Source organism: Halospina denitrificans (genome assembly GCF_004364635.1).
GTDB classification, from domain to species: Bacteria; Pseudomonadota; Gammaproteobacteria; order Pseudomonadales; family Oleiphilaceae; genus Halospina; species Halospina denitrificans.
In genome coordinates this window covers 112,905-170,322 of record NZ_SOAX01000001.1, presented here as the reverse complement: position 1 = coordinate 170,322, position 57,418 = coordinate 112,905, and the positions used below count along the sequence as shown (strand labels likewise).

Annotated in this window: 53 protein-coding genes (2 of these 53 only partly in view); 27 read left to right on the top strand and 26 right to left on the bottom strand. The window is 61.6% G+C overall.

Features of this window, described 5'->3' with window-relative positions:
* The 13 genes from atpB to lpoB all read left to right on the top strand — a co-directional run.
* Positions 1-86: the 3' end of a F0F1 ATP synthase subunit A gene (gene atpB, locus DES49_RS00780; protein ID WP_133734485.1), read on the top strand. Its footprint begins 769 nt before the window's first position; 86 of the gene's 855 nt are visible here — the last part of the coding sequence; the start codon falls outside the window, past its left edge; its stop codon occupies positions 84-86.
* A 55-nt stretch (positions 87-141) separates the two neighbouring features.
* Positions 142-366, top strand: coding sequence for a F0F1 ATP synthase subunit C (atpE, locus tag DES49_RS00775; protein ID WP_077529949.1), 225 nt, complete (start codon positions 142-144; stop codon positions 364-366).
* Positions 367-445: 79 nt separating this feature from the next.
* A complete protein-coding gene (locus tag DES49_RS00770; protein WP_133734484.1) occupies positions 446-916 on the top strand; it encodes a F0F1 ATP synthase subunit B in 471 nt (156 codons plus the stop codon).
* Between the two features lie 12 nt (positions 917-928).
* Positions 929-1,465 carry a F0F1 ATP synthase subunit delta gene (locus DES49_RS00765; RefSeq protein ID WP_133734483.1) on the top strand — a complete coding sequence of 179 codons (537 nt, stop codon included), beginning with the start codon at positions 929-931 and terminating at the stop codon, positions 1,463-1,465.
* A gap of 70 nt (positions 1,466-1,535) precedes the next feature.
* Positions 1,536-3,080 (top strand): F0F1 ATP synthase subunit alpha, encoded by a 1,545-nt coding sequence (gene atpA, locus DES49_RS00760; protein ID WP_133734482.1) that lies wholly within the window; start codon positions 1,536-1,538, stop codon positions 3,078-3,080.
* Positions 3,081-3,140: 60 nt separating this feature from the next.
* Positions 3,141-4,001 (top strand): F0F1 ATP synthase subunit gamma, encoded by an 861-nt coding sequence (atpG, locus tag DES49_RS00755; RefSeq protein WP_133734481.1) that lies wholly within the window; start codon positions 3,141-3,143, stop codon positions 3,999-4,001.
* A 36-nt stretch (positions 4,002-4,037) separates the two neighbouring features.
* Positions 4,038-5,426, top strand: a complete 1,389-nt coding sequence (atpD, locus tag DES49_RS00750) for a F0F1 ATP synthase subunit beta (RefSeq protein WP_133734480.1) — start codon at positions 4,038-4,040, stop codon at positions 5,424-5,426.
* 33 nt (positions 5,427-5,459) lie between these two features.
* Complete coding sequence (locus tag DES49_RS00745) at positions 5,460-5,882, top strand: F0F1 ATP synthase subunit epsilon (RefSeq protein ID WP_133734479.1); 423 nt, start codon at positions 5,460-5,462, stop codon at positions 5,880-5,882.
* 110 nt (positions 5,883-5,992) lie between these two features.
* Positions 5,993-7,381, top strand: a complete 1,389-nt coding sequence (gene glmU / locus DES49_RS00740) for a bifunctional UDP-N-acetylglucosamine diphosphorylase/glucosamine-1-phosphate N-acetyltransferase GlmU (protein ID WP_133734478.1) — start codon at positions 5,993-5,995, stop codon at positions 7,379-7,381.
* Between the two features lie 2 nt (positions 7,382-7,383).
* Complete coding sequence (glmS, locus tag DES49_RS00735) at positions 7,384-9,216, top strand: glutamine--fructose-6-phosphate transaminase (isomerizing) (protein WP_133734477.1); 1,833 nt, start codon at positions 7,384-7,386, stop codon at positions 9,214-9,216.
* Entirely contained in the window at positions 9,173-10,642 is a 1,470-nt protein-coding gene (locus tag DES49_RS00730; protein WP_133734476.1) for a COG3014 family protein, read from the top strand. Before glmS ends, DES49_RS00730 begins: the two co-directional genes overlap by 44 nt.
* 12 nt (positions 10,643-10,654) lie before the next feature.
* Positions 10,655-11,032: a YcfL family putative periplasmic lipoprotein gene (locus DES49_RS00725; RefSeq protein WP_133734475.1), complete on the top strand. Its 378-nt coding sequence runs from the start codon at positions 10,655-10,657 to the stop codon at positions 11,030-11,032.
* Positions 11,032-11,646, top strand: a complete 615-nt coding sequence (lpoB, locus tag DES49_RS00720) for a penicillin-binding protein activator LpoB (RefSeq protein WP_133734474.1) — start codon at positions 11,032-11,034, stop codon at positions 11,644-11,646. The genes DES49_RS00725 and lpoB overlap by 1 nt, the downstream gene beginning before the upstream one ends.
* A gap of 42 nt (positions 11,647-11,688) precedes the next feature.
* On the opposite strand, the gene DES49_RS00715 is transcribed toward lpoB, so the two are convergent.
* Complete coding sequence (locus DES49_RS00715; protein ID WP_133734473.1) at positions 11,689-12,882, bottom strand: lytic murein transglycosylase; 1,194 nt, start codon at positions 12,880-12,882, stop codon at positions 11,689-11,691.
* Between the two features lie 118 nt (positions 12,883-13,000).
* Here DES49_RS00715 and DES49_RS00710 point away from each other — a divergent pair, with 118 nt between their 5' ends.
* Positions 13,001-14,287 (top strand): HD-GYP domain-containing protein, encoded by a 1,287-nt coding sequence (locus DES49_RS00710; RefSeq protein ID WP_133734472.1) that lies wholly within the window; start codon positions 13,001-13,003, stop codon positions 14,285-14,287.
* Here the strand turns inward: DES49_RS00710 and DES49_RS00705 are convergent, their stop codons facing one another.
* On the bottom strand, positions 14,288-15,718 hold the full coding sequence (locus DES49_RS00705; RefSeq protein WP_133734471.1) for a phospholipase D-like domain-containing protein: 1,431 nt from the start codon (positions 15,716-15,718) through the stop codon (positions 14,288-14,290).
* Between the two features lie 253 nt (positions 15,719-15,971).
* On the opposite strand from DES49_RS00705, the gene DES49_RS00700 reads away from it, so the two are divergent.
* On the top strand, positions 15,972-16,844 hold the full coding sequence (locus tag DES49_RS00700) for a pirin family protein (protein WP_133734470.1): 873 nt from the start codon (positions 15,972-15,974) through the stop codon (positions 16,842-16,844).
* A 64-nt stretch (positions 16,845-16,908) separates the two neighbouring features.
* Here DES49_RS00700 and DES49_RS00695 read toward each other — a convergent pair whose 3' ends face one another.
* Both DES49_RS00695 and rapA read right to left on the bottom strand, forming a co-directional pair.
* Complete coding sequence (locus DES49_RS00695; RefSeq protein ID WP_133734469.1) at positions 16,909-19,362, bottom strand: acyl-CoA dehydrogenase; 2,454 nt, start codon at positions 19,360-19,362, stop codon at positions 16,909-16,911.
* 187 nt (positions 19,363-19,549) lie between these two features.
* The gene (gene rapA / locus DES49_RS00690) at positions 19,550-22,207 is read right to left on the bottom strand and encodes an RNA polymerase-associated protein RapA (protein WP_133734468.1); all 2,658 of its coding nucleotides are present in this window, start codon (positions 22,205-22,207) and stop codon (positions 19,550-19,552) included.
* A gap of 175 nt (positions 22,208-22,382) precedes the next feature.
* Here rapA and cls point away from each other — a divergent pair, with 175 nt between their 5' ends.
* Positions 22,383-23,825: a cardiolipin synthase gene (gene cls, locus DES49_RS00685; RefSeq protein WP_133734467.1), complete on the top strand. Its 1,443-nt coding sequence runs from the start codon at positions 22,383-22,385 to the stop codon at positions 23,823-23,825.
* A 95-nt stretch (positions 23,826-23,920) separates the two neighbouring features.
* The gene (locus DES49_RS00680; RefSeq protein ID WP_133734466.1) at positions 23,921-24,397 is read left to right on the top strand and encodes a Spy/CpxP family protein refolding chaperone; all 477 of its coding nucleotides are present in this window, start codon (positions 23,921-23,923) and stop codon (positions 24,395-24,397) included.
* Between the two features lie 41 nt (positions 24,398-24,438).
* Here the strand turns inward: DES49_RS00680 and DES49_RS00675 are convergent, their stop codons facing one another.
* On the bottom strand, positions 24,439-24,909 hold the full coding sequence (locus DES49_RS00675; protein ID WP_133734465.1) for a flavodoxin family protein: 471 nt from the start codon (positions 24,907-24,909) through the stop codon (positions 24,439-24,441).
* Between the two features lie 95 nt (positions 24,910-25,004).
* Between DES49_RS00675 and hemH the strand changes: the two genes are divergently transcribed.
* A complete protein-coding gene (gene hemH / locus DES49_RS00670; protein WP_133734464.1) occupies positions 25,005-26,099 on the top strand; it encodes a ferrochelatase in 1,095 nt (364 codons plus the stop codon).
* Here hemH and DES49_RS00665 read toward each other — a convergent pair.
* From DES49_RS00665 to DES49_RS00635, 7 genes are all read right to left on the bottom strand, one after another.
* Positions 26,096-26,911 (bottom strand): substrate-binding periplasmic protein, encoded by an 816-nt coding sequence (locus tag DES49_RS00665; protein ID WP_133734463.1) that lies wholly within the window; start codon positions 26,909-26,911, stop codon positions 26,096-26,098. The two genes, hemH and DES49_RS00665, sit on opposite strands and share 4 nt — an antisense overlap.
* A 59-nt stretch (positions 26,912-26,970) precedes the next feature.
* The gene (locus DES49_RS00660; RefSeq protein ID WP_133734462.1) at positions 26,971-28,923 is read right to left on the bottom strand and encodes a VacB/RNase II family 3'-5' exoribonuclease; all 1,953 of its coding nucleotides are present in this window, start codon (positions 28,921-28,923) and stop codon (positions 26,971-26,973) included.
* Positions 28,924-28,981: 58 nt separating this feature from the next.
* Positions 28,982-29,497, bottom strand: coding sequence for a DUF411 domain-containing protein (locus DES49_RS00655; protein WP_133734461.1), 516 nt, complete (start codon positions 29,495-29,497; stop codon positions 28,982-28,984).
* A 114-nt stretch (positions 29,498-29,611) separates the two neighbouring features.
* Positions 29,612-30,268: a DUF502 domain-containing protein gene (locus tag DES49_RS00650; protein WP_166645946.1), complete on the bottom strand. Its 657-nt coding sequence runs from the start codon at positions 30,266-30,268 to the stop codon at positions 29,612-29,614.
* Between the two features lie 85 nt (positions 30,269-30,353).
* Positions 30,354-30,728, bottom strand: coding sequence for a dihydroneopterin triphosphate 2'-epimerase (gene folX, locus DES49_RS00645; protein ID WP_133734459.1), 375 nt, complete (start codon positions 30,726-30,728; stop codon positions 30,354-30,356).
* A 14-nt stretch (positions 30,729-30,742) separates the two neighbouring features.
* Complete coding sequence (gene folE, locus DES49_RS00640) at positions 30,743-31,309, bottom strand: GTP cyclohydrolase I FolE (RefSeq protein ID WP_133734458.1); 567 nt, start codon at positions 31,307-31,309, stop codon at positions 30,743-30,745.
* 129 nt (positions 31,310-31,438) lie between these two features.
* A complete protein-coding gene (locus DES49_RS00635) occupies positions 31,439-31,621 on the bottom strand; it encodes a hypothetical protein (protein WP_243864779.1) in 183 nt (60 codons plus the stop codon).
* Positions 31,622-31,886: 265 nt separating this feature from the next.
* Between DES49_RS00635 and DES49_RS00630 the strand changes: the two genes are divergently transcribed.
* Both DES49_RS00630 and DES49_RS00625 read left to right on the top strand, forming a co-directional pair.
* Positions 31,887-32,816, top strand: coding sequence for an alpha/beta fold hydrolase (locus tag DES49_RS00630; protein WP_133734457.1), 930 nt, complete (start codon positions 31,887-31,889; stop codon positions 32,814-32,816).
* A gap of 7 nt (positions 32,817-32,823) precedes the next feature.
* Positions 32,824-33,912: a patatin-like phospholipase domain-containing protein gene (locus DES49_RS00625; RefSeq protein ID WP_133734456.1), complete on the top strand. Its 1,089-nt coding sequence runs from the start codon at positions 32,824-32,826 to the stop codon at positions 33,910-33,912.
* Here the strand turns inward: DES49_RS00625 and DES49_RS00620 are convergent, their stop codons facing one another.
* From DES49_RS00620 to pilG, 14 genes are all read right to left on the bottom strand, one after another.
* Positions 33,913-34,239, bottom strand: coding sequence for a chaperone modulator CbpM (locus DES49_RS00620; protein WP_243864778.1), 327 nt, complete (start codon positions 34,237-34,239; stop codon positions 33,913-33,915).
* A 3-nt stretch (positions 34,240-34,242) separates the two neighbouring features.
* Positions 34,243-35,193, bottom strand: coding sequence for a DnaJ C-terminal domain-containing protein (locus tag DES49_RS00615; protein WP_133734455.1), 951 nt, complete (start codon positions 35,191-35,193; stop codon positions 34,243-34,245).
* A 77-nt stretch (positions 35,194-35,270) separates the two neighbouring features.
* Positions 35,271-36,566: a PAS domain-containing protein gene (locus DES49_RS00610; RefSeq protein ID WP_133734454.1), complete on the bottom strand. Its 1,296-nt coding sequence runs from the start codon at positions 36,564-36,566 to the stop codon at positions 35,271-35,273.
* Positions 36,567-36,642: 76 nt separating this feature from the next.
* On the bottom strand, positions 36,643-37,449 hold the full coding sequence (locus tag DES49_RS00605) for an iron chelate uptake ABC transporter family permease subunit (RefSeq protein WP_133734453.1): 807 nt from the start codon (positions 37,447-37,449) through the stop codon (positions 36,643-36,645).
* Positions 37,446-38,162: a zinc ABC transporter ATP-binding protein ZnuC gene (znuC, locus tag DES49_RS00600; protein ID WP_133734452.1), complete on the bottom strand. Its 717-nt coding sequence runs from the start codon at positions 38,160-38,162 to the stop codon at positions 37,446-37,448. Before znuC ends, DES49_RS00605 begins: the two co-directional genes overlap by 4 nt.
* On the bottom strand, positions 38,159-38,644 hold the full coding sequence (locus DES49_RS00595) for a Fur family transcriptional regulator (protein WP_133734451.1): 486 nt from the start codon (positions 38,642-38,644) through the stop codon (positions 38,159-38,161). Before DES49_RS00595 ends, znuC begins: the two co-directional genes overlap by 4 nt.
* Positions 38,645-38,684: 40 nt before the next feature.
* Positions 38,685-39,146: a chemotaxis protein CheW gene (locus tag DES49_RS00590; RefSeq protein WP_133734450.1), complete on the bottom strand. Its 462-nt coding sequence runs from the start codon at positions 39,144-39,146 to the stop codon at positions 38,685-38,687.
* 21 nt (positions 39,147-39,167) lie between these two features.
* Complete coding sequence (locus DES49_RS00585) at positions 39,168-40,208, bottom strand: chemotaxis protein CheB (protein ID WP_133734449.1); 1,041 nt, start codon at positions 40,206-40,208, stop codon at positions 39,168-39,170.
* Positions 40,205-47,590 carry an Hpt domain-containing protein gene (locus tag DES49_RS00580; RefSeq protein ID WP_133734448.1) on the bottom strand — a complete coding sequence of 2,462 codons (7,386 nt, stop codon included), beginning with the start codon at positions 47,588-47,590 and terminating at the stop codon, positions 40,205-40,207. The genes DES49_RS00585 and DES49_RS00580 overlap by 4 nt, the downstream gene beginning before the upstream one ends.
* Positions 47,574-48,497, bottom strand: coding sequence for a CheR family methyltransferase (locus tag DES49_RS00575; protein ID WP_133734447.1), 924 nt, complete (start codon positions 48,495-48,497; stop codon positions 47,574-47,576). Before DES49_RS00575 ends, DES49_RS00580 begins: the two co-directional genes overlap by 17 nt.
* 30 nt (positions 48,498-48,527) lie before the next feature.
* Entirely contained in the window at positions 48,528-50,663 is a 2,136-nt protein-coding gene (locus DES49_RS00570; protein ID WP_133734446.1) for a methyl-accepting chemotaxis protein, read from the bottom strand.
* A 68-nt stretch (positions 50,664-50,731) separates the two neighbouring features.
* Positions 50,732-51,292: a chemotaxis protein CheW gene (locus tag DES49_RS00565; RefSeq protein ID WP_133734445.1), complete on the bottom strand. Its 561-nt coding sequence runs from the start codon at positions 51,290-51,292 to the stop codon at positions 50,732-50,734.
* Positions 51,293-51,308: 16 nt separating this feature from the next.
* On the bottom strand, positions 51,309-51,671 hold the full coding sequence (pilH, locus tag DES49_RS00560; RefSeq protein ID WP_133734444.1) for a twitching motility response regulator PilH: 363 nt from the start codon (positions 51,669-51,671) through the stop codon (positions 51,309-51,311).
* A 50-nt stretch (positions 51,672-51,721) separates the two neighbouring features.
* Complete coding sequence (gene pilG, locus DES49_RS00555) at positions 51,722-52,114, bottom strand: twitching motility response regulator PilG (RefSeq protein ID WP_133734443.1); 393 nt, start codon at positions 52,112-52,114, stop codon at positions 51,722-51,724.
* 340 nt (positions 52,115-52,454) lie between these two features.
* Here pilG and gshB point away from each other — a divergent pair, with 340 nt between their 5' ends.
* The 7 genes in view from gshB to DES49_RS00520 are tightly spaced (at most 43 nt apart) and all read left to right on the top strand, a layout consistent with a single transcriptional unit that may run on beyond the window.
* On the top strand, positions 52,455-53,417 hold the full coding sequence (gshB, locus tag DES49_RS00550; protein ID WP_133734442.1) for a glutathione synthase: 963 nt from the start codon (positions 52,455-52,457) through the stop codon (positions 53,415-53,417).
* A gap of 10 nt (positions 53,418-53,427) precedes the next feature.
* Entirely contained in the window at positions 53,428-54,300 is an 873-nt protein-coding gene (locus DES49_RS00545) for an energy transducer TonB (RefSeq protein WP_133734441.1), read from the top strand.
* Positions 54,301-54,343: 43 nt separating this feature from the next.
* Positions 54,344-54,901 carry a YqgE/AlgH family protein gene (locus DES49_RS00540; protein ID WP_133734440.1) on the top strand — a complete coding sequence of 186 codons (558 nt, stop codon included), beginning with the start codon at positions 54,344-54,346 and terminating at the stop codon, positions 54,899-54,901.
* On the top strand, positions 54,894-55,316 hold the full coding sequence (gene ruvX, locus DES49_RS00535) for a Holliday junction resolvase RuvX (protein ID WP_133734439.1): 423 nt from the start codon (positions 54,894-54,896) through the stop codon (positions 55,314-55,316). Before DES49_RS00540 ends, ruvX begins: the two co-directional genes overlap by 8 nt.
* Before the next feature lie 8 nt (positions 55,317-55,324).
* Positions 55,325-55,828, top strand: a complete 504-nt coding sequence (gene pyrR / locus DES49_RS00530) for a bifunctional pyr operon transcriptional regulator/uracil phosphoribosyltransferase PyrR (protein WP_279591364.1) — start codon at positions 55,325-55,327, stop codon at positions 55,826-55,828.
* Positions 55,821-56,828 carry an aspartate carbamoyltransferase catalytic subunit gene (locus tag DES49_RS00525; protein WP_133734438.1) on the top strand — a complete coding sequence of 336 codons (1,008 nt, stop codon included), beginning with the start codon at positions 55,821-55,823 and terminating at the stop codon, positions 56,826-56,828. The genes pyrR and DES49_RS00525 overlap by 8 nt, the downstream gene beginning before the upstream one ends.
* Positions 56,825-57,418, top strand: the 5' end (the start) of a protein-coding gene (locus DES49_RS00520) for a dihydroorotase (protein ID WP_166645945.1). The gene runs 681 nt beyond the window's last position; the window shows 594 of its 1,275 coding nt (coding positions 1-594); the start codon lies at positions 56,825-56,827; the stop codon falls past the right edge of the window. Before DES49_RS00525 ends, DES49_RS00520 begins: the two co-directional genes overlap by 4 nt.

Genomic DNA, 57,418 nt, shown 5'->3' with positions numbered 1-57,418 from the left:
TCCACATACTGGTAATCACGCTCCAGGCATTCATCTTTATGGTACTCACGATCGTGTATCTGAGTATGGCCCATGAAGAGCATTAACCATCAAATTTTGATGACCCTTAACCCTTAAACCGTCGTTAAATCAGGAGTCGTTATGGAACTCGTAATCATCGCCGCTGCAATCATGATCGCCTCTGGTGCCCTGGGTACAGCCGTCGGCTTTGCCCTGCTGGGTGGTAAGCTGCTGGAAACCACGGCACGCCAGCCGGAAATGGCCGCTGAGCTGCAGACCAAAACCTTCATCATGGCGGGCCTGCTCGACGCAGTATCCATGATCGGTGTGGGTATTGGCTTGTACCTGATCTTTGTTGTTGCGTAACACCGGATGTGGATTGGGGTGGCCTTTGAAGGTTGCCCCGGCGTCCCGAAAGCAACGAATCGAAAAGAGGTAGAACGCCGTGAATATTAACCTCACGATGCTCGGCCAGACCATCGGCTTTTTCATCTTTATCTGGTTCTGCGTTAAATATGTCTGGCCGCCGCTGGTCAACGCCATGCAGGAGCGCCAGAAGAAGATTGCTGACGGCCTTGCAGCGTCGGACCGTGCCAACCAGGACCTGGAGCTGGCTCAGCAGCGGGCCACCCAGGAACTGCGTGAAGCCCGTGACGAGGCCGCCACGATTGTGGATAAGGCCAATAAGCGGGCCAACCAGATGGTGGAAGACGCCAAGCAGGAAGCCCGTGAACAGGGTGACCGCCAGCTGGCCCAGGCCCGGGACGAAATTGAGCAGGAGCGGCAACAGGCCCGCGACGCACTGCGCGCGGAAGTTGCCAGCCTGGCCATTGCCGGCGCCGAGAAGATCCTGGAATCTTCCGTCGATGCCAAGGCACACAGCGAGATGCTCGACAAGCTCTCTGCGGAACTGTAAACGAGGTCTAACATGGCAGAGTCAACGTCACTGGCCCGGCCTTACGCGCGAGCCGCTTTTGAGTCCGCGCGTGACAGCAACCAGCTTGACGCCTGGAGCGAATCACTGAACCTGCTCTCGGTCGTCACCCAGGATGCCGATATGGTCGCCGCCCTTAACCATCCGGGGCTGAGCGCACAACAGAAGATCGACCTGATCACCGAGGTGTGTGAGGGCAAACTCCCCGAGGCGGTTCAGAATTTTGTCCGCATCATGGCCGAGAATCGACGCCTGGCGCTTTTCCCGGCCATCGCCGAGCTGTTTGCCGGGTATCGCCATGACCACGAGCGTGTCGTGGATGTCACGGTGACCACCGCCTACGAGCTGACCGACGACCAGAAAGAGAAGCTGACCCAGGCGTTAACGCGTAAACTGGATCGCAAGGTCCTTCTCGATGTTCAGTCCGATCGTTCCATCATCGGGGGCGTGGTTATTCAAGCCGGGGATACCGTGATAGACGCATCCCTGCGTGGTCGACTCGGCAAGCTGGCAACAGCCATGGGCGCATGAATACAGGCCGGCGGCAGGACAACCGAATTCCGACACGCTGTCATTTGCAGAATTTTTTGAGGAAACAGGCATGCAGCAACTGAATCCATCCGAAATCAGCGAGATTATCAAGGAGCGCATCTCAAAGCTTGATGTCTCCTCCGAAGCTCGCAACGAAGGAACAATCGTCAGCGTATCCGACGGCATTGTTCGCATCCACGGTCTGGCCGACGTCATGTACGGCGAGATGGTTGAATTCCAGAATGGCAATTTTGGCATGGCCCTGAACCTCGAGCGGGATTCGGTCGGTGCCGTTGTTCTTGGTGAGGACGAAGGTCTGGCCGAAGGCCAGAACGTCCGCTGCACCGGGCGCATTCTGGAAGTGCCAGTGGGTCGTGAACTCCAGGGCCGCGTTGTGGATGCACTGGGTAACGCCATCGACGGTAAGGGTGATCCGGGCACGACAGAAACCGCGCCCGTCGAAAAGGTGGCTCCCGGGGTTATTTCCCGCCAGGAAGTTGACGAGCCGGTACAGACCGGTCTCAAGGCGATCGATACCATGGTTCCTGTTGGCTGCGGCCAGCGTGAGCTGATCATCGGTGACCGCCAGATCGGTAAGACAGCGGTTGCGGTTGATACCATTATCAACCAGAAAAACAGCGGCATTAAGTGTATCTACGTCGCGATTGGTCAGAAGCAGTCCACCATCGCCAACGTGGTCCGCAAGCTGGAAGAGCACGGCGCCATGGAGCACACCATCGTGGTTGCTGCCGGCGCGGCGGATCCAGCCTCCATGCAGTTCCTGGCGCCCTACGCCGGTACTTCCATGGGTGAGTACTATCGCGATCGTGGCGAAGACGCGCTCATCATCTATGACGACCTGACCAAGCAGGCCTGGGCCTATCGCCAGATTTCGCTGCTGCTGCGTCGTCCTCCGGGCCGTGAAGCCTATCCCGGTGACGTATTCTATCTCCATTCCCGCCTCCTGGAGCGTGCGTCCAAGGTCAATCCGACCTATGTGGAGCGCGCCACCAACGGTGAGGTCACCGGCAAGACAGGGTCGCTGACGGCACTGCCGATCATCGAGACCCAGGCGGGTGACGTTTCGGCTTTCGTACCGACCAACGTCATCTCCATTACTGACGGTCAGATCTTCCTGGAAACGGACCTGTTCAACTCGGGTGTCCGGCCGGCCATGAACGCGGGTATCTCGGTATCGCGTGTGGGCGGTTCGGCCCAGACCAAGATCATGAAGAAGCTTGGTGGTGGTATCCGTCTGGCACTCGCCCAGTATCGTGAACTCCAGGCCTTTGCCCAGTTCGCCTCGGATCTCGACGCCGAGACCCGTAAGCAGCTTGAGCACGGCGCCCGGGTTACCGAGCTGATGAAGCAGGATCAGTACAGTCCCATGTCCGTCGCCGAGATGGCAACGGTTCTGTACGCGGCCAACGAGGGTTTCCTCGAGGACGTTGATGCCAAGAAGATCGTTCCGTTCGAAAAGGCGCTGGTGGACTATATGCGCACTGAGCAGTCGGAGCTTCTGGCCAAGATCAACGAAACCGGCGCACTCAGCGATGACGTCGAGTCCGGCCTCAAGTCCGCGCTGAGCCAGTTCAAGTCAACGCAGAGCTGGTGATATCCGGGCCTTAGGGCCCGGCACCGTGACTGAGCGATTAACCGGAAAAGGCACTGAATCATGGCCAGCGGAAAAGAAATACGTACTCAGATCTCCAGCATCCAGAATACGCAGAAGATCACCAGCGCCATGGAAATGGTCGCGGCGAGCAAGATGCGTAAGGCTCACGATCGCATGGAGCTCACCCGCCCCTATGCCCGGAAGATCCGGGACGTGATCGGTTATCTGGCCGAGGCGGACTCGGACTACCGCCATCCTTTCATGGAAGCGCGTCCCGCCAACCGGGTGGGCTACATCGTCGTTTCCACGGATCGGGGTCTCTGTGGTGGTCTGAACAACAACCTGTTCAAGCAGATGCTCAAGGACAGTCGTGCCTGGCACGAAAAGGGCGTTCCATCGGATTTCTGTACCATTGGTCAGAAAGGCAGTGTCTTCCTGAACAGTGTTGGCGGCAACAAGGTGGCATCCCAGAGCCAGATCGGCGACAGGCCTTCCGCCGAAGAGCTGATCGGGACCGTGAAGGTGATGCTTGATGCCTATCGTGACGGCACAATCGACCGTCTCTACCTGGTGTTCAACCGCTTTGTGAACACCATGACCCAGGAGCCACAGATCGAGCAGCTCCTGCCGCTGCAGGCGGAAGCGGAGCCTGAGGGCAAGTACCGCTGGGACTACATCTACGAACCGGATCCGAGGACGTTGTTGGACGGACTGCTGATTCGTTACGTGGAATCACAGGTGTACCAGGGTGTGGTCGAGAACATCGCCTGCGAGCAGGCCGCGCGCATGATCGCCATGAAGAGTGCGACGGACAATGCGGGCGATATCATCGACGATCTCAAGACCGAGTACAACAAGGCCCGTCAGGCCAACATTACCCAGGAAATTTCCGAAATCGTCAGTGGTGCAGCCGCCGTTTAAGGCGATACCGAATACTGAGTTAGTGAGGACGCAAACATGAGTAGTGGACGTATCGTTCAGATCATCGGGGCGGTTATCGACGTGGAGTTCCCGCGCGACTCCGTTCCCAACATTTATGACGCCCTGCTGCTGAATGAGGTGGGCACCACTTTGGAAGTGCAGCAGCAGCTTGGTGACGGTGTGGTACGAACCATCGCCATGGGCACGACTGAGGGCCTCAAGCGAGGCCTTGAAGTCAGCAACACCGGTCAGGCGATTTCGGTTCCGGTCGGCGAAGAGACCCTCGGCCGGATCATGAACGTGCTGGGTGAGCCTACGGACGAGGTGGGTGACATCGGCGAGCAAGAGCGCTGGACCATTCACCGCAAGGCCCCTGGCTATGCTGACCAGGCAGCTTCCGAAGAGCTGCTGGAAACCGGCATCAAGGTCATCGACCTGATCTGCCCCTTCGCAAAAGGTGGTAAGGTCGGCCTCTTCGGCGGTGCCGGTGTGGGCAAGACCGTTAACATGATGGAGCTGATCAACAACATCGCCAAGGAACACTCCGGTCTGTCCGTGTTCGCCGGTGTTGGTGAACGTACCCGTGAGGGTAACGACTTCTATTACGAGATGAAGGGCTCCAACGTCCTGGACAAGGTTTCCATGGTGTACGGCCAGATGAACGAGCCGCCGGGGAACCGTCTGCGTGTGGCGCTGACCGGCATGACCATCGCGGAGAAGTTCCGTGACGAAGGCCGTGACGTGCTGCTGTTCATCGACAACATCTACCGTTACACCCTGGCGGGTCAGGAAGTGTCCGCACTGCTCGGCCGGATGCCCTCCGCGGTGGGTTACCAGCCGACACTGGCCGAGGAGATGGGCAAGCTCCAGGAGCGCATCACCTCCACCAAGACGGGCTCCATCACTTCCGTACAGGCGGTCTATGTACCGGCCGACGACCTGACGGACCCGTCACCGGCGACCACCTTCGCGCACCTTGACGCGACCGTGGTGCTGGCCCGTGACATCGCTGCCAAGGGCATCTACCCGGCGATCGATCCGCTGGATTCCACCAGTCGTCAGCTCGACCCGCTGGTTCTGGGCCAGGAGCATTATGATGTGGCACGTGGTGTCCAGGGTGTTCTGCAGCGCTACAAGGAGCTGAAGGACATCATCGCGATCCTGGGCATGGACGAGCTCTCCGAGGAAGACAAGCTGACGGTTGACCGGGCGCGTAAGATCGAGCGCTTCCTGTCACAGCCCTTCTTCGTGGCGGAGGTATTCACCGGGTCACCGGGTAAATACGTGTCCCTGAAGGAAACCATTCGCAGCTTCAAGGGTATCCTTGATGGCGAATACGATTCCCTGCCGGAGCAGGCCTTCTACATGGTTGGCACCATCGAGGAAGCGGTCGAAAAGGCGAAGGGAATGGAGAAAGCAGCGTAATCATTCCATTCCCGACAGAGAGAGGCGTAACCAATGGCGAACACAGTACAGTGTGACATTGTGAGCGCGCAGGAAAACATCTTCAGCGGCAAGGTGGAGATGCTGACCGCGACAGCTTCCAATGGGGAACTCGGTGTCATGGCGGGCCACGCCCCCATGCTCACCGGGCTTGCGCCGGGGCCGGTGAACATCAAGACGGAAGATGGAGCAGAGGAAGTCTATTTCGTCTCCGGAGGCTACCTGGAAGTGCAGCCCCATCACATTTCGATCCTCGCCGATACCGCGCAGCGCGCCCATGATATGGACGAAGCGGCCGCGAAACAGGCGAGGGACGAAGCCGAACGCGAAATGGCCAATCGCAGCAGCGAAGTGGACTACTCGCGAGCGGCTGCCCGGCTGGCGGAAGCGGCGGCGCAACTGCGCACCCTGGAAAAGCTCCGCAGGAAGAAGCGTTAATCCCGGGCCCGTCCCAATTCCTGCAGGTTGTTTACTGAAACCGCATTGCTGATGATGCCTGTTAGAGGGCATTATCCAATGCGGTTTTCTGCTTTAAGGAGAAAGGCCGCATGACAGCGCCTCTGCATATTGTGATCCTGGCCGCGGGTCAGGGATCCCGGATGAAGTCCGATCTGCCCAAGGTTCTGCACTCTCTCGCCGGTCGTCCCCTGCTTCACCATGTTATTGACGCCGCCAGAGCCCTGACTCCGGACGGACTGCATGTGGTGATCGGCCATGGTGCCGACAGAGTGTGCGACGCGACGCCTGGAACCGACATTGAGTGGGTGGTCCAGCATGAGCAACTGGGAACCGGCCACGCGGTTGCCCAGGCCTTGCCCGGCATCCCCGAACCGGCGCGGGTCCTGGTGCTTTATGGCGATGTCCCCCTGACGGCAACTTCAACCCTCCAGCGTCTGAGCGATGTGATCGACGACAGGACTCTGGGGCTGCTCACCGTAACTCTGGAAAGCCCGACTGGTTACGGGCGCATACTGAGGAATGACAGGGGATCAGTTCGCGCTATTGTTGAGGAGAAGGATGCTTCCGAGGCGCAGAAGGTAATCAACGAGGTCAATACGGGTATTCTCGGCGCGCCAGCCGCGCGCCTGAAGCAGTGGTTACCGGCCCTCTCCGCCAATAACGCGCAGGGTGAATACTACCTTACCGATATCATCGCCCTGGCGGACCAGGAAGGATTGACCGTGGAGGTGGCGCAGCCGGTGAGCCCGGAGGAAGTTCAGGGCGTCAACAATCGCCAGCAGCTTGCAATGCTTGAGCGCTGGTTCCAGCGCTGTATCGCCGATGAACTCATGGCCGGTGGTGTCACCCTGGCCGATCCCGAACGCATCGACGTGCGTGGTGAGCTCGAAACCGGTCAGGACATTCACCTGGACGTGAACGTGGTCATTGAGGGCCACGTCACCCTGGCCAATGGCGTTTCCGTAGGCCCCAATGTGGTTCTTCGGGACTGTCGTATTGCTCGGAATGTGCGGATTGAGGCCAATTCCATTGTGGAGCAGGCCCGTGTCGATGAGGGCGCAACGATCGGGCCCTTCGCCCGACTGCGGCCTGGCACCCTGGTCTCCGAAGGCGCCCGCATCGGCAACTTCGTCGAAACCAAGAAAGCCTCCATTGGTCCCGGTTCCAAAGTGAACCACCTGAGTTATATTGGGGATACCACCCTGGAAGGCGGGGTCAATGTGGGGGCAGGCACCATTACCTGCAATTACGATGGTGTTAACAAGCACCATACCATGGTGCATGAGGGGGCCTTTATCGGTTCCAATACATCACTGGTTGCTCCGGTTACCCTGGGAATCAACAGCATTGTGGGTGCCGGCTCCACCATAACCCGCGATGTGGGTGACGGGGAGCTTGCCGTCGCGCGCGGAAAACAACGCAATATTGCGGATTGGCGATCCGTGCCGGAGAGCAACGGGAATCAGGGAGACGAATAACGATGTGTGGAATTGTCGGAGCGGTTGCCCAACGAAATGTTCAGGGTATCCTGCTGGAGGGACTGAAGCGGCTGGAGTATCGCGGCTATGACTCCGCGGGCCTCGCCGTTCTGGATGATCGGGGCGTCATCCAACGCCAGCGTGAAGTGGGCAAGGTCGCGGCCCTGGAAGAAGCGATCACCAATGACCCGCCAAAAGGCCACATGGGCATTGCCCATACCCGCTGGGCGACCCACGGCAAACCCTCCGCCCAGAACGCCCATCCCCACATGTCCGGTGATCGGCTTGCGGTTGTACATAACGGAATCATCGAGAATTTCGAGACCCTGAGATCCGAGCTCCAGGGTGAAGGGTTCGAGTTTGCATCGGAAACGGATACGGAAGTGGTCGCCCACCTTATTGAGCGGGAATACCGCAAGGCGGCCAACCTTACCGAGGCCTTCCACCGGGCCGTAGCCCTTGTCCACGGTGCCTATGCCCTTGCCGTCATGCACGCGGATGAACCCGAATCCCTGCTGGTTGCCCGCCAGGGCAGCCCCCTGGTCATTGGTGTGGGCATTGGCGAGCATTTCGTGGCCTCGGACCAGCTCGCCCTGCTTCCGGTCACGGATCGCTTCATCTACCTGGCCGAGGGCGATACGGCACTGGTTCGCAGCGATTCGGTGCGGATTACCGACAGGGACGGCAAATCCGTTGAGCGCCCCATCAATCGTTTTGAGCACAGTGCGGATGCGGTTGAGAAAGGTCAGTACCGCCACTTTATGCTCAAGGAGATCCATGAGCAGCCGGATGTGATCAGGGCTACCCTGGAAGGACGGGTTACCGAGTCCAGAGTGCTGGAACGGGCGCTGGGCACCGAGGCGTCCGAACTGCTGGGCGATATCCGCCATGTGCAGATCGTTGCCTGCGGTACCAGCTTCCATGCGGGCATGGTCGCCCGTTACTGGATCGAGGAGCTGGCTGGTATTTCCTGCAGCGTGGAAGTGGCCTCGGAATTCCGTTACCGCAAGCATGTGATCCAGGACGGAACGCTTTTCCTCACCATCTCCCAGTCCGGCGAAACCGCCGATACACTGGCTGCGCTGCGCCAGGCACGGGACGCTGGTTTCCGGGCCGCGCTTGCCATCTGCAACGTGCCGGGAAGTTCACTGGTGCGCGAATCCGACCTGGTGATCATGACGCATGCGGGCCCGGAAATCGGGGTGGCCTCAACCAAGGCCTTCACGACCCAGCTCACGGCGCTGTTCATGTTTACGCTGGCGCTGGCCCGTCATAACGGTCTCCCGGAGACCCGCGAAGCCGAACTGGTGGCCGCCCTGCACCAAATCCCGCACCAGATGGAGCAGATCCTCGGGCTCAATGCCCAGATCGAGGCCCTCTCCGAGGCATTCGTGGACAAGCATCACAGTCTTTTCCTGGGTCGTGGCTCCCTTTATCCCATCGCCATGGAAGGGGCCCTCAAGCTCAAGGAAATCTCCTATATCCATGCAGAGGCCTACCCCGCCGGTGAACTCAAGCATGGGCCCCTGGCCCTGGTCGACAGTGAAATGCCAGTGGTGACCGTGGCACCAAGCAATGACCTGCTGGAGAAACTCAAGTCCAACCTCCAGGAGGTACGTGCCCGCGGTGGTGAGCTTTTCGTCTTCGCCGATGACGAGACGGCGATGACCGATAGCGAGGGAACCCATGTGATGACGATTCCCCACACCGACCCCATCCTTGCGCCCATGCTCTGTACCCTGCCGTTGCAGCTGCTGTCCTATCATGTGGCCGTCCTGAAGGGGACCGACGTTGACCAGCCCCGTAACCTGGCCAAGAGTGTCACGGTGGAATAGCGCCTTCCCGCAAGCGTGGATCACCGGGCTGCTCATCAGCTTCCTGGTGCCCCCGCTACTGTCCGGCTGCGCCTGGCGCCAGGCCGGGAACCAGGCCGATTTCGATGGGCGCTATAGTGCCGGGAATTATCAGGAGGCGGCTGCATTCGCCGCCCGCAGGGGCGGCGGTGGCTACAACGAGGGCACCAGCCTGCTCTGGACGCTCCAGCGTGCCAGCGCTCTCCAGGCCGCCGGAGACCATCAGGAAGCGATCCGGCTTTTCGATACCACGGAGGCGTTCTTCCGGGTCTATGATGAGGAAGGTGCCCTGTCGCGCTGGTTGAGTACCACCGGGGCACTGATCACCAACGACGCCAGCCGTCCCTACCGGGGCACTCTGTACGACGCCATCATGGTGAACAGTTACAAGGCCCTGGGGTTTCTTGCCCTGGGAGAGCCGGCCAATGCCCGGGTGGAATTGAACCGCGCCAGGGATCGCCAGCGACGCGCGGTTGACGCCTTCTCCGAGCAGATCCGCGCAGAACAGCGAGCCCTGGCGGAAAGTGGCTCAGAAACGCCGGAGGCCGACATGGGGGCAACGCTGAGCCGGGCGCATGACGCACTGGATGAGGAGTACGAGCAGCTCTCGCGCTGGTCGGTCTATCCGGACTACGTCAATCCGCTGGCCACCTGGCTGGAGGGCCTCTTCCTGATGACCCGTGCTGAAGCGCCGGGGGATTTTGAGCGCGCCGCCCAGGCGCTGGAGCGGGCCTCGGGTATGGTCCCGGGCAATCCCTGGGTCAGGGCGGATTACCAGTGGGCCGAGGATCTTGCGGCCGGACGCCGCCGCCACGCGGGACTGCCGCGCACTGTCTGGGTGCTCTATGAAAAGGGCCTGGGCCCGGTCAAGGTGGAGCGTCGGATTCAGGTTCCGGTCGCGCTCCGGCACTCCGGAACCACGACTATCTATACCGGTTTTGCCTACCCGGTGTTACGCTATCGACTGGGGGTTTCATCGCCATTGCAGCTTGAGAGCGGCCGTGAAGAAGACGTTAGCACCGAACTGCTGAGCAGCATGGAAGCGGTTGTCAGCACGGAGTTCTCCTACGAACTGCCCCGCATTGTAACCAGGGCCGTGGCGGCCTCGGTCACGCGGACCCTGTTGCAGTACCAGTTGCGGCGACGTTTTGGGGACTTCGCGGGTTTTCTGGGTTTGATCTACCAGCTGGTGGGAACCCAGGCGGATACACGCATCTGGTCGAGCCTGCCCCGTGAATTTGCGATCGCCCGGTCCGGGTGGACACAGGGTGAGCCCGTCCAGCTGAGGTTCAACGGCGAGTCCCATGCGCTGGAGCTCCCGGACAACCGGTTTGTCATGGTCTGGGTCCGCCAACCCAGTGTCGCGGCTGACCCCCTGATCGAGGTTATCCCCCTTTCCGCCGACTGATGAGGATACGGCATGGGTACTCAACACAAATGGCTTGGTGTTCTATTGGCAGCACTGGTGCTCGGCGGTTGTGCCAGCACCGACACGCCGGAACAGGTCTATCTGGATGGCGGCCTGACCGGCTGGATTGAAGTGCAGGATCTGCATGTTCGCCGTGCCGATTCCGGGTTGCTGGAGGTCCAGCTCACCGCGCGTAACCGCCTCGACTCGGTTATCCTGATGAATTACCGGTTCGACTGGCTCGATGGGGAGGGGCGGCAGGTCCAGACGGGCATGTCCCGACAGATGCCTGTCTCCGCCGCCGGGTTGCGACATTTCACCATCAGTGGCGTCGCCCCCAAAGAGGAAGTCACTGATTTTCGTCTTTACATAGAGGAGAGGCCGCGTTGATGGGGATCCACAGACTGCTACTTATTATGTTGTTGCTGGCCGCCCTGGCCCTGGCCGGCTGTGCCCAGCGCACGGTTATTGTTGACCGCCAGACGGACGACGCCGACACCACCCTGGAACTCGATTACCGTGATTTCGAGCACGCCGCCATGAAGGCGGTGGAATCCATGCTCACCTCCGGTCAGCTTGACCACCCCGAGGGGCGGCGGTATGTCATGGCGGTGTCACGGATCACCAATGACACCATGCAGCGTTTCGACACGGACCAGCTGGTGCGCAAGATCCGGGTGGAGCTGCTACAGAGCGGCAAGGTGGTCACAACCTCCGCCGTTTCCTCCGAGGGCGTTCAGGACGAGCTGATCGATGAGGTTCGTCGCCTGCGGGGTTCGGACGAATTCCGGGAGGACACCAAGGTGGATAAGGGCACCCTCATCAGCCCTGACTATGGCCTTTCCGGCAAGATCATGCAGCGCAACATCAAGCGTGATTCCAATACACAGCAGGTGGAATACTACTTCCAGCTGGTGCTTACGGACCTGCGCGACGGCCTGGCCGTATGGGAAAACGAGACACCCATCATCAAACGCGGCAGTAACAGCTCCGTTCCCTGGTAACCGGTCCCGCCTAATGGTGTCCCGGTTGGCCGCATCCACGGTTCAGTCAGTGACCCCGAGTCGCTCCAGTAATTCCGGGTCCGGGTAGCCGTCAGCCCGCAGCCCGGCCTGTTCCTGGAAGGCCCTGAGCGCGTTGCGCGTGCCGGATCCCAGGATGCCATCCACGGGGCCGGCGTCATGGCCACGTTCATTCAGGGCCGCCTGCAGGGCTTCGACCTGATCAAGACTCAGTGGCGGGTGATCGGGCGGCGGTTGCTGGAGCGGGCCGCCACCGGCAATGCGGTTCGCCAACTGACCGACTGCCAGCGCGTAGAATTCCGAGCGGTTCCAGCCCATGATCACCCTGAAGTTGTCATACACCAGGAAAGCCGGCCCCTGATGCCCGGCGGGCAGAAGGAGCGAGGCTTCCATGTCGGCAACCGGGAGCTCACCGCCAAAGGCATTGCGCAACCCCATATCGCGCCATTCGGACAGAGGACGCTCATCGCTGCGTCCCTGGGCCTGACTGTAATCGAAGCCCTCGGGCAACAGCACCTCACGGCCCCAGCGCTCGTTCCGGTTCCATCCCATGGATTCGAGGAAATGGCCTGCGGAGGTCAGCGCATCCGGAATGCTGCGCCAGAGATCAGCCTTACCGGAACCATCCGCATCCACCGCGTGCTTGAGATAAACCGAGGGCATGAACTGCATCTGGCCCATGGCACCGGCCCAGGAGCCTTCCATCTGTTCGGGACTGATATCGCCCCGGTCCAGAATCCGCAGCGCGTTCATCAGCTCTCTGGTGAAGTAATCGCTGCGGCGCTGATCGCAGGCGAGGGTGGTGAGTGACGAGGGCACGGACATATTGCCGGTATAGGAACCAAAGTTGGTTTCCAGTCCCCAGAATGCGATGAGGTAGTGACCCGGAACACCGGTCTCGGCCGTTATGTCCTGCAGCAGTTGCTCATGCTCTTCGAGCAGCTCCCGTCCGCGCTCCACTCGCTGTTCAGTGACGCGCTTGGTGAAATAGTCGTGGAAGGAAGCGGTGAATTCCGGTTGTTTACGGTCAAGCTCCAGGACCCGGTCAATCTGCTCAACCTTACTCAACACCTGCGTGGCGGTCTCCTCGGAGATGCCTTCCTCGGTGGCGCGCTTCTGCAGATTGGCAACGCATTCATCAAAACTGGCATGGGCGATTGAGGAAACGGATAATAGTCCCACGGCCAGAGCCAGCAAAGGGGCCTGTTTAAGGCGCATTAAGACGATCCTTTTTCGATTGGGTACGGCCTTCATTCTCCACGAAACCGCAGGTGTGTCGATAGATCATGCCTGTTAATATCAATCAACGGCCTACAGTAATGTAATGCGCAACACCATGGATCAGACCGAACTTGTTGAAATAAGGATGTCCGTCACCGAGCTCCAGCTTGGCATGTCGGTCACCCGCCTTGACCGGCCATGGCTTGAAACCAGCTTTCCGGTGCAGGGCTTCGTGATCCGGCACGCTGCTGACATTGAGGCGCTGCAGGAACAGTGCCGCTATGTGTATGTGGAAGGCCAGGAGGTTGTCGATCGACGCGCCCGTGGCCTTGCCGGTGTGGCCCGCCGCAAGCGCCAGGTGCCCCGCCTGGCCACGGTCGACATGGAATCGGAACTGCCCAGCGCGCGCGAAGCCTACCAGAACACCCGTGCCATGGCCGAGGAAATCATGCAGAGCGCGCGCATGGACCGCGCCATTGATGTGCGCCGGGCGACCCAGGTGGTCAAGAGTTGTGTCGACAGCGTCATGCGCAACCAGGATGCACTGCAGATCCTTGTACAGATGCGCACCAAGGATGATTATACCGCCCAGCACGGCATGAACGTCTGTATCCTGGCGGCCATATTCGGCCGCCATCTGGGGCTGCTTCCGGGAGAGATCGAAAAGCTCGCCCTCAGCGGCCTGGTCCTTGACGTCGGCAAGATGCGGATTCCCGCCGAAATCCTGAAAAAGTCGGATCCGTTGACCGAGGACGAGAGGCGGGTGATGCGCGAACATCCCACTCATGGAAGTCGCATACTGATGAGTGTCAAAGGCCTCGACCCGGTTGCCGTGGATGTTGCCCACTCCCACCATGAGCACATGAACGGCAGTGGCTATCCGCGCGGGCTGATTGCCCACCAGATCCCCTACTTCGCGAAAATCATCGCCATCCTCGATGCCTATGACGCCATCACCAGTGAGCGTTCCTTTGAACAGGCGCATTCCTCCAAGGAAGCTTTGGACATCATCTACCAGGGCCGGGGCGACCAGTTCGATGAAAACCTGGCGCTTGATTTCATCCAGTGCATTGGCGTCTATCCGGCCGGTTCCCTGGTGGAGCTCAACAGCGGTGAGGCCGGGATCGTGATCACCACCTACGCACTGAACCGGCTTCGTCCCCGGGTGCTGGTGGTGCGTGATCCCGACGGCGAGCCCTGTCGCCAGCGGGTTGTGGATCTCCGCCGCCGGGATGAACTGGCTTCCGGCGAGCCCTACAGGATCAGTCGTGAACTGCCCATTGGCGCCTATGGCATCGACCTGGGGACCTTTCTTGAGGACGGGCTCCAGCTTCATGATGAAGAGCTGGACCCCGATACCAGCACACTCATCAACGCGCTCAAGGACCTTGATGAGGGCTGATCAGAAACTGCACCAACCGGTGAATTCCGCCACCCGGTAAAGCAGGTAGCGCCGGCGCCGTTCGTCGGCCCACACGCCATAGGGGACGCTGCACTGGAATCCCGGCGGGTTGTGCCAGCAGCGCTCGAACCAGTCGCTGGCCGTCCTGAACACGCGGTCATCCTCGTGCCCCTGGATCTGGCAGGCGGTCTCCAGGTTCAGGTCGTCCAGGTTCCTCCGTGTGAAATTGGCGGAGCCGACAATCAGGTTGACTTCTCCGGTGGGGGTCTCGTGGCGCAGGTACTTGCAGTGGAACTGCTCGCCATGGGTCCGGTACCAGCGCACGGGTATACCCCGCTTGTGGAGTTCCAGCGCGACCTGACGATTGGGAACGCCGCCCTTTACCCGGCCAAAGGCGTCCTTGTTCGGGTCCAGCAGCACGCGCAACTGGCACCCGCGCTTATGGGCGCGGCGGATGGCGTGAATAAGCTGTCTGTGGCTGAGATAGAACAGTGCCAGATCCAGGCAGTCGCCCGCTTCCGCCCTACTAATCACTTCAAGGGCCGACTCCCGTATCCGGCTTTCCGTCAATACGCGCAGCCGGGGGCGGTCACTGGGCGGTGTGTCCACGGGTTGGGGAAACGCTTTTAATGGCGGCGGGTGGCCGGTGGCCAGCCCAATCAGTGCGTGTTCCTGATCCATCAGAGTGCGTGCCGCCGGCCCGTCAAAACACAGGGCTACGTTGCTGTGGGCGCTGCTGGCATCGTGGGGATTGCCGGAGGAGACCAGTCCCCGCCAGCTTCCATTGCTGTCCGCGATCATGACCTTGCGGTGATTGGCCCGGAAGTTGAGCAGTGCCATCCAGGAGCGCAGGGTAACCCGACCCGGGCCGATGGGGTTGGGGAAAAGTTTGCGCTCGGGGCTGTTGCCCCAGACCTGCATGAACAGGCGCCAGGGGGCGGACCACAGTGGGTTGGAGTCGCGCAGTTTGGTCAGCGGTGTTTCCAGGACCTGGACGCCAGCGGCTTCCAGTCGTCGGAAGTGCTCAGGCCAGTGGGCGCCGTAATAGCTGTTGATGGGGTCCACCATGATGGTGACGCGCAATCCCGGGCATTGCCGGCGGCGTTCGATAAGCGCACAGGTGATGGTCTCGGCCACGCGCACGTGCTCGGGGCGGTTGGCCATGTCCGGGTTGAACAGGAACATGTCCATGACAATGCGTTCCCGGGCTTGGGTGATCATTTCGAGCATAGTGGGGGCGATGGCGCGGTGCATGCGGGATCGGCCCCGTTCGTCCACATAGCGATGATCGACCAGGAAGCGGGGGTTGTCCGCGGGGAACCAGGCGGAGGCGTTGGAAAGGCCGCCGGGCAGGGGTTTGTAGCGGTGGTAGATCCCGGTTGCGATCAGGGCGATGGCAAGCAGTATGGCGATGATCCAGATGGGTGACATCCTTGGGGTCGGGTCCTCTGGTGGTCTGTTGGTTTCGGACAGAAATAATGAACGGTTTGACCAGAATCCTTCAATTGTTTGTGGGCTGCAACTGCGGAATACTGGGTTTGGCGGAGGTGCCGGGGGAGGAAGGGCTTCACGGGATACGCTGTGAATACGTCCCTGTACGCTGCGCTTCCGCCATCCATGGCTCCAGAGCATCCCGTGAAGCCCTTCCTCCCCCGACACCCAAACATTTTGCGTGGAGTCTGCCATGAAAGAACGAATTGTAGAACGTGTTATCCAGGGTCAGCCGTCGTCCGACGGGGCCGGGGTGAAGCTTTCCCGGAGTCTGGGGCAGAGTCAGTTTGCACGCCTGGATCCCTTCCTGATGCTGGATGAGTTCCGCTCGGATGAGTCGGCGGATTATATGGCCGGGTTTCCGTCGCACCCGCACCGGGGATTCGAGACGGTGACCTATATGCTGGCGGGGGCCATGAAGCATAAGGATTCTCTGGGTAACGCCGGGACCATCCGGGCCGGGGATATCCAGTGGATGACGGCGGCGAGCGGGATCATCCATTCGGAGATGCCCGAGCAGCAGGCGGGGGAGATGCATGGCTTCCAGCTTTGGATCAATCTGCCGGCGAGCGAGAAGATGAAGGCGCCGCGTTATCAGGACATCGCGGCGGAGCGGATTCCGGAGCTGCGCAGTGGCGATGTGACGGTGCGGGTGATTACCGGTGAGGCGGAGCTGGGGGGTGAAACGGCCACCGGGCCGGTTTCCGGGATCAGTACCGAGCCGCTGTACCTGGATGTGGTGCTGGCGCCCGGAGCGACCTTCTCTCAGGCACTGCCGTCCGGGCTTAATGGTCTTGTCTATGTGTACGAGGGTGAGGTGCAAGCGGGGTCGGATGGGTTCTCGCCGGTGGTTTGTGGCAATGCGGGCCTGTTGTCCAGTGGTGATGCTGTGACCCTTGAGGCAGGGTCGGAAGGGGCGTCCCTGTTGCTGTTGGCGGCGAAGTCGGTGCGCGAGCCGGTGGTTCAGCATGGGCCTTTCGTGATGAACACGCGGGATGAGATTGAGCAGGCCATTCGCGATTATCAGCAGGGCCGGTTCGCGGCGGAGCCCGTGGAAACACCCTGAACAACAGGGCATAAAAAACCCCGGCAGGCGCACCTGACCGGGGTTTTTTACGCTTGGAGATGGGTTACAGCACGTTGTGCTTAACCACCTTGCGCTTGTTGTGGGCCAGCCCGTCGAAGGGGAAGTCGTCGACGGTCAGCATTTCCAGGACTTCGCTTTCATACTGGCGCATGAACTTGGCGTCGTCCTCGGAAATCAGGCCGGCCTCCAGTCCTGCTTCGAACTTCTGTTCGGGGTGCAGGGCCTCGGCCGGCAGCTCGCCCTTGGCATGCGCCTTGTCCAGCGTCTTGTAGAGCTTGTCCGCGCGCGGGAAGTCCGCCAGCAGCTGGTTGTAGTGCGCCAGCGCATTGAAGGGCTCGCCCTTCTTCTCAAGCGTGTTCCAGGTGTTGCTGGTGACCTTGGCCCGCAGTGCGGAGTCGGTGCTGATGGCGCGGGCAATGGACTGGGTCAGCTTGTCCGAGGGCGCGTGCCAGCGTTTGCCAAGGGGCATGGTGACGACGCGCAGCATCCCGGCTACCGTCCGGTTCGGGAGGTTGTGCAGCAGCTCGTCCAGTGCCTTTTCCGCGCGGTTGAGCAGGAATTCGCAGCTGTAGGCCATCAGGTCGCGCTCACCTTCCACCGCCTGGCCCTCATGCCAGTTCTTGAGCACCATCGAGGTCAGGTAGAGGTTTGAGAGTACATCACCGAGTCGTGCTGAGAGCAGCTCTCGCAGTTTCAGGTCCGAGCCCAGGGTGCCCATGGCCGCGTCCGAGGCCAGCCCGAAGGCGGCGCTGAAGCGGTTCACGGCACGGGCATAGGGAGCGGCGGCGTTGTCGAAGGGCACATCGCCACGGCCGATGCCCAGGGCCTGGGTAAAGGCGCGTGCGGCGTTGCCGAAGACCAGGCCGGCGTGGTTGAAGAAGGCTTCGTCGAAGGCGTCCTCGTCGTCCGCGTCCTTGGCCGCCAGCTCATCCAGTACATAGGGGTGACATCGGATGGCGCCCTGGCCGAAGATCATCAGGCTGCGGGTCATGATGTTGGCTCCTTCCACCGTGATGGATACGGCGGAACCGGCAAAGGAGAGCCCCAGGTAGTTTCTCGGTCCGAGCGTTACCGTCTTGCCCCCGTGGACGTCCATGGCGTCACTCAGAAGGTCACGCTGATAATCGGTCAGCTGGCTCTTGAGGATGGCCGAGGGGACGGCGGGCTTTTCGCCGTTGTCGATCATATTCGCCGTCTGCATTACGGCGGACTGGGCGATGTAGGACATGCCCGCGATCCGCGCCAGGGGCTCCTGAACGCCCTCCATATCCGCCACCGGCGTGTTGAACTGGCGGCGGATGCGGGTAAAGCCGCCGGACACGCCGGTGACATAGCGGGCGGTGCCGCTGGCGCCGGAGGGCAGCGTAATGCAGCGCCCCACGGACAGGCATTCCACCAGCATGCGCCAGCCCTGGCCGGCCATCTCGGTGCCGCCAATCAGATAATCCAGCGGAATGAACACGTCCTTGCCCTTGATGGGCCCGTTCATAAAGGGACTGCCGATCGGGCAATGACGCCGCCCGATTTCCATGCCCTCGGTGTCGCGCGGGATCAGGGCACAGGTGATGCCCAGGTCCTTCTTGTCGCCAAGAAGGCCGTCCGGGTCGAACATGCGGAAGGCCAGGCCCACGACTGTGGCGATGGGCGCCAGGGTGATCCAGCGTTTTTCAAAGTTGAGCCTGAGCCCCACCACTTCCTTGCCGTCCACCTTCTGCTTGCAGACGATGCCGGTGTCCGGCAGGGAGGTGGCGTCGGAGCCGGCGCGCGGGCCGGTCAGGCCGAAACAGGGAATCTCGCGGCCGTCGGCCAGGCGCGGCAGGTAGTAGTTCTTCTGCTCGTCGGTGCCGTACTTCAGCAGCAGCTCGCCCGGGCCGAGGGAGTTGGGAACGCCCACGGACACCATCAGGGATTCGTTCATCGAAAGCTTCTGCAGCACGGCGGACTGTGCCCGGGCCGAGAGCCCGAGGCCGCCATACTCTTTCGGGATGATCATGCCGAAGAAGCGTTCCTTCTTCAGGTAGTCCCAGAGTTCCTTGGGCAGGTCGGCCCGTTCAAAGCCGATATCCCAGGCGTTGCACATGCTTGCGGCAACGGAGCACTGGTTGTCCAGGAACGCCTGTTCGTCTTCTGAAAGGCCGGTGTCGCGGTTGCTGAGCAGCTTCTGCCAGTCCGGACGGCCGGTGAAGAGTTCGCCGTCCCAGCCCACGGTGCCCGCGTCCAGGGCTTCCTGTTCCGTGGCCGAGACCTTGGGGGCCACCTTCTTGAAGAGGGCGAAGGCGCGCGGGGTCAGCCACTGGGAGCGGATACCCGGAAGCCCGGCCAGGGCGGTGATGCCGGCGCCGATGAACAGCAGCAGGCTGAACCAGCCGGTGCCCATGAAAAGGCCGATGATCCCCACAACCACCAGTACACTGACGGCAGCCGCGGCGCCTGATTCACGCCGGAGCACGAAAAGCAGCCCGGCCAGCGCGAGAATAAAGACAATGAACAGATCCATAATGTATCCCTGTTGTCGGTCCTGGAAATGTGCGTGTATACGATACCAGCAAACGTGCGGATTGTATCGGGTGTGGCAGGCGCATCAAGTCGCAAATGTCAACAACAGGGCCTGGGAAACGAGGCTGGATTCCTCGGTACCGCCATCGACGTGGAGGGCCTGATTGCCTCCACGCCTGTCGCTACGATCAGGTCGTCAGAACCACCCGCAACCCTTCCAGCTCAACCCCGGCCCGCTCAATCGCTTTCAGGCCTTCGTCACGCTGCTGCTCCAGCTCCTTGATTTCCCGGTCCCGGAGCTCGGCGCTGGTCGCCTTGAGGTTGGCGAGGGCGTCGATTTCGGCATTGTAGTGGGCTTCCATAGCCTTGCGGGCCTCGGCCGTGGTCGCCGGGAGGTCGGCTTCGGCCTTTTCCTGGAGAGTGGGCAGCAGGGCTTCGATGTCATCGCGCAGTCTCGGCAGTATCTGCTGGGCATTCTGGCGCTTGATGCGGCCGCCGAGCTCGTTGAGCTTGGCGTGGCTGAGCATGGTGCTCAGGTCGCGGCCGTCGCCGGTCAGCAACAGGCGGGTGGGGGCCAGCGGCAGGAAACGGCCCACGGGCACGGAACGCGGAGCGGCGGTGGCCACGCGGTAGATGGCTTCCAGCATCAGGGTACCGGGCTGTACGCCCTTGAGTTCCAGGGTGATGAGTGCGGCATTGCCGAGTTCGGAGTCCATGACCAGGCCCATGCCATCGCGCACCAGTGGGTGTTCCCAGCTCACGAAGGCCAGGTCTTCCCGGGCCAGGGCCACATCCCGTTCCAGGGTAAGGCTCAGGCCGTCATCGGGGAGATGGGGAAAGTGCTCGGTCTTCATGTGGTCCGTGGGCCGGATGGTCCACTGTTCCTTGCCGGTTTCCTCGTGGTCGACGCCGTACTGGTCCAGGAGCTGGGTCAGATACGCGGCCAGGTTGTCCGGAGCTTCGGTTCTCTGAATATCGGCGATGCTCGCTTCCGCCGCTTCTTTTTCATCCCGGCTGAGCGTGGCCATGAGGCTGCGCTCTTCCTGCAATTCCTGCTCCAGGCGCTCCCGGTGTTCGCGGGTGCTCTCAAGCAGCTTTTTCGGCGAATCTTCGGGGGTGTTCAGTGCCGCCTCCAGTTCGTCGGCAACCGCGTGCTGAACCGCGACGCCGGTGGGGCAGTAGGCCTGAAGGGCGTTAAGGCCCTCCTGGTACCATTGGAACAGCACGGCCTGGGCGGAGCCGGTGATGTAGGGCACATGGATGTGGATCTCGTCGCCCTGGCCGATGCGGTCCAGACGGCCGATGCGCTGTTCCAGCAGGTCGGGGTTGTCGGGCAGGTCGAACAACACCAGGTGCTTCGCAAACTGGAAGTTGCGGCCTTCACTGCCGATCTCGGAGCAGATCAGCGCCTGGGCGCCCTGCTCGTCATCGGCGAACCAGGCGGCAGCACGGTCGCGTTCGATAATGCTCAGCCCCTCGTGGAAAGCGGCGCTGCGAATGCCGGCGCGCAGCTGCAGGTAATGCTCCAGGGTTTCGGCGGTGGCGGCATGGGCGCAGAGGACCAGCACCTTTTCCGAGCGGTTCTGCTTGAGCATCTGTTGCAGCCAGGCGACGCGCGGGTCATGAACCAGCCAGGTCTCGGGGTCCAGCGTGGTTTCCGGGAAGAGACCGGGGCGGCCGGTGAGCTGGGCCTGGGCCTGGTATTCATCGTCCGCCTCAAGCGGCGCGGGCTCGAGGATCCGTTCCGGGAAGCCGCCCACGTCATCACGGGTGTGGCGGAACAGGACGCGGTGCTGTTCCGGCAGGCCGCCCTGGTCGCGTATTTCCTGCTGGAAGGCGGCGTAATCGGTGAAACGCGCCGGGTCGACCAGGCGCAACCGGGCGAAATGGCTGTCCAGGCCGACCTGCTCCGGTGTCGCGGTGAGCAGCAGCACGCCCGGGATGGTGCCGGAGAGGCGTTCCACCGCCTGGTAGCCGGGGCTGGCTTCCTCGGGGCTCCAGTGAAGGTGATGGGCTTCGTCCACCACCAGCAGGTCCCAGTCCGCGGCGGCGGCCGAGTCCAGGGTCTCGTCGTTGTCCGTCAGCAGTGACAGGGGGCAGAGCACGAACTGTTCGGTCTCGAAGGGGTTGTCCTGTTCTTCCGCCTCAAGGCGTTCCTGGTCGAAGAGTGCGAAGTACAGGTTGAAGCGCCGGCGCATCTCGACGAACCACTGGGTCAGCAGCGCGTCCGGCACCACGATCAGGATGCGTTCGGCCTGGCCCGTGAGCACCTGGCGGTGAAGGATCAACCCCGCCTCGATGGTCTTGCCCAGCCCAGCCTCGTCGGCGAGCAACACCCGGGGGTGGGGGCGCCTGGCGGTCTGGTCGGCAATGGCGACCTGATGGGGCAGCAGTTGGGTGCGGGTGCCGATGAGGCCGCGCACTGGCGAGGCCTGGAGTTCGGCTTCGCGCTCCAGGGTGGCGTAACGCAGGCTGAAGTCGCCGTTGCGGTCGAACTGGCCGCAGAACAGGCGCTGCTCCGGGTGTACGAAGCGCGCATGGGGGCTGAGCATGACCTCGGAAATGCTTTGCTCAGTGCCTTCTTCATCCTCGCAGTGGTAGGTGAACAGCCCCTCGCACTCTTCCACTTCCACCACGGTGAGCGGATTCTCATGCCGGTCCTTGAGGGTTTCTCCAGCGCGGTAGCGCACCCGTGCAAGCGGGGCATTCTCCATGGCGTAGGTGCGTTCTTCGTCGGCGGCCGGGAAGGCGATGGTGACGCGCCTGCCGGTGACTTCGGTGATCAGGCCAAGGCCCAGACGGGATTCGGTCTGGCTGACCCAGCGTTGCCCCACTGTGTAGCTCATTACTGCTCCGGATTGTTGCTGGAAAGCGCGTTGTCGAGTCGGGAGCGCAAAATTAGCCGCTCTACGGCTACAATGCAATCCATGAACTGGCCCCGCCCCCACTGGTGTGGCTAGAATCGGGCTACTCGGCCAGCGGATGGAGGTGCCTTATCAGCCGTCACATCAGGATAGCATCATGACAGGAGCCGACGGTGGCATTCTGACGGCTTTATTGGGGGTGCTGTACTTCACCGCGGCGGTGGTGGCGTCCGGGCATGCCATACTCAGAAAGGAGGATGCGCGTGCGGCAGTGGCCTGGGTGGGCGTTATCCTGCTGATGCCGCTGATTGGGCCGCTGCTGTACCTGATGTTCGGCATCAACCGCATCCGCCGCCGGGCCACGGAACTGCGCGGTGAACTGCCCCGGGTGGACCAGAGCGCCGCCGTCTGGCGCTATGTTCCCGAAAACCTGGGCGACTATCTGCCAGAAAGCCTGCAACCACTGGTGCTTCTGGCAAACCGTGTTTCCCGGGAACCGCTTCTGACCGGTAACCGCCTGACGCCGCTGATCAACGGCGACGAGGCCTATCCACGGATGCTGGAGGCCATTGCGGGCGCGCAGCGCAGCATTACCCTCAGTACCTATATTTTCAGCAACGACTCTGTTGGGCGTGATTTTGCCCGCTCCCTGGGTGAGGCGGTACGTCGTGGCGTGTCCGTGCGCGTGCTGGTGGATGCAGTCGGGCTGCGCTATTCCATGCCGTCCATTGTCCGCCACCTGCGCCGGGAACGGGTGCCGTTTGCCCGTTTCATGCCTTCGCGCACGCCATTGGCCATGCCCTTCATGAATCTCCGTAACCACCGCAAGCTCCTGGTGGTGGACGGACTGCTGGGTTTTACCGGCGGCATGAACATTTCGGTGGGCCACTGCCTTGAGAGCCGGCCCCGCCATCCCATCCGGGATATGCACTTCACGGTGGAAGGGCCGGTGGTGTCCGAGATGCAGACCGTCTTTGCCGAAGACTGGCGCTTTGCCTGCCGGGAGAGCCTCACCGGCGATCTCTGGTTTCCGACCCCCTATGCGCCGGGCACAACGCTCAGCCGTGTGATCCCGGATGGGCCGGATGAGAATTACGACACCCTGCGCCAGATCATCGTGGGTGCGCTTTCCGTGGCCCGGGAGCATGTGCGGATCATGACGCCCTATTTCCTGCCGGACCTGACGGTGCAGGATGCGTTGAAGACGGCGGCCCTGCGGGGTGTGAACGTGGATGTGCTGCTGCCGCTGAGGAACAACCTGTGGCTGGTGGACTGGGCCTGTCGCGGTCAGCTGGAGAGCCTGCTGCAATGGGGTGTGCGGGTCTGGTACAGCCCCGGGGAGTTTGATCACAGCAAAGTATTCACCGTGGATGGTCACTGGTGCATGGTGGGTTCGGCGAACTGGGACCCACGCAGCCTGCGGCTGAATTTTGAGTGCAACCTGGAGTGTTATGACGCCCGCCTGGCCCGGACCCTGGAGGGGATGCTGGATCGTGGCCGAGCGAGTTCCGAGGAACTGACCCTTGCCCGACTTCAGGAGGACTGGTTACCGGTGCGGCTTCGCAATGGCATTGCCCGGCTGCTTTCGCCCTACCTGTAGGTTTGTTAATGAATTTTGTGCTTCAGGACGTGAAACCACCCCGTTAATCGCGTTATGCTCTCGGGCTCATACATCATTACTACCGGAGTGTTTCTATGAAAACGGTCAAACTCCTTGCAGCAGCCCTTGTGGCGCTGACAATGGCGTTTTCTGTCAACGCGCAGCAAATGGGTCAGTCCGGAGGTGATCAGGTTGATCAGCTCGCCAAGATGATTGATCTCAGCGATGAGCAGCAGGAAGAGATCCGCGGCATCCTTGATGAGATGCAGGGCGACATCCAGGAAACACAGCAGGAAATTCAGGAGCTTCAGAAGAAGCTCGACGGCCAGATCGGCCCGGATTATGACGAAGGCGCCATCCGCGAGGATGCCGAAAAGCTCGGTAATCTGACCGGCGAAATGACGGCCGAGAGCATCCTGCTTCAGGCCCGTGTTGAAGAGGTCTTCACAGAAGAGCAGCGTAAAGAGCTTGAAAAGAAGATGCGCCAGCGTCAGAAGCAGATGCAGCAGATGCAGCAGCAGATGCAGCAGCGTGGTGGTCAGGGCCAAGGCCAGGGCCAGGGCCAGCAGTAAACGCGCCTACCCCAGGCAGTGTGCTCCCCGGGGGCACACTGCTAGAACATTCCCGCATCCAGACCCGCCGCTACATAGAGTCCCAGCTCCTCACACTGGTCAATAAAAGCCTCATCAAACTCCCCCTGACACAGAAGCGGTTCCTGAACGGCGCGCCAGCGCAGGCCCGTGGTTATGGTATCAATGGCCCGGATCGTGCCCGTGCCGTCCTTTCCGGCACGGATGAAACTGGCAAAGGGCAGGGCCTGGGTATGGTCAAGGCAGGGATAATAGATTCGATCAAAAAAATCTTTCAGCGCTCCGCTCATATAACCGAGATTCTCTGTGGTGCCGAGTATGATGGCGTCAGCGGCCATGACATCGTCCGGCTCCGCCTGAAGCGGTGGCAGGTGCCGAGTCGTTACATTTTCGATATCCTCATGGCGGGCGCCCCTGAGTACGGCTTCGGCCATGCGCTCGGTGTTGGGGGATGGCGTGTGCGCAACCACGAGCAGTTGTCTGGGTTCCGTCATGTCATCTCCTTCACAAAAAGGGAACCGGTATCCATATTGAAGCGTATGCCCTTTGAGTCAATCCATTCCAGCCCCTGGACAGTAAGCGGAGTATTATGAAATACCAAGGCATGAGTGAGCACTTTACTCACGACCAGCCGGCAAAGACCGGCGTACTGATCACCAATCTGGGTACGCCGGACGCCCCCACGACGTCGGCGCTGAGACGCTACCTGAATCAATTCCTGTCCGATCCGCGGGTTATTGAGCTGCCCCGTCTGTTGTGGTGGCTGATTCTCCACGGCATCGTTCTGCGCACCCGCCCACGGAAATCCGCCGAGGGGTATCGCAGCGTCTGGAGTGAGGAAGGCTCGCCGTTGCTGGTGCACACCAGGAACCAGTACGAAGGGCTGAAGGATCGCCTGCGGTTCCGCTATGGCAAGAATGTGGAGGTAGCTTACGCCATGCGCTACGGTAATCCGTCCATTGCCTCGGCGCTGGAGGATCTGCAGCGCCGAGGCGTCAGGCAGCTTCTGGTCCTGCCCATGTACCCGCAGTATTCGGCGTCCACTACCGGTTCGACCTTTGATGCCCTGGCTCAGGACTTCCAGCAGCGTCGCTGGCTGCCGGACCTGCGCTTCATCAGTCACTATCATGACTTTGAGCCCTATATTGAGGCCCTGGCACGCAAGATTGAAAACTTCTGGGAAGAGAATGGGCGCCCGGACAAGCTCATCCTGTCCTATCATGGCGTTCCCAGACGCTACCTGCTCAACGGCGACCCCTACCACTGCGAGTGCCATAAGACGACCCGCCTGCTGGCGGCACGGCTGGGGCTTCGCGAGGGAGAGTACAAGACCACCTTCCAGTCACGTTTCGGGCGTGAAGAATGGCTCAAACCCTACACCGACGAGACCATGATGAGTCTTCCGGGCGAGGGCGTTAAATCCGTTCACGTTGTGTGTCCCGGTTTCTCGTCGGACTGCCTGGAGACCATTGAAGAGATTGACGAGGAGAACCGCGAATACTTCATGGAGGCGGGGGGTGAGAACTTCCACTACATTCCGGCACTGAATGCGGACGAGGGCCATATCGACATGATTACCGCGCTGGTGGAAAAGCATCTGCAGGGCTGGACCCTGCCCGTGAACGACCCGGATGCGCTGGCAGCCGCTCGGGAGCGGGCGGAGGCCCTGGGAGCCGAGCGCTAGCGTTCGACCTGCTCGGGGAGGCGGTCCCAGTCATGCAGGCCGTAGCGAGCCAGTATGGCCTGTAATTCACCGGTTTCCCTGAGTCGCGCTGTGCCGGCGTCCACCCATTCAATATAGCGCTGGCTCTCGGGATTCTTCGGAGAACAGGCGATGTACATGGGGTTTGGGGCGCCGACTCGTCCGGCGGGAACAATCTCATCCTCCATGTCCAGCGCCTCAAGCTTTGCCTCCATGACCAGCCTCGATTCCACGGTGACGTCAATACGACCCAACATCAGCTTGCGGATATTCTGCTCCAGGGCATTGTTGGCGCTCAGGAGTTCGGCTCCGGAAGGATGCATTTCCATGAAGGCATCAAAGGCCGGCGAATAGGCATAGTCGCGGATCAGCCCAACCTGGAGTCTTTCGAGGGATGCAAGGTCACCATCGAAGTGCCACTCCGAACCGGCACGCTTCCAGAACAGGGTCTGGTCTTCTCCCCAGTGGGTTTCCGGAAAAACAAAGCCGGGGGCATCTTCCTTATAGGCGCCCACCACACAATCGCTGAAGCCAAGGCTCACGTTTAACAGTGATCGGCTCCAGGGCATGGCGCGGTAATCCACCTCGTAGCCCTGGGCGCCGAAGATGGCCTGGGCGAACTCGATCATGTAACCCGGGCGATCGGAGTCCGGCTCCCCGTTCATGGGAAACCAGACGTCGGCCCGAATGGTGATGGTCGGGTCTGCCGGCAGCGCGGGGAGACTGAGGCCGGCAACGGCCACTAACAACAGGACTGAGCCCAGTCGTTGGGCTCTGCGAACAAGAGCGGTCAATGGATAATACCTGTACCTTCTGCAAACATGAGGTTTGCATATAGCTCCAGTATACCCCTCTAGGTTTCGGGATCAAGCAGTTCAAAACGGATCTGGCGCCGTTCCTGATCGACGTCCCTGAAGCGGACCCGCACCGGTTGCTCCAGTCGGAACTGTTGGGTTTTGCTGGTCAGTGTGTGCGTCACGGGGTCGAAGCTGTATTTTTCCGGCAGATCCCTGGCCGCCACGAAACCGACCAGCCCCGTCTCGTTGAGTCGCACCTGGAAGCCACCGGCGTTGACCTGGACAATCTCCCCATCCAGCGGTTCATTGCCGAGGTTGGGGGCGAACTGGCACTTCAGGGAATGCTCCATTTCGTTCACGGCCTGGCGCAGCTGCCACTGGGATTCCTGGAGCGCGGTGAGTACGGAAGCGTCCCAGTCGGGCTTTTCGGTCAGGCCGAGGTGGTACCGGATAAGCCGGTGCACGAAGTAGTCACTGTACTTGCGCAGCGGCGATGTCATGGTGGTATAGAGTTCCAGTCCCATCCCATGATGGGGGGCGGCTTCGGTGGCCATTTCCGCGCGCTCAAGCTGGCGCATGACGATGGATTTCACCGGCAGGTCCGTCTCCAGGGCCGAGGCCTTGCGCACCAGGCCGGCAAAACCTTCGGGGGTTGTCGGGTCAATATCCAGCAGCTCCGGGCAGTGTGTTTCCAGCAGCTGGCGGATGTTGTCGGTTTTCTCCGAGCGTACACCGGCGTGCGTGATGAAGAGCCCGTCGTCGTTGCGCCGGCTCAGGAAATCGGCGGCGCAGCGGTTGGCGGTAATCATGCACTCTTCCACCAGGCGGTGGGCACTGGTCTGGTAGCGCTTCTCGATGCTGCGGATCTTGCGGTTCTCGTCCAGGCGCAGGCGATAATCGGGCCTGTCCTCGTTGACCAGGGCATGGGTCTCGCGCCACTGCCTCAGGGCTTCCCCTACGGTCTTGAGGTGATTGAGGCTCTGCAGGGTCGGGTCGTCCAGCGCACTCAGTTCATCGTCGACACGGCCCTCAAAAAAGGCGGCGACACTCTCGTAGGCCAGCTTGCCATGGGACTGAATGATGGCCGGGCGGAGCTGGTAGTCACCAAGGGTGCCGTCAGCCGCCACATGCACATCGCACACAAGCGCCAGACGGCGCCGGCCGGCCATCAGTGAGCCGAGCTCCTGGCTGATGGCCGGCGGCAGCATGGCCCGTGGCTGACCCGGAAAATAGGCGGAGCTGGCGCGATGGCGCGCTTCCTTTTCAGTGGCGCCATCCTCGGGCAGCAGGCCAGTGGGGTCCGCGATGGCAATGCGCAGGCGCCAGCCGTCACCGTCAGGCTCGGCCATGAGGGCATCATCCATGTCCTGGGTGCTGGGCGCGTCGATGGTGACAAAGGGAATGTCCGACAGGTCTTCCCGGGCATCCACAGCTGACTCGATCGATGCCTCCGACAGGGCCTGGATTTCTTCGGTCACGGCCTCGGGCCACTCATCACGCAGCTGGTACTTGGCCATGGCGTAGCCGCGCTCAATGCCCGGATCCGTTTCGTTGCCGATGATGCTCAGCACTTCAGCCTGGGCATTGCCGTTACTGAAGGGGTGGCGGCTTACCCTGGCGTGCACATAGTCCCCATCTTTCGCATTGGCGCGAAGCTTGGGGGGAACGAAGAACCAGCGGCTGAGGCCGTTGATGTCCGGGGCCACGAAATGGCCCTTGCCGCGAATGATGTACTGACCGATGAAGGTGTCCAGCGCCTTGTCGTCGACGCTTTCCAGTTCACCGGTGGGCTTGCCTGCGCTTTCCTCGTGCACCTGGATCTGAACCCGGTCGCCCAGCAGCACTTTCTGGGCCTCATCCTTGGGCAGGTAGATGTCGCGGCCATCATCAAGGGCGACAAACCCGAAACGTCCGGTAACCCGTTTGACGGTACCGCTGAAGAGTTCCTTCTCGGCTTCAATGTCTGAGCGGAGCTGACGAAGCTGGTTCAGAGCGTCGGGATTAAGCATGCAGTAGGAGACCTGTTTTCACGTATTGGAATAAAGCTGATGGGGGATTGTAACGGATTCAGAGGCTGGTCTGCGCTGAATAGGACTGGTAGATGCTCTGGGTGCCATTCTGTTTGAAGAGAATAACGTCGAATGCGTCACGGCCGCGGCCCTCGATTTCCATACCGGGGCTTCCCATGGGCATCCTTGGAACACTCAGACCTGAAGCCTCGGGCTGTTCGCGGAGCAGTCGCCTTACGTCTTTCGCCGGGACATGCCCTTCGATCAGGTAGTCGTCAATAAATGCTGTGTGGCAGCTGGCCAGTTCCCGCGGCAGGCCCGCCTCCTTCTTGATCTCGTTGATGTTGTTGACCCTGTGCATTTCCGTTGTAAAGCCATTATTTTCCATGTGGGTAACCCAGTCGCCGCAGCAGCCGCACTGTGGTGAGGCATAGACGACCAGGGTCCGCTCAATGGGCGCTTGAGCGGTGTTGTCCTGCGCCACTTGTTGCTGGGCGGGACCCCACGCCCAGAAGCCGCCGGCAATAACAGCCAGAATGAGCAGCGATGAGCCTATGATGAGGTTTCGGCGCATGGGCCCTCCCTTGGGTTCGATGTCCGCGTCCTGTTCATTATGACTTGCCGTTACCCGTTGTACAAAGTTCCTGTCCATCCGGGTTCCACTGGCACCTGACCCGGATGAAAGGGCTCAGTCACCGCGGGGGGAGGTGTCCGCTGGGGTGAGCTGCGTTGGCGGGGCGCCGCGGAAGACGGTGCCCGTGCCCATGCCGCAGGCAATGATGGTTCTGATGGCTTCGTCCACGCGCACATCGGGGCGCTGCTGGATCAGTTCCGCGGGTACATGGTAAATGAAGCCCGATGTCGGGTTGGGGCCAGTGGGTACGAAGACGGTACAGACGCCGTCGTCGTGGCGGCTGGTCACGATGCCGGTGACCGTGATGGGTACGTTGGGGCCGTATAGCTGGACCAGGGCCACGGAGCCATGGGCGAAGGGTGAGTCCCTGTCACCGAACAGGTGCTGGACCATTTCGCGCAGCATCCGATACCCGGGGGTCACCCGCTGGAAGTACATCTCGATGCGGGGGTGGAGCCAGCCTCCGATGGTCGTGCGGGCGAAAATGCCGATCAGCAGAATGAGCCCGAGCACTGAAACCAGAACCAGGGCGTGACCGGCAAGATCCGGAATGCCGGTCATGTTGGTGATAATGCCGGTTATCGGGGAGGTCAGACCGGTAACCACCCTGAACAGCCAGTAGATCGCAATGGCGATGATGAACAGTGGCAGAAGCAGAACCAGGCCTGTGAGGAAGGCCTTGCCGAGCGATTGAGGGTGCTGGTCATCCATGAGCTGTCCTGTTGGCATCCGGTTAATGGGAAATCACGTCAGAGGGAGCATAACCCAAAAGCCATGGATCGCGGATGACCGGGTGTCAATCTTCTCCCCGGCGGTCACTCAGGGTAACGGATACCGAATCCGAGAAGCGCAGCGCGTGGGGCTTGTCAATTTCCACTTCCGCCTCAAGGACTGCCTGCGGTTCCATGGCAATGCCCAGCACTTCACGGGTCATGCGTTCCAGCAGGGCAAACCGGTTGTCTTCCACATACGCGATGATGTTCTTGGTGATGGTGCGGTAATTCAGTGCCGCCTCGATGTCGTTATCCTGGATCGCCCGGCCGGCGTCATAGACCAGCCGGACATTGACCACCACATCCTGGCGGTTGTTGACTTCCTCTTCCTTGATGCCGACATAGGTCCTGAGGCGGAGGTTCTTGATGCGAATGGTGGCGGTCCGGGTGCGTGCCATCGTCCAGCTCTCCCTCAACCCCGTTTGAGGAGCGTGAGAAATTCCATGCGCGTGGCCTGGGATTCGCGGAAGGCGCCAAGCATGACCGACGTCTTCATGGTGGAGTTCTGTTTTTCGACGCCACGCATCATCATGCACATGTGGTTGGCTTCGATCACCACGGCCACCCCCTTGGCGCCGGTGACCTCCTGGATGGCTTCCGCAATCTGGCGGGTCAGCGATTCCTGGATCTGGAGCCGCCGGGCGAACATATCCACGATGCGGGCGCACTTGGACAGGCCGATGACTCGTCCATTGGGCAGATAGGCCAGGTGGCACTTGCCGACAAAGGGCAGCAGGTGATGTTCACAGAGCGAGTAGAGCTCGATGTCCTGGACAACGACCATCTCGTCGTTGGATGACTCGAAGATGGCGCCATTGACCACGCTTTCCAGGTTCTGGTGGTAGCCCCGTGTCAGGAATTCCATCGCCTTGGCGGCGCGTCCGGGGGTGTCGGCGAGGCCCTCGCGGTCCGGGTCTTCGCCCAGACGACTGATGATGTCGCGGTAGTCCGCCGCCAGGCCTTCTGTGTTGTCGCTCATGCTTACTCTCCCGAAGACTGCGGTTCAGGGGGCAGTTTATAGGGGCAGACAATGAAACCCAAGACTGTCAATTATATGGACAGACTTACGCAGGGGGTGGGAGTATGGATCACAGGGAAAGCGGCGGCCTCAGAGCGGGTCACCCCGGTCACGCAGGGCACGGCTGATGGCGTCGGCTTCCGCGCTCAGGACCTGCCAGCGGAGGCTGTCCTCTTCATTGTTTTCCCGCGCTTTTTCAAGCTGGGCCTGCTTCAGGTCATAGAGCCGGTTGAGGCGATTTACAGGGTCGGTATTCTGATGCATGGTCATCATGGTTTGATACCCCGACTGTTACGTTAACTGACGATTGCCGTTAAACCGGCTGGTTCCATCTTTGATGCAGGAACCGTGCCATTCCGTGCAAATCCAGTTGCTACTTTAAAGTATGGATGCATCTGACTGATTTTCAAAGTTTGAAAACGCAACCTGGCTGGGTATATTGAAATTTCAGACCACAGGTCAGGATACCGGCGGCAAAAACTGTAAAGTTTCCGACAGGTCGGCTGGATTCACTGACACATTAAAGGATGATTGTGCCATGCTGAACGAGGATGTTGGCTCCAGCCTGCTTGACCCAGAGCAGGCGGAGTCGGATGGATTGCAGCGCTGGCAGGATGCCGGAAGCTGGTTCCGGTATGGTGAGCACGCCATTTTCAGCCGCCTCGCTGGCCAGGGAGAGGTCCTGCTACTGCTTCACGGCTTTCCCTCCGCTTCCTGGGACTGGCATCCGGTCTGGCCGGCATTGAGTGAGCATTACCAGTTGATGGCCACGGATATGCTGGGTTTCGGCTTCTCGGACAAGCCCCAGGAGCAGGAGTACTCCATCATCGATCAGGCCGATCTGCAGCAGGGCTGGCTTGAGGAAATGGGCGTCACCCGGGTGCACATCCTGGCCCATGACTACGGGGCAACCGTCGCCCAGGAACTCCTTGCCCGTGAGCAGGAGGGGAGTCTCGGCTTTGCCATCGACAGCGTGGCTTTCATGAACAGCGCGCTTTTCCCGGAGGTCCATCAGCCCATCCTGATCCAGAAGCTCTTGCAGAGCCCCTTCGGAGGATTAGTCAGCCGGGCCCTTACAAAGGGTGTCTTCCAGGCCAACTTTCGCAAGATCTTCGGGCCGGATACCCAGCCGACCCGCAGTGATATCGAGGACTTCTGGCAGCTTCTGATCTATAACAATGGCCGGGGCATCATCCACCAGTTGATCCATTACATGGAGGAGCGCCGTATTCATCGGCACCGTTGGGTCGGCGCGCTGCAGGCCATGCGCCAGCCGGCGCTGCTGATCTGGGGGGGTGCGGACCCGGTCTCCGGCAAGGCCATGGTAGAACGTTACCGGGAGCTGGTGGGTTCCGCCAACATTGCCGTGCTGGAAGGCGTTGGCCATTATCCGCATTTCGAGGCTCCGGCTGAAACCCTGCAGCATTACCTGCGCTTCCGGCGCGGCATCAAAACATCAACAGACTGAGGATCGGATGAGTACAACGGAGCAGCCGCCCCTGACAATTCACGCCGGCGATCAGGCTCTTGCCCGCATCCGTGAGCGTGGGCTGCGTCCGGAAGACGTGGGCACGATTCCCGGCGCCGCAGGGGGCCCCAAGGCCCTGGGGCTTCAGGGGCTGGACCGCGTCCTGTTTGGTGACTGGCTCCAGCGCGCGCCGCGCGAACGCGCGCTGATCGGCTCGTCCATCGGCAGCTGGCGTTTCGCCTGTGTCTGCCTGCCGGATCCGGTCGCGGCGCTGGAAAGGCTGGGGGAGCTCTACACGGCACAGCGCTTCTTCAAGGGGATAACCGCGGCGCAGGTCTCCGAGCAGTGCCGGCAGATGCTGGACGACCTGATGCAGGGTCAGGAAGCTGAGATCCTGGCTCAGGAGAAGTATCGCCTCAACGTGCTGGTCGCCCGCTCTCGAGGCATTCTCGGGTCGGATGCTAGGCCATTGCTGGGAATGGGGCTGGCGGCCGTGGTGCTGGCCAACACCCTTCACCGTCCCTGGATGCGCCTGGGTTTTGAGCGGGTGGTTCTGCATGACCCAAGGGCACGGCCACCACTCGGTTCCCTCGATGCGCTCTCAGGCCGCTACGAAGCACTGACACCGGACAATCTCCGCGATGCACTGCTGGCATCGGGCTCCATTCCCCTGGTGATGGAAGCCGTGGACAGGATCAAGGGGGTACCGGGGAAGCGCTTCCGGGATGGTGGTCTTACGGACTATCATCTGGATCTGCCCTACGCCGGGGATGACCTGGTCCTGTACCCGCACTTCACGGATCGCGTTGTGCCGGGCTGGTTCGACAAGGGGTTGTCCTGGCGTCATGGTGACCCGGAGCGGCTGCGGAACCTGGTGCTGATTGCGCCCTCCCGGGGTTATCTGGCATCCCTGCCGGACGGCCATCTGCCGGACCGGCGCGATTTTCCCGCCTATGAAGGCGATGACGGAACACGGGAGCGCCACTGGCGTCAGGCAATAGCGGAGAGCGAGCGCCTGGGAGACTATTTTCTGGAGCTTGTCGACAACGGCCGCGTCGCGGACGTTGCCAGGCCGTTGCGTGAGATTACCGGGTAATCACTCGTCCCGGTAGAACGCCCGCTGAAGGTCTTCCACCTGCCGGCGAAGAGCCCGTACTTCCTCGATCAGGTCCAGGGACAGGGCCACGCCGGGCAGGTTGACCTCCAGGTCGCGCCTGAGGCGTTCCGCCTTCTTCACGCGTACCAGATCCTCCCCGGCAAAGACCCATTCCCGTGGCGTTCTACCCCTGCGGGGCTGGACAATGCCAAACTCCACGAGCTCAATCACGTACTCGGCATTCACCTGGCAGTCGTAACAGAGTTCGTGCAGCGTCAGCTGCATGAACTCGTCCATCATCTCCGCCTCAGTGCTGTTCCTGGCCATTGCTTAGACTCCGAGGTGTTCACGCGGGTTGAAGGGTACTTCCTCCGACAGCTCACGGAAGAGTTCTTTGCTGCGCGCCGTCTGTTTCGGCGGCATGGCAACCTGCAGGACCACGTACTGGTTGCCGGGGTGCTTGCCGGGCATGCCCTTGCCTCTCAGGCGCAGCTTCTGGCCTTCCCTTGAGCCCTCGGGCACCTTGAGGGTTGCCTTTCCGCCCATGGTGGGTACCGGGATGCTGGCGCCGAGGGCGGCTTCCCAGGGGGCGATCGGAACCGTTACATAAAGGTCGCCCCCATCCAGACGGAAGTGGGGATGGGGGGCGATCCTTACATCCAGGTAGAGGTCGCCTGCCGGCCCGTTACCGATGCCGGCGCCGCCCTTTCCACGCAGACGTATGTGCTGGCCATCACGGACGCCGGCCGGGATCCTGACCTTGAGGGTCTGCTCCTCGCGGCGTACCTGGCCGTCCGGACCGGGTTGCGGCGTCTGCAGGCGCAGGGACTTTTCGCAGCCATTGTACGCTTCCTCAAGGAAGAGCGAGATCTGGTGATGCAGGTCTTCGCCCTTCATGGAGAAGCCCTGGCCACGTTGTTGCCGGAACCCCCCGCCACCAGCACCAAAGATGGATTCGAAAAAGTCACTGAAGTCCGTGCTGTCGGCACCGGTGAAGCCGCCCCGGGAGAAGCTGGCGCCGGATTCCCAGCCGGGCGGTGGCTCGAAACCGGCGTCACCACCCTGGCCGTACTTACGCAGCTGGTCGTACTCCGCCCGTTTCTCATCGTCCTTAAGGACCTCGTAAGCTTCGCTCACGTCCTTGAACTGATCTTCCGCATTCTCTTCCTTGCTCACGTCCGGATGATACTTGCGGGCGAGCTTTCGGTAGGCGGACTTGATTTCCGATTTGGACGCATCCTCATCCACGCCGAGGATCTTGTAGTAATCCTTGAATTCCATCACCCAACCTCTGGTTTGACCGGGTAGCCGTATTGGCCTGCGTTACACTCTATTAGATGGTGACGATTTTCCATCCTTCAATGGGACGAGTGCGGCCAGGCTACCGCACGAAAGCCCTGACAGTGGGACAATGCATCGCACACGGTGCAGATCTGGATCCGAACCGGGACGTTGCTGCCATCCCTGTGGAGCAGATAGGTATCCAGGCGCGTGATGGTGCGCTCGCGCTTACTGCTGTGAAAGGCGTCCGTAAGGCGCTGGTGCTCCGTTTCGGGCACGAGCTCCGCCAGCGCGAGCCCCGCGAGGTCGGACGGGGCTCGGCCCAGCAGAGGCTGGACCTGGGCGGAGATATAGCCAATGGCCTGGTGATCGTCGAGTTCAAGGCCGATACCGCCGCCCAGCTGAAGGAAGTCGCGGGTGCGCTGCTCACTGTCCGACAGGGCACGGGTCATCACCTCCTTCTCCACACGCTTGTTTTCGAGTGCGCGTCGGTCGCGGTCGCGCAGTCTATCCATATACACCATGCGTCGGAGGCCCAGGCGGTAGTAACGCACGAGCTGCCAGGCAAGCAGGGTGAGGGCAATGGTAAGAGCGACACCGCCGAAAAGCAGTCCGTTCAGCAGAAAGGCTCCGTGGCTGTTTTCGAGGGTGCCCACACTCTGGCTGCGAACCAGCCACTGGCGATCGCCGAGGCTGATGGTGGTTTCGTGGACGGGCCCCTCAAGGCTTTCCTCGTGGTTGGAATAGAGGGGCAGGGGATCATGTTGCTGAAGGTCCATAACACTGATCCGCAGGCGTGGTTTTTTGCCGAGCCTGAGGTTTTCAGCGATGAGTGTTTCCGGGTCAAAAAGATTGACGAGGTATTGCGCGTCGATGTCAGCGCCGGTGGCAACCACAAGGCCCTGAACCAGGGTGCCGTCCACACGGAAATGAGGTGTCGCTACGAACCCGCTTTCCGGGAACTGCTCAGGAAGCTGTTTCCAGAAAGGTTGTTTGAGGGTGTTTGTTGCCAGGGCGTCCGGAGCATTGTCGGCCAGGCGTGCGTCGGTCACCTCGAGCTCGCCGTCATCGCCGGAGTCTATCCTGAGTACCCCCTGCCAGCCAGCCATGGTGCCCACGAGTTCGCCGGCGCCGCTATCGGGGGATCGGGCGAACAGCTGTAACAGTTGCTCCTGCTGGGTCAGTCGGTCATCCAGGCTCTGTGCCTGGAGCGCATGAAGGGGGGCAGCGCTGTCATCCGTGGCCTCGATGAGCGCCTGACGCGTTTCCATCCATAGAAGGGCGGTCAATACCAATCCGACTACCAGTACCACGGCGGGCAGTAGTCGATACCAGGCGGGCTGGTCGGCATCGGAAGCGGTTTCTGAATCCATGAACCTGTATCTCCCGGAATTTTCAGTATGCAATCACTTTAGCGCAGTGGCGCGGGGACACCAAGTGTCCGTTTTATCAACTAACGCTGCGGGCGCGTGCAAGCCAAAGGATCAGGAAAAAGCCGAAGGCGGCGACGACGACGGAAGGGCCGGCCGGGGTGTCGAGGAACCATGAAAGGGTAAGGCCCAGGGTGACCGCCAACATGCCTATCAGCGAGGCCGTGATCGCCATGCGTTCCGGGGTTCCGGACACCGGCCGGGCGGCGGCCGCTGGTATGATCAGCAGGGCAGTGATGAGCAGAACGCCGACGATTTTCATGGCGGTGGCGATGACCAGTGAGAGCATCAGCATCAGAGCCAGGCGCAGCCAACCGGTGGAGTGGCCCTCGACGGCGGCGAGCTCATCGTGGATGGTGATCATCAGCAGGCCACGCCAGAGAAAAACCAGCATGCCCAGGATCAGCAATCCGCCAAGGGCAATCCAGAGCAGATCCCGGCGGTTGATGGCCAGAAGGTCGCCGAAGAGATAGCCGGTGAGGTCGATGCGGAAATCCTGCATCAGCCCGAGCACCACAAGGCCAATTGCCAGGGAACTGTGGGAGAGGATGCCCAGCATCGTATCGCTGGCCAGGGATTGCTGGCGCGACAGCAGCATGAGTATGACCGCCAGGGCGACACAGACCAGCGCGATGCTCAGGTTGAGATTCGCCTGGAACAGGGTACCCAGGGCAATCCCCAGAAGGGCGGAGTGCGCCAGGGTATCGCCGAAGTAGGCCATGCGCCGCCAGACCACGAAGCACCCGAGGGGACCCGCCACCAGGGCCACCATCAGACCCCCGAGTAATGCCCGCCAGAAAAAGTCGTTGAGAATCGCGTCGATCATAGGTCGTGGCTGTGATTGTGGTGGTGGTGATAGACCGCCAGGGTCTGCGCCAGGCGTTCGCCGAAGAGGTTGACGAAAGCCGGGTCCCGCGAGATCTGCTCGGGTTGACCCCGGCAGCAGATATGGCCGTTAAGGCACAGGACGGTGTCTGTTGAGGCCATGACCAGGTGCAGGTCATGGGAGACCGTCAGTACCGCGCAGTTGAGTTCGTCGCGGATCTCCCGGATCAGTTCGTACAGTGCCGTCTGGCCGTTGACGTCGAGTCCCTGGGCCGGTTCATCCAGGACCAGCAGATCGGGATTGCGCAGGATCGCCCTTGCCAGCAGTACACGCTGGAACTCACCGCCGGAGAGGTAGTGAACCGAGGCCTGGCGCAGGTGCCCGACACCGGTGCGCTCCAGGGCCCGGGCGATCTGTCTGTGCTCGGAGGTGGCGAGGCGCAGGAAGCGGTTGACGGTCAGCGGCAGAGTCGGCTGCAGGGAGAGATTCTGGGGGACGTAACCGATCCGGGCACCGCGACGCCGTTCAGCCCGCCCCTCGGTGGGCGACTCGATACCCAGCATCAGCTTGATCAGGCTGGTCTTGCCAGCGCCATTGGGGCCGATGACGGTGACGATGTCACCGGGGTTCATCTCAAACGTCAGGTCCTGGAGGATGCGCTTGTCCCCATAGCGCAGGCCGGCATTGGTGAGCGAAACCACCGGTTCCGTCATGACGCTGGCGCGTCCTGGCAGGCGGGGCAGACACCGTTTACCTCGATCACGGCGCCGGCATGCTGGAAACCCTGGTCACGGGATTCCGCTTCTATGGCTCCGTGGATGCTTTTCGCCTCGATTTCCAGCACGTTATGGCACCGGTTACAGATCAGGAAGCAGCCGGTGTGGCGGTGATCCGGCTGGTTACAGCCGACAAAGGCATTGAGCGATGCAATCCGGTGAACCAGCCCCATCTGCTGCAGAAAATCCAGGGTTCGGTAGACGGTCGGGGGTGCGGCCTTACGTCCTTCCGCATTCAGCGAATCCAGAATGTCATAGGCGCCCAGTGGCCGGTGTGACTGCCATACCAACGAGAGCACCTGCTCGCGCAGGCGGGTCATGCGGGCCCCCGCTTCCTGGCAGATGCGGTGGGCATCCGCCATGGCCTGGCTGATGCAGGCCTGGTGGTCGTGGGATCGATAGGGCAGAGGCGTTGTCATGCGTTATAGTGTAACACTGCCCCCCGGGCCCGGGAAGTATCTAGCCGCTGACGCCCGCGGCCAGTGACTCCAGAATGGAAAGGTCGGGAATAACGCATTCCTCGCCTTCGAACCGGACCTTCATGAGGCCGGCCATGCCACGGTCGCTCCCTGTCTTTTTCTTGAGGTCGGTCGGAGCGACTTTCGCCTGTGTTGGGATGCCCTGTGTGGCCAGGGCAATGAACGGCATGGACTTATGCTTGTCCGTTATGGTGTTGAGTACCAGGATCCGGCCGCGACGGCCTTCGGGTGTGGCCGGTTCACCGCCATTGGCGGCTTCCCAGGAGAGCACCGGCAGCGACACGCCCCGCCACTGGATGCGGCCGAGGAACCAGCGGCGCTCACTGTTGTCGGTCTCCAGGTCGTAGTCAACGATCTCCGCGATGGAGACGTTGGGCAGCAGCAGTGTCTGGTCGCGAACCGGAATCAGTACGCAGGACAGTTGTTCGGATGTTTCGGCCATGATGGTTTCCTTGCTGACAGCCTATGCTGAGTTGCACTTTGATTTGTTCCCGAGAAGGAACTGTTCTTCCAGCGTTCGCAGCAGCTGCGCGGCCAGTTCCCGCGGCGTCCCCTCGAACCCCGCCGAGCCCGTGGCCTGCACCGATTCCGGCATGGCGCCACTGGCACAGCTGTCCGGGGTCTGGATCCAGATATGGCTGCCGGCCTGCTTCATGGCAGGGGCGCCCAGGGCACCGTCGTTTCCCATGCCGCTGAAGATAATGGCGTGGCAGTGATCGCGATAGGTCCTCGACAGGTTAAGCATGACCTGATCGATGGAGGGGCCATAGGGGCCCGGCCAGGGGTCGTCACGGAACTGCACACGGGCCTGTTCGTCCAGCCAGATGTCGCGATCCACCGGAACCTGCAGGACTTCACCGGTGTACAGGGTACGGTTCTCCTCAGCAGGCACGAGGCTGTAGTGGGCATCCCGGGTCAGTACGCGCCCCAGGACCTCGCTGAAACGGGTATCAATATGCTGGGCATAGACGAAGCCGACGGGAAGGCCGGGCGGCAGGGCATCCAGGAACTCCTTGACCGCCGCCGGCCCGCCCAGCGAGGCGCCCAGGATCCAGATCTGTTCCACCGGTCGGGGTTGTAAGACCGGGGTTATCCATTGTGGCAGAGCGAGGCTTTCCGAGCCGGTGCCGGCGTCGGCCAGGGCTTCCAGCGTGTCCTTGTCTTCCAGTGCCTCAAGGCTTCCGAGCTGGTCTTCCAGCTTGACGAAAAGGCGCCGTTCCCAGCGAATGTACTCCTGGCGTCCCGGTACCGGGGCGGCGCCGGGCCCGAACAGCACCGTCCAGTCGTCACGGTTGAGCAGCGTCTCGATCAGATCGGGATATTCCTCCTCGTCCGTGAGCTCGACCAGACAGAGATCCGCGTCCGGAATTGTCTTTTCCCCCGCAAAGCGGGCGGGGTCGCCGATAAAGACAATGCTCACACCGTATTTGTCGAGCGCCTGTTGCAGCCTGTGGCGCTGCAGCACGTCATCGGCAATGATGATGACGTTCTGCCCGCTGCTCATGGGGCCTCCTCGACTCCGGCCTGCTCCATGATGGTATCGAGCAGTTCCTGCTCCTGGAACGGCTTGCCGAGATAGTGGTTCACCCCGATGGCCTCGGCCCGCTCGCGGTGTTTCTCACCGGTACGTGATGTGATCATGATGATGGGCACATCCTTGAGGGCGCTGTCGTGACGGATGAAGCTGGCGACCTCGAAGCCATCCATGCGCGGCATCTCGATGTCGAGCAGCACCACGTCCGGGCGGTGGTCCTGGAGTTGGCCAACGGCGTCGAGACCGTCCTTGGCCAGCAGTACCTCCATCCCGTGCCGCTCGAGCAGCCTGGAGGTGACCTTGCGCACCGTGACCGAGTCGTCCACCACCATGACCTGGGTGGGCCTGTGTTCGCGGGTGGCCTCGCGGGTCTCGACAGCGGCGAGCATGCGCTGGCGCTGGGCCAGGATATCGCCCCGGATCATGGCCGGCAGGTCGAGGATCACCACCACGTTGCCATCGCCCAGGATGGTGGCGCCGGAAACGCCACGAACGCTGCCGAACTGCGGCCCCAGGGATTTCACGACGATCTCGCGGCTGCCCATGAGGCTGTCCACCTGCAGGGCCATGGGCTGGTCGGCGCCGCGTACCAGCATCACCGGCAGCGGCAGGGCCTGACCCTGGAGCTTGGGCTGGCTCTCGGAATTGAGCAGCGCGCCCAGGTATTGCAGGCGGTATTGCTGGTCGGCGTACTCGTACAGCGGCGCGTTTGGCTGGTAGTACTCCTCCAGCTCATAGGTGCTGACCCGGACAATACCCTCAATGGTGTTCAGCGGGATGGCATAGTAGTCCTCGCCGATGGTGACCATCAGGGCGCGGTTCACGGAGACCGTGAAGGGCAGGCGTACGGTGAAGGTGGTGCCCTGGCCCAGGCTGGAGTCGATGTCCAGGCTGCCGCCAAGCTGTTTGATCTCGCTGGCGACCACGTCCATGCCCACGCCACGCCCGGAGATCTGGGTCACGGAGGCGGCGGTGGAGAAACCGGGCTGGAGGATGAACTGCAGGATTTCATGATCACTCAGGTCCTCGCCGCTCTCCAGCAGGCCCTGCTTGATGGCCTTCTCGCGCACCTTCTTGGTGGAGATGCCACCGCCGTCATCCTGAAGCCGCAGCACCACCTCACCGCCTTCGCGGCTGAGGTTCAGCGAGATATTGCCGTTCCTGGATTTACCGGCCTTCTTGCGTTCTTCCTCGCCTTCGATACCGTGGTCAATGGCATTGCGCAGCATGTGTTCCAGCGGCGCGACCATGCGCTCGAGGACGGTACGATCCAGCTCGCCTTCGGCGTTGTTCACCTCGAAATGGGCCTTCTTGCCGGTCTCTCCGGAGATCTGGCGCACGATCCGGCGCAGCCTCGGCACCATGGAGGAGAAGGGCACCATGCGCGTCTTCATGAGCCCTTCCTGGAGTTCGGTGTTGGTGCGCTGCTGCTGCAGGAGCAGTGTTTCGGCATCACGCACTTTCTCGTTCATGGTCTCGCGCAGGTCGGCCATGTCCGATGCGGACTCGGAGAGTGCCCGTGAGAGCTGCTGGATGGAGGAGTAGCGGTCCATCTCCAGCGGGTCGAAGTCCTCCTGGTAATCCGGGCCGAACTCCTGTTCGGCGCGATGCAGGATCTGGGCCTCGGTCTCGATTTCCATGCGCCGCAGCTGTTCCCGCAGTCGCTCGGTCGTGGCGGCCATCTCGTCCAGTGTATGGCTGAAATCGTTGATCTGTTGTTCCATGCGACCGCGGGTGATGCTGCTCTCGCCGGCCAGGTTTACCAGCTCGTCCATCAACTGGGCGTTGATGCGGATGGTTTCCTGGGCACTGCGGGCCAGTTCGGCCTTGCGCTGGTCACGGCCCTGCTGTTTGTCCTGTTCCCTGGTGTCGGTCTTTGCCGGTGCCTTTTCAGGTGTCTGCTCAGGCTCCTTCGTCTGAGGCTCTTCAGTGGGTTCAGGTGTTGTTTCCGCCTCCTCCGGTGGAGCGGCGGGTGTCGCTTGCGGCTCTTCGGTTTCATCGGGCTCGGACTGGAGCGTTGCTCGGGATTCTTCTTCTGCAAGCCCGCTGTGATACGCGTTCTGGACGTGCTCCACGCGGCTGATGATTTCATCATGGAGCTTATGGATCTGCTCCCATTCCTGCTCGCTGGGGACGTTCCCCTGCTGTTCAATCCTTGAAAGCAGGCTCTCAAAGTGGTGGGCCCGCTCACCGAGTATGCTCAGCTCGGCCAGCCGGGCGCCGCCCTTGATGGTGTGCAGGGTGCGCTGGGCTTCGTTACTGTGTTTTTCGGCCTCATCCCCTTCGGCGTTGCGCCAGGCAGCCAGGGTGTTGTCGAGGGTATCGACCAGTTCACCGGCTTCCTCGAGGAAGATTTCAAGAACTTCCGGGTCGACGTTTTCCGGGTCGTCCTCGTCACCATGATCCGCAGTTTCAGTCGCTGGCGCTTCCGCGGTGTCGTCAGCGCCGGGTGTTTCTCCAGCTTCCACCTGCCCGAGCATGGACTGTAGTCTGGCAAGTGCCTGTTGACTGTAGTGCAGCGCCTGGGTGCTGTCGCCGGCCCCTTCGACGACGCTGTCGAGGGTGCTTTCCCATTCGTCAGCAAGCGTGCCTATGGCGCTCAGTTCGGACAGGCGTGCACCGCCCTTGAGGGTGTGCAGCTCTTCCTGCATGCGATTGATGGGGTCGCCCTGTTCCGGGTTGGCTTCCCATTCGGTGATGGATTGCTGCAGCACATTTTCAATTTCCCGGGCCTCGTCCAGGAAGAGGATGTTGAGTTCACTGTCCGGGGCTTGCGCCGTGTCACTTTCCGCCTCTGCTTCGGGGGCTGATGCTGTCTCAGGCTCAGGCTCAGGCTCAGGCTCAGGCTCAGGCTCAGGCTCAGGCTCAGGCTCAGGCTCAGGCTCAGGCTCAGGCTCAGGCTCAGGCTCCTGGGCTTCCGCCGGCTTGCCGCTGATTACCGCATGGACGCGCTGGGAGAGTTCGGAGGCATCTTCACAGGGTTTGAAGTCACTGACCTGTTCCACCATCCGGGCCAGCGCATCGTGGCATTCGAGCAGGAGTTCGCCGGTGTCTTCACCCAGTTCCAGCCGCCCTTCGGCGACCCGTTCGAAAAGTTCCTCAAGTTCGTGGGACAGGTCCGCGATCGGAGCAATCTCTGCCATGCGGGCGCCGCCCTTGAGGGTGTGGACATCCCGCTGCAGGGTTTTGGCGAGGTCGATGTTGGAGGTATCCGCCATGTACTGGTGCAGGGCTTCACCGGTGCTGTCCACCAGCTCGTGCGCCTCTTCCAGGAAGATTTCGGCAAGCTCCGGATCCAGGTCCGCCTGCTGGGCTGCATCCTGTGGAGACGGTCCAGGTTCTGTTTCAGGCTCGGGCTCGGGTTCGGGCTCGGGTTCGGGCTCGGGTTCGGGCTCGGGTTCGGGTTCCGCCTCTGCTTCTGCTTCGGGTTCAGGTTCTGCTGCCGCCTCGGGTGGCTCTTCCGGTTCGGGCTCTTCCTCTGCTTCAGGCTCAGGCTCGGATTTCGCCTCATCCGTTTCGGGGACCTCGGGGAGTGGCTCCTCCTCGTCCTCGGAAACCTCCGGCAGCTCGCTCAGTTCGAGCTCCTCGCTGAGGCTCTGGTCCATGGAGTCCAGGTCGCCGCCAAACTGTTCCTGGAATGCCTGTTCCTGGGCTTCACTTCGTGCCTGGCGCAGGTCGGCGGCCTGCTCGTTGAGGCGGGTGACCAGGGTCATCGAGGATTCGGTTGCGAGTCCGGCAGCCAGCTGGTCCATGAGGTTGATGAGCGCTTCGTGGGCCTCCCTCAGCAGTGTTGCCATGGACTCATCCGGAACCTCCGGTGCCTCGAGGACCTCGGCGTAAAGGTGCTCCAGTGCGTCAGCAAGTTCGCTTACATGGGAAACGCCGGCTTTCTCGGCGCTCCGCGCCAGTCCTGAAAGACTCTCCGTCAGCGGTTTCAGGTGGTCGCTGTCCGCGTTGCCGGAAAGCCATTCCTCAAGGGTCCGGTCGGCATCAAGGAGTTGTTCGATGCCCTCGTTCAGGAATATCTGGATCAGGTTTGTATCGGGCTTTCTGCCGGGCTGGGGCGCGGCATATTCCCTGTCCTCCGGGAAACGGCGCCGTGCCAGGTCGTCGAGTTCCTCAAGGAATTCCTCGGTTCCTGCAAGGGGTGCTTTCGGGTCGGATTCGATCTGGTCGAGACCCTGTTGCACGAAGTCCCGGATACGGGCCAACAGTGCTATAACCTCCGGGTCGGCGTCCTCGCCCGCGGCTCTTGCCCGTTTCACGAATTTTTCCATGGGCGCGATGATGCGGGCTATGGGCTCAATGCCGGCTGTGTGCGCGCTGCCCTTGAGGGTATGCAGGGCGCGGGACAGGTCATCCGTATAGGGCAGTGAATTCCGGCCCTCGGCGTTTTTGAGGAACCGGGTGAGCGTCTCCAGGTGACTGTCGGTTTCCGAGCGGAAAATATCGAGAAGCACGGGGTCAATGGTGCTTTCCCAGTCATCCGCGTCTTCTGTTGCTGGTTGTGGTGCTTCAGTGCGCTCTTCCTCACCCGCCGGTTCCGGTGTTTCGGCCGTGGTTTCGGTATCGGGCAGCTCACCCCGGGCCAGCGCATCGGCGCGCGCCTTGAAGCGGGTAATGTCCACGGAGGGGGCGCGTTGATACTTGAAATCCTCGACCAGGGTGGGGATGGCGTCGGTCACATCCTGGAGGACGGCGGCCATGTCATCGCCCATGGAAACGGTGCCGTCGATGATCCGGTTCAGGCCGTTCTCCACGGACCAGGCAAGCTCGCCGATCTGGTTGGCCTCCACCATGCGACCGCTGCCTTTCAGCGTATGGAAGGCACGCCGGACTTCCGACAGGGCGGTCGCGTTGTCGTACTGCTCAAGGAGCTGGGGCAGGAATTCGCGGATGGTCTCGAGGACTTCTTCGGCTTCCTCAATGAAAATATCCAGAATTTCCTGGTCAACGAGGGGCTCGTCCTCCGGGGCTTCCGGCTCCGCAGCACCGCTATCCTCGGTTTCAGCGGTTTCAGCGGTTTCAGCGGTTTCAGCGGTTTCAGCGGTTTCAGCGGTTTCAATATCTCCCTGTTCCGCTGATTCCGGGGCTGGCTCTTCTGCCTCTTGCTGCGGGGCTTCGGTTTCACCCGCATCCGCAAGCGGCTTTGCGTCACTCTCCGCCTCTTCAGCCTCTGGCTGGCGTGCCGCAACCAGAGCATGTGCCTCTTCCATCAGCGCATTAACGTCACCACCGACCTGGCCCTCACGGAATTCCTGGATCAGGCCAGGCAGCCGCTCGATAACCCGGTCAAGAAGGCTGTAGACACTGTCGTTGGGTGTAATGGAGCGGTCCAGAACGCGGTTGAGCAGGTTCTCCACGGCCCAGGCCAGCTCGCCAATGCTGGTGGCCCCCACCAGACGGCCACTGCCCTTGAGGGTATGGAAGGCCCGGCGCACATCGGTGAGTGCGTCCCGGTCTTCGGAATCATTGCGGAAGCGCGGGTACTGCTCGCGAATGGTCTCGAGGACCTCGTCCGCTTCCTCGACAAAGATCTCCAGGATCTCATCGTCCACCAGTTCGGAATCGCGTTCCTTGGGCTCGGCCGGGGCTGCCTGGGTCTGCTCGGCCTCCGCTGTCTGGTCCGCTTCGGGTTTCGTCCAGGTGGGCTCCTTTCCGGGCGGGAAGCCGAGGCTTTCAAGCCGCTGCTCCGCCATCCCGATGATGGCATCATTATCCTCGATACCGTCCATCAGGCGTTCCAGGTGATATTCGATGCTGGTGATGGCATCCGCCAAGGTATCCAGCTCTTCCCAGCCGGGGACATAGGCCTGATCGAGCAGCACGTCCTGAATGAAGCGTTCGCAGGCGCCGATAACGGTAGCCGTGCGTTCCAGAGGGATCAGGTTGAGGCTGCCGCGGATACTGAACAGCAGCTCGGGCACACCCCGGATTTCCTCCTGATTCCACTGGGAGGCAATGAAATTGACCACACCGGTCTTGACCTGTTCCAGCGCATTGCGCGCCTCACGCAGTACGGCTGCGCTGGCTTCCGTGGCATGCATATCGGTGATGCGGTGACCCGCCGGCCCCTGCTCCTCGGCAGGGGCTGTATCCCGGCCTTCACGATCCGAGAGTCCGGCAATCGAGGCTTCAACGTAGAGAAGTGCCCCGGCTATGTCCATCAGCGTGCCGTCATCCACCGGCTCGTCCGCGTTAATGAGCTTTTCCACCAGTCCGTGCTGATCGTCGATGACACGGCGGGACGATTCCTGGCCCAGCAGGGAGAGCGTGTTTGAGATCTGGCGCAGGCCTGGCAGCAGCTCTTCCAGGTCGCTGTTTTTGCGTTCGCCCACGCGCACGAAGAGGTCCAGTCGATCCTTGAGGTAGGTCAGCTCTTCGGTCAGCACATCCACGACCGAGGTCATGGCGGAACGTGCTGGTGCGTGGCCCTGGGCATGGTCGCCGGTTTCAGACGGCAGGGTCCGGGCAAGCTGGTAGCGCTCGACGATTGTCCTGACCCGCTCGGAGTCACAGTCACTGCCCCTGGCCACGTAATAGAGGAGGTTCTTCAGGACCTCTTCCGGCACGGGATCGCCGAGGATCGTCTGGCTCTCCTGGATCAGCCTGTCGAGCTGGGTGTCCAGCTCGGCGATGATGGCGCTGGCGGCAGCCCCGAGGCTGTTGTGGCCTGAACGCAGGGTATCCACGAAGGCCCCGGCAGCGAGCCAGAGTTCCGCCTGGGGCGTTTTCTGGCAGAGTTTGACCAGCCGCACCAGCACCTTGTCGAGATAATCAAGGTGCGAATCCACGTCCACGCCGCGCTCAAGCCCGGAACGGGCAAACTGGAACATCTGGTAGAGCTTGCGCACGTTGTCCAGCACGCCGGTGGCCTGCAGCCGTTGATTGACCCTGTCGGGAGCTGCAAAGTGTGCCGGTGAGAGATCCGGCTTGAAGAGTGCACTGGCAGTGAAGAAAGGCGCGCTGCGTGCTGCCCGCAGGTCATTCAGAAGCGGCAGCAGACGCACGGGAACGTCATCGTCGCTCTGGTGCAATCCGGACAGGTATTCGGGGAGCTGCAGTATCCCCTGCATCAGACTGCTGATGGCCTTGTCGGTGTCCTCGGGCGGATCATTGAGCAGGGCTTCGGCCAAGGCTTCCATCTCGGCGGCGACCAGGGCCGCCCCATCCAGCTCCACCATTTTCAGGGTGCCGTGCACCTGATGGAGGTGGTTCAGACAGAATCTGAGGCGTGAATGGTCCTCGCGATTCTCCGCAAAGGCTTCAAGGGCCTGCTGGCTCTGCTTCAGGGTTTCCTGAATCTCGCCTCGGACCCATTGCAGCGACAGGCTGTCACCGTGATTGGCCATAATCACTCCGGTTTTCATTCAGGCTGTCTGATCGTTTCCAGGCCAGAACCTGGCTGTTGGCTACCGGTTCAAGTTCCGGATGCTGCCAGTTGGTCAGCTCGCCGCTTCCCAGTATCAACAGGCCGCCTGGAGCCAGTCGCTCCGCCAGGCGGTTGGCAATTTCCCGGCGTCGCCAGCGCCGGAAATAGATCAGGACATTCTGGCAGAAGATAATATCCATGCCGTGCATGGGCGCATGTTTGAGTTCAAGAACATTAAGCTGGGAGAACGCTACCCGGTCGCGGAGTTCGGGAATGATCTGCCGTGTACCATCCTCAAGCGGACGGAAATACCGCTCCTGCCAGAAGGGTGGCGTGGTAACCAGTTTCCTCGGTCCATAGCGGGCGTTTCGGGCCTTATCCAGTGCCACCAGGCTGATATCGGAACCAGTCACACCGAAGTAGCGTTGCCCTGGTGCACTGCCGGCGGCCTCGGAGAGGATCATGGCGAGCGTGTAGGCCTCCTCGCCCGTTGAGCAGCCAAGGCTCCAGGCTTCCACCACGCGACGGTTGGCCCTGGAGAAGAGGTATTCGGCGTGCTCCCGGGCCAGGTTGAATGCTTCCTCGTCCCGGAAGAAGCGGGTCTCCTGAACGGTCAGCCGGTCTACCAGTGTGGCCCACTCGACGATGGCGCCGGGACCATACATGATCTTTTCATAGTAGGCCTGGTAGCTGTCACAGCCGAGTTCCCGCATCCGCGTGCCGAGATTGGCTTCGAGAAAGGAACGGCGCTCGGGCGACAGGGTCATGCCCGTCCTTGATTCAAGCAGATCCCGCCATTGCTCGAACTGCTCATCATCCATGGCATAGCCGGAGCGCAAACCCCGGGATGCCGGATAATGTGTGTTGTCGCAGTCGGCACTGACCATAATGCGCCCATATCAGATCGGTTGCGGGGATTACCTGACTGTCGGCACGTCCTGTTCTTCGTCGCTGTCTTCCTCCAGCTGGCCCGATCCGGTGTCCACCTCGTGCAGCTGCGGTGTTCCCGAATCACCACCGACGGAGTCGGAGGCGGGTTCAGGCAGCTTGAAGCCGGCAACCGATTCACGCAGCTCGGCGGCCATGGAGGCCAGGTTGCCGATGGACTGAGCGGTCTGGTTGGTGCCGGAGGAGGTCTGGGAGGTGATCTCCTGGATGACGTTCATGGTGTTGGAAATGTGGGCCGCCGAGGACGACTGCTGGCGCGCCGCGTTGGAGATGTTCTGGATCAGCTCCGCCAGGTTGGTGGATACGTTCTCGATCTCCTCCAGGGCAACACCGGCGTCCTGGGCCAGGCGGGCACCACGCACCACCTCGCTGGTGGTGTGTTCCATGGAGATGACGGCCTCGTTGGTGTCCGACTGGATCGTCTTGACCAGGGCCTCGATCTGCTTGGTCGCCGCGGAGGAGCGCTCGGCGAGTCGCTGCACCTCGTCCGCGACCACCGCGAAGCCACGGCCCGCGTCCCCGGCCATGGAGGCCTGGATGGCGGCGTTCAGCGACAGGATGTTGGTCTGGTCGGCGATGTCGTTGATCAGCGATACGATGTCGCCGATCTCCTGGGAGGACTCACCCAGACGCTTGATCCGCTTGGAGGTTTCCTGGATCTGCTCGCGGATGTCGTCCATGCCCTTGATGGTGTTCTGCACCACCTCGGCGCCTTTCTTGGCGATGGATACGGAGCGTTCCGCTACCGAGGAGGATTCGGAGGCGTTGGACGATACCTGATCGATGGATACGGCCATCTCGTTGACGGCGGCGGATGCACCGGCGATTTCCTGGGCCTGGTGCTCGGATGCCTCGGCCAGCTGCTTGGCCGTGGACTGGGTCTCCTCGGCAGAGGAGGCCACCCGTACCGCCGTATCCCGGATGGACTGCACCAGGGTGCGCATCTGGTCGATGGCGTAGTTGATGGAGTCCGCGATGGCCCCCGTGAAGTCCTCGGTGACCGTGGCCTCGGTGGTCAGGTCACCATCGGCGAGATCGGCCAGTTCGTCCAGCAGCCGCAGGATGGCGTTCTGGTTCTGCTCGTTCTGCTCCTGGGTTTCGCGCAGTCGGCGTTGTGAGGCCTGATACAGAGCCACACCGATGAGCATGATGTTGACCATGATCGCGATCAGGACCACATAGGCCCACATGGGCGTAACGATGTGATTGCGGTTCTGGATCAGGCTGACCAGTGCTGAGGTTTCGTCCAGCAGCTGCGGACTGGTCTCGAAGATGGCGCTGGCGGAGTCACGCGCCTGGAAAAGGCCCGGAGCGAAGTCGAGGATTGCGTCGACGTTTTCACTGACTACGGTGAAGAGCTCTTCGTCGACGTATTCCAGCACGTACTGGGCGTCGGGGTTGTCCAGCGCCTGGATGCCCATGGACTGGTCGCCTTCGAGCTGCGCATTCAGCACGCGTCCGAAGCGCTGGGCGTCCTGGCCGAAGCGGTTGGCGGCCACGACTGCATCCTCGTCACCGCTCAGGATGTTATTGACGCTTCGCGCAATCCGCTCGGCGAGCAGTGACTGGCGCTCGGCCAGAGAGATCTGTTCCGGCGGCGCGCCACTGTCGATCAGGATGCTGACGACATCCTCGTATTCGACCTGAAGGTCCGGGATGGTGTCGTTCAGCGTCCCCGCCACCTCGTGGAGTGACAGTACCGCGTCCTGGGTGCTCAGTATCTCGTCGGCGTTGTTCCGAACCCGTGCCCACATGGGCTGGACATTCGTTTGCTCTGTCAGTTCCAGCGGCGGCAGTCCGGTGTCCGGGTTGCCCTCTTTGAGGTACTGCCACAGTCTCTGGAAGCGGTCCCGGGAGTTCTGGAGCTGTTCAAAGGCCGACTCTGTTCCGCCAGCAGCCTCCGTGGAGTTTTTCGCAATCTCCTGGGAAAGGACCCGGAGATCGCCAGCATAGTCAATGTACTGGGTGTCATGACTGCTGTTGCGGTTGACCAGCACCAGCACCACGATCAGCGATATCGTCAGAACGGCCAATAATGCAATCAGCCCGACGATGGAGCGGTTAGCTCCCTGTGGTGAGATGAATTTTCCGACTCGATTCTGCATTTTCGGCTCCCGGCCTCACTCAGATATTGTTGTCACGGGTTTGGGTTCCGGGGATGCTCGCCGTACTGCTACCACTGGGCGACATCCAGAAACTGTTCATTTTCAGTGAGCGACAGTGTGGAAAAGACTTTCCAGACTTCGTCATTGCGCTGATAGCCCCCCTGCAGGAACGGGTGCACTGCCTCGGCCGGTTCATCCGGGTCCGGCAGGTGGCTTTCAACACTGAAATACTGCATGCCGAGCACATCATCGACCACAAGACCGCTGAACACAGCTCCGTTTTCCACCACCAGGATGCGTCTTTCGCGAAGGTTGCCCGGAGGTCTCGACACTCCAAAGAACAGGGCCAGGTCAATGATGGGAAGCAGACGCCCCCTGACATTGGCAACTCCCAACAGGAAGTTGCGCACTCCCGGCACCGGGGTAAAGCGGGGCACGTCCAGAATCTCCGTGACCTCTCCCATGGGGGCCACGTAACGCTGTCCGGCCAGTGAAAAGCCGATACCATTGAACAGTTCTACCGCTTCTTCCTGCTCAGGCAGCCCGGCAGCCATCTGGTAGCTGCGTCGGGCGATGTCACTCAGGACGCTGAACGGACTGGCTTTGGAGGACGTTGCCTCGGCGGACATCAGGCTCTCCCCTTATTCAGGAAAGAAGATCGTCGATGGTTTTCAGCAATTCGTCTTCAGGCACCGGCTTGACCAGGTACCCCCGGGCGCCCTGCCGGGTTCCCCAGACACGATCCGTTTCCTGATCCTTGGTGGTAACGATGACCACCGGGATATGCTGGGTTTCGGAGCCTCGCGTGAGTTGACGCGTGGCCTGGAATCCATTGAGTCCGGGCATGACGACGTCCATCAGCACGAGATCCGGCTGTTCCGAGCGTGCAATGGCGACGCCATCGGATCCGTTGTCGGCGCTCAGGACCTCGTGCCCGTTCTTGGTCAGAAGCCCGGAGATCTTTTTCACCTCCGTGGGTGAGTCATCAACTATCAGGATGCGAGCCATGGGGTTCCTCTGTTCTTAAGCCGTTGGGTATTCAGCCACACTGACTGGCATTATTCTTCCCGGGTTGGGATGTGGTCGCGGATGGTGCCGAGCAGTTCATCCTTGCTGAAGGGCTTGGTCAGGTACTGATCGGATCCCACGATGCGGCCCTTCGCCTTGTCGAACAGACCATCCTTGCTCGAGAGCATGATGACCGGGGTCTGCTTGAACGCATTGTTGTTCTTGATCAGCGCACAGGTCTGATAGCCGTCGAGCCGGGGCATCATGATATCGACGAAGATAATGTTTGGCTGGGAGTCGGCAATCTTGGCGAGCGCGTCGAAGCCGTCAGTCGCGGTAATGACCTCACAGCCCACTTTCTTGAGAAGGGTTTCAGCAGTGCGACGAATCGTCTTGCTGTCGTCGATCACCATGACTTTGAGGTTTTCGAAGTTGTCTTCCATTGTCCAGCAGCCCTGCGCTTGTCTAAGACGTCGTTATTCTTGTCGGTGGCCGGGACGGTGATCCGTGCCCATAAACTGCGGCCTCTTCCGAGGCGCTTTTTAACACAGATCCCTTGCTTATTCTATACGCAGCCTTTTATATAGCTGAACCCAGATCCGTGCTCCAGCACGGAAATGTCACTGTTTGTATTGGTCCACCGACATGGCCGCTCCCAAAGTGGCCTTCCCAACGGGAAACCCGACTTGCAGAACGGCTGCCCTTTTTCCAGCATAGCAGGTATTCTCTGCTTCGCACCTGCGTGCGTTCAATCCACATCAATTGAAAGTTCCGGAGACCTTAATGACAGTGACCCTGGGCGTGGTCATGGACCCCATAGAGCAGATCAGCTTCAAGAAGGACACCACCCTGGCCCTGTTGATAGCGGCCCAGAAGCGCGGATGGTCCCTCCTTTATATGGAACAGTCCGATCTGTACATCCGCGACGGTGACGCCAGGGCGCGGGTGCGGGAGCTGAGCGTGGACTACAATCCCGAGTGCTGGTACCGGTTCGGGGAAAGCCGTGACATCAGCCTGGGATCGCTGGACGTGATCCTCATGCGCAAGGACCCGCCGGTAGACGACGGTTTCATCATGGCCACCTGGATCCTGGAGATGGCCGAGGAGGACGGGACGCTTGTGGTCAATCCGGCGGCGGCGTTGCGTGACTGCAACGAAAAGCTGTTCGCGACCCGCTTCCCCGAGTGCACGCCGCCGCTTCTCGTGACCCGAGATCCGCAGCGGCTCAAGGATTTCCGCCGGGAATACGGGGATGTGGTGATGAAGCCGGTGGACGGCATGGGAGGGAAGTCTGTTTTCCGGGTCCGCCCGGATGATGACAACCTCAGTGTCATAGCGGAAACGCTCACGGCGGACGGCACCCGTTCGGCCATGGCCCAGGTTTACCTGCCCGAGATCCGTGAGGGTGACAAGCGCATACTGATGATTGACGGCGAGCCGCTGCCCTATGCGCTGGCTCGCATACCCATGGCGGGCGAGAGTCGGGGCAACCTGGCAGCCGGGGGCGATGGCGTTGGGCGGGAACTGACCGACCGCGACCGCTGGATCTGTCAGCAGGTGGGCCCGGCGCTGAAGGAAAGGGGACTGGTGTTTGTGGGGCTTGATGTGATCGGGGATTACCTGACCGAGATCAACGTGACCAGTCCTACCTGTGTGCGCGAGCTGGACCGCGCCTTTGACGATGACATCGGAAGCCGCCTCATGGCCGCCATCGAGACGCGGCTGAATTCCACCCAGAGGGGGTAATGGTCCTTTCATGGCAGATGCTGTAAGCCACGCAGACCGGTTCGGGTTCACTCTCTTCATGGCGTTGGTGTTTCACGGTGTGCTCATTCTGGGGCTCGGCTTTGCCCCGGAGGATCCCGAGCCCACCGACAAGAGCCTGGACGTCACCATGGCCAACCGACCCTCGGAAGAGGCGCCGGAGGACGCTGATTTCCTCGCCGAGGCGGACCAGAAGGCCAGCGGGGACCAGCAGGAGGTCCAGGAGATGACGACGACGGAGCGGACCTCGGTTCCGGATCCGCGAATGGCGGAAACCACACCGCCTCCTTCGGAACCCGAGGCGCCTGAAACGGGAGCCGCTACCGAGACGGTTACCACGACCGGGGAGAGCGAGAGAAGTATCCGGGAAGAGCCGGAGCCCGAACGGGAACAGGCGGAATCAGACCCCCACGAAAGCCTGATGGAGCGCAGCCGCAACATCGCGAGCCTCCAGGCGCGGCTCAGCAACCAGCGCAACCAGTATGCAAAGCGCCCCCGGGTAACGCGTGTGACCTCGGTGTCCACCATGCAGGATGTGGGCGCCGCCTATGTGCGCTCCTGGCAGGAGACCATCGAGCGCACCGGCAACCTCAACTATCCGGAGGAGGCAAGGCGTCGCGGTCTGCACGGAGAGGTGCGCATGCTGGTGTCAATCAATGCCGATGGCAGCCTGCGGGAACTGGAGGTGCTCCAGTCCTCCGGGCACGCCATCCTGGACGACGCCGCGCGCCGCATCGTGCGCCAGGCCAGCCCCTTTGAGCCCTTTGGCAAGCGTATGGCCGAGCAACAGGACGTACTGGAGATCATTCGCACCTGGTCCTTCCAGCGCCGGGGCCTGTCCGGCAGTGCGCCGGGGGCCGGTTAAAAGACGCTTGCCCTGCGGGCCTCTGGCAAGGAATACTGCACCCATGAGCACCGAGTCCGCATTTCTCACCAATCATTTCCTGCTGGCCACGCCCTTTCTGGAAGACCCCCGATTTGGCGGCTCGCTCACCTATATCTGTGAGCACAGCGAGGACGGTGCCATGGGCCTGACCGTGAACCACCCGCTGGAGCTGAGTCTCAGGGATCTGCTTTCCCAGCTTGAGCTGGAGGGGGAGTCGCCGGATGTACCCGTCTACTTCGGCGGACCCGTCCAGCCGGAACGGGGGTTTGTCCTGCACCGCCCGCTGGGTGACTGGCGCAGCTCACTGGCGCTGACCGACACCCTGGCATTGTCCACATCCCGGGATATACTCGCGGCCATCGCCCGCGGCGAGGGGCCTGATGATTTTATGATGATGCTCGGTTACGCGGGCTGGGCTCCCGGGCAACTGGAAGAGGAGCTCTCCGGTAATGCCTGGCTGACCTGCCCGGCGGATGAGCACATCCTGTTTGACCTGCCCCCGGAACGTCGCCTGGCGGCGGCCCTGGAACAGCTGGGGGTCGAGCCGGGCCACCTCAGCAGCGGGATCGGCCATGCCTGAAAGCCGCAGCCTGATGGCGTTCGATTTCGGGGACCGCTGGATCGGCGTGGCCGTGGGCCAGGAAATGCTCGGACGTGGTTCCGGAGTGGCACGCCTCAAGGCACGGGACGGAATTCCCAACTGGGAGGAAATCGCCAAGCTGGTGGAAACCTGGCAGCCGGACCTCTTCCTGGTGGGGCTTCCGCTGAACATGGATGATTCCGAGACCGAGCTGTGCCACCGTGCCCGAAAATTCGCCAGACGCCTTCATGGGCGCTATCATCGCCCCGCCGAGATGGTGGATGAGCGACTGACGACCCACGAGGCCAAGCAGGACCTCTTCGACCGCGGGGAGACCCCGGATTACGCGCGTGAGGGCGTTGACCGCCGCGCCGCCGAACTGATCCTGGAAACCTGGTGCGCCGCGCAACACTGAGGTGAAGAGTGCTGGATGTAGAACAGTTACTGGAGCGGATGACGGAGGACCTGCGCGAGCTGACCCGGGCTCGCGGTCTGGAGGTGTTCCATCCTGTTGGTATCCGTACCGGGGGTGTCTGGATCGCCCGCGAGCTGCGCCGCCGCCTTGGGATCGAGGCCGAGTGCGGTGAGCTGGACATTGCTTTCTACCGGGATGACTTCAGCCGCATCGGGCTGCATCCCCGGGTGCGACCCTCCTGGCTGCCCTTTGAGACCGAGGGTTTCCACCTGCTGCTGGTGGACGATGTGATCATGAGCGGTCGCACCATTCGGGCCGCCATGAATGAGCTCTTTGATTACGGTCGACCGGAATCAATCACCCTGGCTACGCTGATTGACCTGGGGCGCCGGGAGCTGCCGATACAGCCGGACGTGACCGGCAGCAGGCTTGAGCTTGAATCCGGGCAGCGGGTCAAGCTCCAGGGGCCGGAACCGCTGGAACTTGCTATCGAGGAGGTGAGCCATGGGTGAATCCAATGCCAGCCTCCAGCTGACGCCGGACGGCAATCTCCGCCACTTCCTGTCCATCGACGGCCTGGACCGGGCCATGCTGACCCGTATCCTCGACACCGCCGACTCCTTCATTGAGGTGGGCGAGCGCAGCATCAAGAAGGTACCCCTGTTGCGTGGCCGTACCGTGGTCAATCTCTTCTTTGAGCCCAGCACCCGTACCCGCAGTACCTTCGAGCTGGCGGCCAAGCGCCTGTCCGCCGACGTGCTGAACCTGGACATCGGCACCTCCGCCACCTCCAAGGGCGAAACCCTGTCGGACACGCTGCTCAACCTCCGGGCCATGGCCAGCGACATGTTCGTGATCCGCCATGCCCAGAGCGGCGCCCCGCACTTCATCGCCCGCTCGGTGACCCCGGACGTGGCCATCATCAACGCCGGGGATGGCCGCCACGCCCATCCGACCCAGGCTATGCTGGACATGCTCACCATCCGCCAGCACAAGCAGACGTTTGCCGGGCTGCGTGTGGCCATTGTCGGGGATATTCAGCATTCACGGGTGGCCCGTTCCCAGATCCGCGCGCTCAACACCCTGGGCGTGGACGAGGTGCGCCTGGTCGCTCCCTACACGCTGCTGCCCAACCGGCCCGAGGTTCTGGGGGCCCGGGTCTTTTCCCGTATGGAAGACGGCCTGAAGGGGGTCGATGTGGTCATCATGCTGCGTCTGCAGCGTGAGCGCATGGAAGGGGCGCTTCTGCCCAGCGAAAGCGAGTTCTACCGAATGTACGGACTCACTGAAGAGAAACTCCGCCATGCCGCGCCGGATGCCCTGGTGATGCATCCCGGGCCCATCAACCGGGGCGTGGAGATCGAGTCCTCGGTCGCTGATGGGCCACAGTCGGTCATCCTCGGCCAGGTGACCAACGGCATTGCGATCCGGATGGCGGTGATGTCCATGGCCATGAGCGGTCAGCTCGGCGATCGTCAGTCGGAACAGGGAGAAGGAGTCCAGGCATCGTGACATGGCGCATTGACCATATTTTTCCGGTTGAGGGCGGCAAGGTTCCGCAAGAGCCGACCTCCGTGCTGGTGGATGACGGAGTCATCAGTGCCATCGGCGGGAGCGCGGAAGGCGCCGAGGCCGACCAGGTTACTGACGGCCAGCAGCAGTGGCTGATGCCCGGTCTGATTGACCTGAACTGTCATCTGCGTGAGCCGGGGCCGGACCGCAAGGGCAGTATCGCCACCGAAACCCTGGCGGCCGCGCGGGGCGGCGTCACGCGTGTATGCACGGTTCCCGATACATCGCCGGTTAACGACTCCGGTGCGGTTACCCATCTGATCCAGGACCTCGCCCGACGCAATGGCCGGGTCCGTGTGCATCCGGTGGGTGCCATGACACGCGGGCTCGCCGGCGAGCACTTGAGTGATATGGCCAGCCTTGCCGGTGCCGGCTGTGTTGCCATGGGCAATGCCGGCTACGCGACCCAGAATGCCCGCGTCATGCGGCGGTGCATGGCCTATGCGCGGACCTTTGACCTCAAGCTCTTCATCCAGCCCGAAAACCCCGCGCTGGCCGCCGACGGCTGCGCCCATGACGGCGTCATGGCG

Bases quoted from the DNA above. Each gene is read 5' to 3' on its own strand.
- DES49_RS00605 (WP_133734453.1), bottom strand. From the start codon at position 37,449: ATGATCGACGCGATTCTCAACGACTTTTTCTGGCGGGCATTACTCGGG.
- glmS (WP_133734477.1), top strand. From the start codon at position 7,384: ATGTGTGGAATTGTCGGAGCGGTTGCCCAACGAAATGTTCAGGGTATC.
- znuC (WP_133734452.1), bottom strand. From the start codon at position 38,162: ATGACGGAACCGGTGGTTTCGCTCACCAATGCCGGCCTGCGCTATGGG.
- DES49_RS00700 (WP_133734470.1), top strand. From the start codon at position 15,972: ATGAAAGAACGAATTGTAGAACGTGTTATCCAGGGTCAGCCGTCGTCC.
- DES49_RS00610 (WP_133734454.1), bottom strand. From the start codon at position 36,566: ATGGATTCAGAAACCGCTTCCGATGCCGACCAGCCCGCCTGGTATCGA.
- DES49_RS00765 (WP_133734483.1), top strand. From the start codon at position 929: ATGGCAGAGTCAACGTCACTGGCCCGGCCTTACGCGCGAGCCGCTTTT.
- DES49_RS00650 (WP_166645946.1), bottom strand. From the start codon at position 30,268: ATGGATGACCAGCACCCTCAATCGCTCGGCAAGGCCTTCCTCACAGGC.
- lpoB (WP_133734474.1), top strand. From the start codon at position 11,032: ATGGGGATCCACAGACTGCTACTTATTATGTTGTTGCTGGCCGCCCTG.
- DES49_RS00585 (WP_133734449.1), bottom strand. From the start codon at position 40,208: ATGAGCAGCGGGCAGAACGTCATCATCATTGCCGATGACGTGCTGCAG.
- DES49_RS00705 (WP_133734471.1), bottom strand. From the start codon at position 15,718: ATGTCACCCATCTGGATCATCGCCATACTGCTTGCCATCGCCCTGATC.
- DES49_RS00710 (WP_133734472.1), top strand. From the start codon at position 13,001: ATGGATCAGACCGAACTTGTTGAAATAAGGATGTCCGTCACCGAGCTC.
- DES49_RS00695 (WP_133734469.1), bottom strand. From the start codon at position 19,362: ATGGATCTGTTCATTGTCTTTATTCTCGCGCTGGCCGGGCTGCTTTTC.
- DES49_RS00570 (WP_133734446.1), bottom strand. From the start codon at position 50,663: ATGCAGAATCGAGTCGGAAAATTCATCTCACCACAGGGAGCTAACCGC.
- atpD (WP_133734480.1), top strand. From the start codon at position 4,038: ATGAGTAGTGGACGTATCGTTCAGATCATCGGGGCGGTTATCGACGTG.
- DES49_RS00630 (WP_133734457.1), top strand. From the start codon at position 31,887: ATGCTGAACGAGGATGTTGGCTCCAGCCTGCTTGACCCAGAGCAGGCG.
- DES49_RS00580 (WP_133734448.1), bottom strand. From the start codon at position 47,590: ATGGCCAATCACGGTGACAGCCTGTCGCTGCAATGGGTCCGAGGCGAG.
- pilG (WP_133734443.1), bottom strand. From the start codon at position 52,114: ATGGAAGACAACTTCGAAAACCTCAAAGTCATGGTGATCGACGACAGC.
- DES49_RS00725 (WP_133734475.1), top strand. From the start codon at position 10,655: ATGGGTACTCAACACAAATGGCTTGGTGTTCTATTGGCAGCACTGGTG.
- DES49_RS00565 (WP_133734445.1), bottom strand. From the start codon at position 51,292: ATGTCCGCCGAGGCAACGTCCTCCAAAGCCAGTCCGTTCAGCGTCCTG.
- DES49_RS00675 (WP_133734465.1), bottom strand. From the start codon at position 24,909: ATGACGGAACCCAGACAACTGCTCGTGGTTGCGCACACGCCATCCCCC.
- ruvX (WP_133734439.1), top strand. From the start codon at position 54,894: ATGCCTGAAAGCCGCAGCCTGATGGCGTTCGATTTCGGGGACCGCTGG.
- DES49_RS00660 (WP_133734462.1), bottom strand. From the start codon at position 28,923: ATGCTTAATCCCGACGCTCTGAACCAGCTTCGTCAGCTCCGCTCAGAC.
- atpG (WP_133734481.1), top strand. From the start codon at position 3,141: ATGGCCAGCGGAAAAGAAATACGTACTCAGATCTCCAGCATCCAGAAT.
- DES49_RS00595 (WP_133734451.1), bottom strand. From the start codon at position 38,644: ATGACAACGCCTCTGCCCTATCGATCCCACGACCACCAGGCCTGCATC.
- gshB (WP_133734442.1), top strand. From the start codon at position 52,455: ATGACAGTGACCCTGGGCGTGGTCATGGACCCCATAGAGCAGATCAGC.
- glmU (WP_133734478.1), top strand. From the start codon at position 5,993: ATGACAGCGCCTCTGCATATTGTGATCCTGGCCGCGGGTCAGGGATCC.
- atpA (WP_133734482.1), top strand. From the start codon at position 1,536: ATGCAGCAACTGAATCCATCCGAAATCAGCGAGATTATCAAGGAGCGC.
- DES49_RS00625 (WP_133734456.1), top strand. From the start codon at position 32,824: ATGAGTACAACGGAGCAGCCGCCCCTGACAATTCACGCCGGCGATCAG.
- DES49_RS00745 (WP_133734479.1), top strand. From the start codon at position 5,460: ATGGCGAACACAGTACAGTGTGACATTGTGAGCGCGCAGGAAAACATC.
- DES49_RS00525 (WP_133734438.1), top strand. From the start codon at position 55,821: ATGGGTGAATCCAATGCCAGCCTCCAGCTGACGCCGGACGGCAATCTC.
- rapA (WP_133734468.1), bottom strand. From the start codon at position 22,207: ATGAGCTACACAGTGGGGCAACGCTGGGTCAGCCAGACCGAATCCCGT.
- pilH (WP_133734444.1), bottom strand. From the start codon at position 51,671: ATGGCTCGCATCCTGATAGTTGATGACTCACCCACGGAGGTGAAAAAG.
- DES49_RS00635 (WP_243864779.1), bottom strand. From the start codon at position 31,621: ATGATGACCATGCATCAGAATACCGACCCTGTAAATCGCCTCAACCGG.
- DES49_RS00680 (WP_133734466.1), top strand. From the start codon at position 23,921: ATGAAAACGGTCAAACTCCTTGCAGCAGCCCTTGTGGCGCTGACAATG.
- folX (WP_133734459.1), bottom strand. From the start codon at position 30,728: ATGGCACGCACCCGGACCGCCACCATTCGCATCAAGAACCTCCGCCTC.
- folE (WP_133734458.1), bottom strand. From the start codon at position 31,309: ATGAGCGACAACACAGAAGGCCTGGCGGCGGACTACCGCGACATCATC.
- DES49_RS00715 (WP_133734473.1), bottom strand. From the start codon at position 12,882: ATGCGCCTTAAACAGGCCCCTTTGCTGGCTCTGGCCGTGGGACTATTA.
- DES49_RS00590 (WP_133734450.1), bottom strand. From the start codon at position 39,146: ATGGCCGAAACATCCGAACAACTGTCCTGCGTACTGATTCCGGTTCGC.
- DES49_RS00615 (WP_133734455.1), bottom strand. From the start codon at position 35,193: ATGGAATTCAAGGATTACTACAAGATCCTCGGCGTGGATGAGGATGCG.
- atpE (WP_077529949.1), top strand. From the start codon at position 142: ATGGAACTCGTAATCATCGCCGCTGCAATCATGATCGCCTCTGGTGCC.
- DES49_RS00545 (WP_133734441.1), top strand. From the start codon at position 53,428: ATGGCAGATGCTGTAAGCCACGCAGACCGGTTCGGGTTCACTCTCTTC.
- DES49_RS00540 (WP_133734440.1), top strand. From the start codon at position 54,344: ATGAGCACCGAGTCCGCATTTCTCACCAATCATTTCCTGCTGGCCACG.
- DES49_RS00620 (WP_243864778.1), bottom strand. From the start codon at position 34,239: ATGGCCAGGAACAGCACTGAGGCGGAGATGATGGACGAGTTCATGCAG.
- DES49_RS00575 (WP_133734447.1), bottom strand. From the start codon at position 48,497: ATGGTCAGTGCCGACTGCGACAACACACATTATCCGGCATCCCGGGGT.
- hemH (WP_133734464.1), top strand. From the start codon at position 25,005: ATGAAATACCAAGGCATGAGTGAGCACTTTACTCACGACCAGCCGGCA.
- DES49_RS00655 (WP_133734461.1), bottom strand. From the start codon at position 29,497: ATGCGCCGAAACCTCATCATAGGCTCATCGCTGCTCATTCTGGCTGTT.
- cls (WP_133734467.1), top strand. From the start codon at position 22,383: ATGACAGGAGCCGACGGTGGCATTCTGACGGCTTTATTGGGGGTGCTG.